The sequence below is a fragment of the Cupriavidus sp. FW305-26 genome (genome assembly GCF_058787975.1).
The window spans coordinates 1-55,924 of sequence record NZ_JBYTAH010000038.1; the positions used below are offsets into that span (position 1 = coordinate 1).

Below are 55,924 nucleotides of genomic sequence, written 5' to 3' on the forward strand. Positions count from 1 at the left end.
AAGTCCACCACGGCCGTGAACCTGGCGCTGGCGCTGGCGGCGGAAGGCGCGCGCGTCGGCATGCTCGACGCAGACATCTATGGGCCGAGCCTGCCGATGATGCTGGGCATCGACGGCCGCCCGGAATCCGCCGACGGCCAGACCATGGAGCCGCTGGAAGGGCACGGCCTGCAGGCCAACTCGATCGGCTTCCTGATCGAGCAGGACAACCCGATGGTATGGCGCGGCCCGATGGTCACCTCGGCGCTGGAGCAGCTGCTGCGCCAGACCAACTGGCACGACCTGGACTACCTGATCGTCGACATGCCGCCGGGCACCGGCGACGTCCAGCTGACGCTGTCGCAGAAGGTGCCGGTCACCGGCGCGGTGATCGTCACCACGCCTCAGGATATCGCGCTGCTGGATGCCAAGAAGGGCCTGAAGATGTTCGAGAAGGTGGGCATTCCCATCCTGGGCATCGTCGAGAACATGGCGGTCTACTGCTGCCCGAACTGCGGCCATGTCGAGCATATCTTCGGCCACGGCGGCGGCGAGAAGATGTGCGCCGACTACGGCGTTGACCTGCTGGGCAGCCTGCCGCTGAACCTGCAGATCCGCGAGCAGGCCGACTCCGGCCGCCCGACCGTGGTGGCCGAGCCCGACAGCCCGGTGGCCGGGATGTACCGCGCCATCGCGCGCAAGGTGGCGATCAAGGTCGCCGACAAGGCGCGCGACATGACCAGCAAGTTCCCGAGCATCGTCGTGCAGAACACCTGACCGGGGTGAACGATTTACGCGCGGCCCTCGTCGCGCGCTGACATGGAGCAATGGCATGAGACGCCTTCGCAACGCCAAGATCGTGGCCACGCTCGGCCCCGCGAGTAGCACCCTGGAGCTCATCGACGCGCTGTTCGAGGCCGGCGCCGATGTTTTCCGGCTCAACTTCAGCCACGGCACCCACGACGACCACCGGCAACGGTTCGAAGCGATCCGCGCCGTGGAGCGCGAACGCGGCCGTCCGATCGGCGTGCTGCTCGACCTGCAGGGTCCGAAGCTGCGCATCGGCACCTTCGCCGACGGGCCAGTGCAACTGGCCGCGGGAGCCGGCTTCCGGCTGGACCTGGACAGCGCGGCGCCCGGCTCGGCCAGCCGGGTCTGCCTGCCGCACCCGGAGATCTTCGCCGCGCTGAGCGAAGGCGTCGAGCTGCTGCTGGACGACGGCAAGATCCGGTTGTGCGTCGAGCAGTGCGGCGCCGGCTTCGCCGAGACCACGGTCGTCAACGGCGGTACGCTCTCGGACCGAAAAGGGGTGAACGTGCCGGATGCGGTGCTGCCGCTGTCGGCCATGACCGAAAAAGACCGGCGCGACCTCGACTTCGGTCTGGCCCTGGGTGCGGACTGGATCGCGCTGTCCTTCGTGCAGCGGCCCGAAGACATCCGGGAGATCAAGGCAATTGTCAACGGCCGCGCCGGCATCGTGGCCAAGCTGGAGAAGCCCGCCGCCATCCAGAGCCTGGATCTGATCGTCGCCGAGGCCGATGCCATCATGGTGGCGCGCGGCGACCTGGGCGTGGAGATGCCGGCCGAGCAGGTGCCCTCGCTGCAGAAGCAGATCGTCCGCGCATGCCGCAAGGCCGGCAAGCCGGTCATCGTTGCCACGCAAATGCTCGAATCGATGATTGCCGCCCCGGTGCCCACCCGCGCGGAAGCGTCAGACGTGGCGACGGCGATCTACGACGGTGCCGACGCGGTCATGCTGTCGGCCGAGTCGGCATCCGGCCGGTATCCGGTGGAGGCGGTGCGAATGATGAACAGCATTATCTCCCGCACGGAATCCGACCCGCTGTACCGCGACGCCATCGAGGCATCCCACACGCCGCCGCGCGCGGACGCGGCTGATGCCATCGGTTATGCGGTGCGGCATATCGTGGGCTTGCTCAGGGTGCCGGCGACGGTCGCCTATACCAGCTCGGGCTATTCGGCGCTGCGTATGGCGCGCGAGCGGCCGCAGGTGCCCATTCTCGGCATGACACCGCGCATGGCGACGGCGAGGCGGCTGACGCTCACCTGGGGCGTGCATGCGGTGCTCTGCCACGAGGTGCTGGATGTGCCGGAGATGACCGATCTGGCCAGCCGCACTGTGCTGGCGGAGGGCTTCGGGGAAGCCGGACAGTCCATCGTCATCTCCGCGGGGCTGCCGTTCCTGGTGGCGGGAACCACCAACCTGCTGCGGATTGCGCAGATCCAATGAGGGGGTAGGGACACCGCCGAACAGGTACGACCCGGGCATTGCCGCAGCGTTGCACGGTCCCCGCTGACAGAGGCCACTGCCACCTCCGTCAGCGGGCCGGGCCGCTCCCCTCCTGACCTCGACTCCCCCCTCGAAAGAGGTAGGCAATGCTGAGGCTTGGCTCACTTGCCCCGACTCTCGTTGACTACGGCTTTGGAAGCCCCCGGCGGGGCCATTGTTATTTAGCCGAAGACCGGGCAAATGATGGCCATGATGGTATCGAAACCGTGCAAAAGTCATACCCTGCCAATCAGCAGGGTGCCTTTGACGGCGCGCAGGCATGAGTGGCGCGGTTAAAGGCCTTCCGGCTGGCCAGCCATGCACGGTTTTATCGATGCCAACACTGTACATGCGCTGGCGCGTGGTCTAGTCTTCACGTTGATCCGCGTTCGGCTGAAATCCGGGCGAAGGGGCCAATCAAGGCGCCAGTACAAGCGCCAGTATCGGGGGTCTGGACTGCCATGAGTATCGAGATCGGAAAAGACATCACTGCGTTTGCCGACCAACTGCTGGACGCCGTATTCCTGGTCGACACAGGCGGCCGCATCCAGTATGTCAGCGCCGCGTGCGAGGGCATTTTTGGCTATACGCCGAAGGATATGGCGGGCGAGTTCATCATCGATCTGGTCATGCCCGCCGACCGGGACCGGACCATTATCGAGGCCAAGCAGGTGATGTCGGGAAAGAAGCGGATCGGTTTTGAAAACCGCTATCGCCACAAGGACGGCAGTGCCGTCCATATCATGTGGTCCGCCGGATGGCTCCAGTCGGAACGGTTGCGCGTCGGGGTTGCCCGCGATGTCACTGCGCTGAAGAAGGAGAGCATTCTTGACCTTGGGCTGGCGCTTTCTTCCGTTCCGTTGGCGCCCCACGAGCAGAAGGTCTTGCGGCTGCTGTTGACCGACGCATCGGAAAAGCAGATTGCCCAGCGCCTCGGCCTGGCCGTTTCAACGACCCATTCCTATGTGACCGGCATTTTCCGGAAATTCGGCGTCAGGGGCCGGGCGGGGTTGATGAGCCTGTGGCTGGAAAATCTGACCAGGGACTAAATACGCAATATAGATTGTATTTCTCGAATACAAACCATGGTCTGTATTGGTCAGAAACTTCGTCCCCGCGCCTCATAAATCGCTTATCTCTACCGGCGCCGCCATCAGCGCCTGACCAGCGAACACTGCGATTTCGACACCGGCATGAACGCCTGCTCGCCCGGCACCGTGGCCAGCACCTTGTAGTAGTCCCATGGGTACCTGGACTCGGCCGGCGTCTTGACCTCGAACAGATACATGTCGTGGACCATGCGGCCGTCTTCGCGGATGCGGCCGTTCTTTGCAAAGAAGTCGTTGATCGGCATCGACTTCATCTTCTTCATCACCGCCGCGGTCTCGTCTGTGCCGGCTGCCTGCACGGCCTTCAGGTAGTGCGTCACCGATGAATACGCACCCGCCTGGCTCATGTTGGGCATTTTCCTGAGCTTGTCGAAATAGCGGCGCGACCAGGCTCGCGTGGCATCGTTCATATCCCAGTAGAAAGCTTCGGTCAGCACCAGCCCGGAGGCCGTCTTCAGGCCGATGGCGTGGATGTCGTTGATATAGAGCAGCAGGCCCGCCATGCGCTGCGTGTTGTTGCGGGTCAGGCCGAATTCGGAGGCGGCCTTGATCGCGTTGACGGTATCGCCGCCGGCATTGGCCAGGCCCACCACCTGTGCCTTGCTGGCCTGCGCCTGCAGCAGGTAAGAGGCAAAGTCGCTGGTGGCCAGCGGGTGGCGCGCGGCGCCCAGCACCTTGCCGCCGGTCTCGTTGACGACCGCGGTGGCCGAGTCCTGCAGCGTGTGGCCGAAGGCGTAGTCCGCCGTCAGGAAGAACCAGGACTTGCCGCCGCGCTGCACCATCGCGCGCGCGGTGGTGTTGGCCAGCGCGTAGGTGTCGTAGGCGTAGTGCACTGACACCGGCGTGCACAGGTCGTTGGTGATGCGCTCGGTGCCCGGGCCGGAGAACACCACGATGCGGTTCTTCTGTCGTGCAACCTCAAGCACCGCCAGCGCCGGCGCAGACGCGGCCACGTCGAGGATGGCGTCGACATTGGCAGTGTCGAACCATTCGCGCGCCTTGTTGGCGGCGATGTCGGCCTTGTTCTGGTGATCGACCACCACCAGCTCGATCTTCTTGCCCAGCACCTTGCCGCCGAAATCGTCGATGGCCATCTGCGCGGCGGTGGCGCTGCCGCGGCCGGTGACGTCGGCATACAGGCCGCTCATGTCGAGCAGCATGCCGAGCTTGACGACATCGTCAGAGACGGCGGCCCTGGGCTGGGCCTGGGCGGTGCCGCAGGCAAGCGCCGCGGCGAAGGCGAGGGCGCTGGCGGCAATGCGGCGGAGCGCGTGGCGATGGTTCATGGTGTCTCCCTGGTTTATTGTTGTTGGCTTATACCGTGGCGATCGGCGTCACCGGCGACCCCACCGCGCCGGGCAGGCGCAACGGCGGGGCGGTGAGCTGGAAGCGGGTGCGGCCGTTGGCGCGCAACCAGTCCGCCAGCTCGCGCAGGTACCACAGCTCGCCCAGCGGTAGGCCCAGCTTGAACAGGCAATGGTGGTGCAGCGGCAGCAGCGGGTGGCACTTGTCGCCGTCGGGCGCGGGGCGGGCGGGGTAGCGTTCCACCGCGTAGTTGTCGGCGATCAGCGCGGCGATGCCGGCATCGGTGATCCAGTTCAGCAGGCGCTCGTCGCGGCCGTCCAGCGCGCAGCAGCTGTGGTGCAGCACGGCTTCATCGGGTTTGCGCTGCATCGACAGCACCACCTCGGCAAAGCCGGTGCGCAGCAGCAGCATGTCGCCGCGTTCGACTTCCACATTGCCGGCATCCAGCGCGTGCATCAGGTCATCGTAGCCGACATTGCGGAAGTCCATGCCGAAGGTATGCGCCAGGTCCACCAGCACGCCGCGGCCCTGCATCCCCTTGACCGCGAAGTTCTCGATGCCCAGCGCCTGCGCGGCACTGTGGTCGTGGCCGCAAGGGTGCGCGGCGAAGTTGTCGTCCTCGGCATAGTCCACCGGGCCGACGATATGCTCGTTGGCGCGGTAGCCGTTGTAGTACACGCGCTCCGGGCGGCCGTCGCCGTCGGCATCGAACAGCGCCCCCACGTGCGCCAGCGCATCCCATTGCGTGCTGTATTGCAGGCACAGCAGCACCTGGTCGTCGCTGATGACGTCGGTGGCGGCGGGATCGACCTTGGCCAGCGGGAAGTTCAAATAGGGGATGTCGTCGCGCAGGGTAGGCCGCAGCACCGGCGGATGCCGGCGCGGGTTGAGCTTGTTGCCGCCGGGGTAGTCCAGCGGCAGCGACAGGCAGAAGCTGATGCCGGCCTGCACCTCGCGCGCGCCCTTGACGACTTGTTCCGGGCCGATCAGGTTGATGCGGCCGAGCTGGTCGTCGGGGCCGAAGTCACCCCAGTTGGAACCTTGCGGACGTTGCTTCCAGCGCATGAGTCATGCCTCCTGTCGTGTGCGTGGCCGAGGGAGCGGCCGGTGTATGGGGTATCGGTGCGGCGTGGTTGCGCGATGCGCGTGGCCACGCGGGAAGGTCTCCTGTCCGGTTCTCGTGGCATGAAACCGGTTGCATCCCTTATAGGCCATATTGCGGGGAATGGTCATTTTGCGGTGCAGCAGGATTACGGCGGGGCGGCATCCTTATAGAGGCGGGCAATGCCGGTTCATTATATGTTATCGTACAACTGGTCTGGGGGAGCTGCTTATTTCCGGCCAGAAATAGTAGAGAATAGCGAATTCCCGAGGCCGTGGACCACCGTAAACGATTAGCTTGTTGTCAGACAACGTAACACTAAAAGTGCGCGACGCGCACCCGGCTGGAGATGACATGACAGTGACCCCGACAGCAGGTGGACAGGCGGCTCGCCCGCTGTACATCACGATGCACGCGAACGACAACGTCGCGATCGTGGCCAACGACGGCGGCCTGCCGGCGGGAACGGAATTCCCCTGCGGCCTGGTGCTGGCCGAGGGCGTACCCCAGGGCCACAAGGTGGCGCTGACTGACCTGCGCGAGGGCGACGCGGTGATCCGCTACAACGTGGTGATCGGCTATGCTCTGAAAGACCTGCCGCGCGGCAGCTGGGTCAATGAGCGCGTGATCCGCATGCCGGCCGCGCCGGAACTGCACGACCTGCCGGTCGGCACGCGCGTGGCGCCGCTGCTACCGCTGGAAGGCTATACCTTCGAGGGCTACCGCAATGCGGACGGCTCGGTTGGCACACGCAATCTCCTGGGCATCACCACTACGGTGCAGTGCGTGGAGGGCGTGGTGGAGTTTGCCGTGCGGCGCATCAAGGAAGAACTGCTGCCGAAGTATCCCAATGTCGACGACGTGGTGGGCCTTGAGCACACCTACGGCTGCGGCGTGGCAATCGACGCGCCCGATGCCGGCATCCCGATCCGCACCATCCGCAATATCGCGCTGAACCCCAATTTCGGCGGCGAGGTGATGATCGTCAGCCTGGGTTGCGAGAAGCTGCAGCCGGCGCGCCTGATCGGCGCCGGCACCATCCCGATCCAGCAGGAGGGCGAGCCCGACGTGGTCTGCCTGCAGGACGAGCAGCACGTGGGCTTTGCCTCGATGATCGATTCGATCATGGCCACGGCAGAGAAGCATCTGGCCCGCCTGAACGCGCGCCGGCGCGAGACCTGTCCGGCGTCAGACCTGGTGGTCGGCGTGCAGTGCGGCGGCAGCGATGCCTTCTCCGGCGTCACCGCCAACCCCGCGGTGGGCTTTGCCACCGACCTGCTGGTGCGCGCCGGGGCCACGGTGATGTTCTCCGAAGTGACCGAGGTGCGCGACGGCATCGACCAGCTCACCGCGCGCGCCGCCACGCCCGAGGTGGCCGAGGCGCTGGTGCGGCAGATGGCCTGGTACGACCGCTACCTGGAGCAGGGCAAGGTCGACCGCAGCGCCAACACCACGCCGGGCAACAAGAAGGGCGGCCTGTCGAACATCGTGGAAAAGGCGATGGGCTCGATCGTCAAGTCGGGCACCGGCCCGATCCACGGCGTCACCGGCCCCGGCGAGAAGGTCACGCAGAAGGGGCTGATCTACGCCGCCACGCCCGCGGGCGATTTTGTCTGCGGCACGCTGCAGCTGGCCGCCGGCATGAACCTGCACGTATTCACCACCGGGCGCGGCACGCCGTACGGGCTGGCCGAGGTGCCGGTGATCAAGGTGTCCACCCGCAATGACCTGGCACGGCGCTGGCATGACCTGATGGATGTCAACGCCGGCCGCATCGCGACCGGCGAGGCCACCATCGAGCAAGTGGGCTGGGAGCTGTTCCACACGCTCCTGGCCGTGGCCAGTGGCAAGAAGTCATGGGCCGAGCACTGGAAGATCCGCAATGCGCTGGTGCTGTTCAACCCGGCACCGGTGACCTGAGCCTCGGCTCTGACGGCGCTAGGTGCGCCCACGCAACGGCCTGAGCAGATGCGACAGGCCGTTGTGGTCCAGCTCATGCATCAGCGCCAGCAGCGCGCCGATCTGCCCCGGCGGGAAGCCCTCGCGCGCGAACCAGTTCAGGTAGTTGCCTGGCAGGTCGGCGATCACCGTGCCTTTGTGCTTGCCAAAGGGCATGGTGACTGTGACCAGCCGCTTGAGGGCGTCGGCGTCGAAATCGGTCATGGGTGGGCGGAAAGTCGGAAGGCTCCACGCTATCACAGTCAGCAAGCCGCACTACCTGGCGGTCATCTCCCACTTTCTCGCGAGTCCAAGCCGCTCGAATCGTTCGAACAGGAAGTCGATGAAGACGCGAATCCTGGCCGGCTGGTGGCGGCGGCACTGATACGCGACGTTGATCGTCAGCTTGGGCAGTTGCCAATCCGGCAGGACCGGCACCAGCCGGCCGGCAACGATGTCTTCGTAGATGATGTAGAGCGGCTGTACCAGGATGCCATGGCCCGCCAGGGCCGCTGCGCGGATCACCTGGCCTTCATTGGAGTCGAGCACGCTGGTCACAGGTACGGTTGCCGTTTCGTCGCCTCGCCGGAAGTGAAGCAGGTAGGGATCATTGGCAAGGTTGTAAATGAGCATCTGATGCTGCCGCAAGGTATCTGGCGCATCTGGCATGCCGCGCTCGGCAAGGTAGCCAGGCGACGCCGCCAGTACGCGGCGCGTCTCGGCCAGTTTTCGCACCGTAATCCCTGAATCCCCCTCATGTTCGCGTGTCCGGATGGCCACATCGATCCCGGCCTCGATAAAGTCAGGGTAGCGATTGGCAGCAATGATCTGGACCGCCAGGTTCGGATAGCACGCCCGAAATGCCGGCAATGCCGGCGCGAGATGGATCATCGCGAAGGATGCCGATGCGGTCACGCGAAGAACGCCGGTTGGATTGAGCGTGGCCTCGTTGATGGCGGCCTCGGCTTCGGCCATTTCAGCCAGCATCGCGGCACAGCGCCGGTGATACTCACGGCCGGCATCCGTGAGCCAGAGCCGGCGCGTGGTGCGCTCGACCAGGCGCGCTCCCAGGCGCTCTTCCAGCGCATTGAGGCAGCGGGTGGCTGCCGCACTCGACATGCCGAGTTGCTCCGCCGCCTTTGTGAGGCTGCCGAGTTCCGCAACCTGCACAAAAAACTCAATCTGCGTCCACTTGTCCATCAATTCTTCCGGCTAGAGGAGAACACTACTTCGCTTCCACCTCTTTTTACCTGTGGAGGAAGGAATTAATGTTAGCAGCAAGCGAGAAGCAGAAAACATGCGGAGACACCCGGAATGCGAAACCTCAATGAAGACACGATCACGCAGGCGGTGCTTGCGTCGATGGCGAACTGCCGCGATGCGCGCCTGCGCACCGTGATGACCAGTCTCGTCCAGCATTTGCATGCCTTCGCGCGTGATGTGAAGCTGAGCGAGGAAGAATGGTTCGCGGCCATTCGTTTTCTGACTGCGGTGGGCCATATCACCGATGACAAGCGCCAGGAATTCATCCTGCTGTCCGATGTGCTTGGCCTGTCGATGCTGGTGACGGCACAAAACAACGTGAAGCCGGCAGGCTGCACCGAGTCCACTGTATTTGGCCCGTTTTACGTGGAAGACAGTCCCGCGTACGACAGCGGCGCGGATATCTCGAATGGCGCGCAAGGCGAGCCCTGCTTTGTGCGCGGGCAGGTGCGGGACTGGGAGGGGACGGCCATTCCGGATGCCTCCATCGAAGTCTGGCAGGCGGACCAGCACGGCCACTATGACGTGCAGATTCCGGGCCCTGACGGCGAGCATACCCACCGTGCGCGCGGGCGTTTGCGAACCGGCGAAGACGGCAGGTTTTCGTTTCGCTCGATCCTGGCCGAACCCTATCCGATTCCGCATGACGGCCCGGTCGGCGCGCTGCTGGAGGCGCTTGGCCGCCATCCCTGGCGGCCTGCCCACCTGCACTTCATGATCAGTGCACCGGGTTGCGAGACGCTGATTACCCATGTCTTTCGCGACGGTGACCGCTACCTCGACTCCGACGCCGTGTTCGGCGTGCGCTCGACGCTGGTGGCTGACTGGGTGCAGCACCCGCCGGGCATTGCGCCTGATGGCAGCTTGCTCGAGGACCCTTACTACACCCTCGATTTTGATTTTGTCCTGAGCCGCGCGCACGAACGGAAATGATCAGGCACATCGTCATGTGGAAGGTGAAGGGTGAGACGGCGCATGAACGGGCTGATGCCCAGCAACGCATCAAGGCGGCCTTCGAGGCCTTGCCCGGCCGCATTCCAGGTCTGCGCCACGTGGAGGTCGGCATCGATGTGAGCCGCGTTGACTATGCCTGCGACACGGTGCTGCTTGCCGAGTTCGAATCGCTCGCGGCGCTCAAGGCCTACGCCGATCACCCGGAGCACCTTCGCGTCCGCGAGCAGCTGGCAGGGCTGCGCATCGCCCGCCACCAGGTCGACTACACCATTGATTGAGGGATGCAATATGGAAACAGCACTGGAATTCGTCTACCAGGCAGCGCCTGCCAGAGTCGTTTTTGGCGCGGGTAGCCTGCAGCACCTGGAGCGCGAGATCGGCTTGCTCGGCGCGCAGCGCGCGCTGGTCTTGTGCACGCCCGAGCAGCGCGATGGGGCGCAGGCAATCATGGCATCCCTTGGCCAGCGCGCGGCAGGCCTGTTCGACCGTGCAGTCATGCATGTGCCGATCGACACGGCCCGGGAAGCACGCGAGCTTGCCCTGGCCTGCAATGCCGACTGTGCCATCGCGTTTGGCGGCGGTTCGACGATCGGGCTCGGGAAGGCGATTGCCCTGGAAAGCAGCATTCCCATCCTGGCGATCCCCACCACCTATGCCGGCAGCGAGATGACCCCGATCTACGGCGTTACCGAGGGCGGGGTCAAGCGTACCGGCAGCGATATGCGGGTGCTGCCACGGGCGGTGATCTACGACCCGGAACTGACCCTGACCCTGCCGGTCGACCTGTCCGTGACCAGCGGCATCAACGCCATCGCGCATGCCGCCGAGGGACTCTACGCCAGCAATGCCAATCCGATCACCAGCCTGATCGCTGAAGAAGGTATCCGTGCCCTGGGCCAGGGCTTGCCTGGCATCCATCGCGACGCCGCCGATATTGTGGCCCGCGGCCAGGCGCTCTACGGTGCGTGGCTGTGCGGAATGGTCCTGAGCAACGTCGGCATGGCACTGCACCACAAGCTTTGCCACACACTCGGTGGCAGCTTCAACCTGCCGCACGCCCAGACCCACACGGTGGTGCTGCCACACGCACTGGCGTTCAACGCGGACTTTGCGCCGCAGGCAATGCAGCGGATCGCCCGCGCCCTGGGCACTGACAATGCCGCGCGCGGCGTCCATGACCTGGCGAGCAAGCTCGGGGCGCCGACGTCGCTGCGTGAACTCGGCATGGCGCACGCGGACCTGGACCGCGCCGCGGAGATCGCCAGCGCCAATCCCTACTGGAATCCGCGCCCGATTTCCCGGGAGGACTTGCGTGCGCTGCTGCAGGACGCCTTCGACGGAACGCGCCCGTAATGCGCAACTCGCCGAGTTGCCACGGGACAGCGGCCCCCAAAACCAATATAGATGGAGACAAAGCATGAGCATCAATCCGAAGCAAACACCCGAGCCGGCCGCAGAAATCTTCGACGTAGCCGTGATCGGATATGGCCCGACCGGACTCGTCGCGGCCTCGCTGCTGGGCGAGGCTGGCTACAAGGTGGTTGTCATTGAACGCTGGCCCACGCCTTATGGCCTGCCGCGCCTGACCCATATCGATGGCGAGACGGCACGGATCGTCCAGGCGTGCGGAGACGTTGACCAGGCCCTGCGCGATGCCTGTGGGCTGGGTCCGTATCAGTATCGCAACGCCGACGATGAGCTCCTCATTGAACTGGACTGGACCGGGCACGCGTGCGGCTTCCCGGCCCATATCTCGATTTACCAGCCCGATATCGAAGACGCCATTCATCAGCGCGCGGCAAGCTTTCCCGGGGTCGAGATCCTTCGCGGCTGGGAGGCAGAGACGCTCAGGCAGGACGAGGATGGCGTCAGGATCTCCGCGCACCTCTGGCGCGGCGCGCAGGACTCGCAATGGACGACACCGTCGCGCGAGTTCATCGCAAAGTACGTCATTGGCGCCGACGGGGCGAACAGCTTTGTCCGCCGCAGTCTGTGCATCGAACGCGACGACTTCGGGCAGAACGAGCGCTGGTTGAACCTTGACTCGGAGAACAAGCGGGACCTTGGCGAGAAGTTCTCGCTCACGACCATCTATTGCGACCCGGCGCGGGCCCATATGTACATGCCGATCGGCACCCGGCGGACTCGCTTCGAACTGCGGGTGCTGCCTGGCGAGGATACTGCCTACTGGGAGGACGAGGCCGTCGGCTGGCGCTGGCTGAAGGAGCAGCATGGCCTGGGCCCGGAAGACATGCGCCTGTTGCGCCATGTCGTCTACACGTTCGAAACCCGCATGGCGCACCGGTGGCGCGACGGGCGGATCTTCCTGGCCGGCGATGCCGCGCATACGATGATGCCCTATATGGGGCAAGGCGCGTGTTCGGGCATGCGAGACGGCATCAACCTGGCCTGGAAGCTGGACCTGGTGCTCAGTGGCCGAAGCGCGCCGGGTCTGCTGGATACGTATGAAGAAGAGCGCAGGCCCCACGTCAGCAAGATCATGGAGATGGCGAGATTCCTTGGCAAGGTTGCCAACGAAGACGATCCGCAAAAGGTTGCCGAGCGCGACGCCGCATTCCGGGCCCGGTCGATCCCCCCGATGCCGCCGTTTCCGAGGCTCGAAGCCGGCATCGTGCATGCCGAGGTGGATGGCAGCCTGTTGCCCGCGATCGGCACGCCCGCTCCGCAGGGACGCGTGCGCAAGGGGGAAGTCGAAGGGCGCCTCGATGACGTGGTCGGTCATGGCTTCCTGCTGATCGCTCTTGACGATCCGTTGCGCTACCTCGATGAAGGCCAGCTCGGTTTCCTTGAGCAACTCGGCTGCCATATCGTCGTGCTGTCCGACGCGGCGTCGATACCCGGGGCAGTGGTGGAACTCAATGGCGCGCAGGCAGCGTTCATGCGCGCGCATGGCATGCAGGCTTACATCAGCCGGCCGGACTTTGCTGTCTTCGGCGGCGTTTCCGACCTGGCGCATCTGCCCGGCCTGGTCGATTCCCTGCGCCAGAAGCTGCACTGGCGCGGTGCGGCGCAATCCAGCATGCTGGCCGGGACCAGCGCAGCGGCTGTTTCGTGAGGGGGGGAGCCATGATGACGACAACGGTTTCTTCGGCAGCGCTTGCGTTCCAGCGGGCGATGCCGGTCACACGCTTGCTGGATTGCGGCATGGACTATGCCGACGCCGTCCGGCTGTTCGACGCCACCAGCCGGGGAGAGGACTGGGATCGCGTGGCCGAGTCGCTCGCCGATGCTCAGCTGGAGCGCGCCGAGCATGCTGCCAGGGCCGGCCACCTGGTGACAGCCGCCCAGGCCCAGTCCATGGCGATTGCCGACCTGGTCTTTGCGCAGATGGCCTTCAATCACGACGCGCCACGCAAACTCGGCTTGTACAGTCGCCTGGTGGCTGCGACGCACCAGCTTTGCCACTGGTCCGCACAAGGCCTCGAGCGCGTTGAGCTTTCATTCGCAAATGGTCGCCTGACAGGGTGGCTGATGCGCCCGCCAGCCGGCCACGCGCGCGGCACCGTGCTGCTCTTTGGCGGGCAGAGCGGCTGGGGGGTGGCATACCTGCCGCTGGCGCGGGCCCTGGCGGAACGCGGTCTCGCCACGCTGATGGCGGAAGGCCCGGGGCAGGGCGAAACCCGGCTGGTCCACGGCATTCATGTCGACGTGGATATTCCCGCGGCCTACCGGTGCTTTGTGTCACGGATAGCCGAGGATGCATCGCTTGGCGTCCCCGGCATCTGGGGGAACAGCGTGGGCGGGCTCTGGGCGGCAGCCACGGCAGCGACGGACGACAGGATCCGGGCGTGCTGCATCAACGGTGCCCTCGCAGCTCCCACACTGCTGCCGTTCCGGACGTTCGAGGAGCAGGCAGCCGCCATGCTGGGCAGCACGAACCAGGCAGCCATCCAGGCCAATTTCGAACGCATGCGCTTTCACTCGCACCGCGACAGGATCGCTTGCCCGCTGCTCGTGCTGCATGGCGGCGAGGATCCGTTGGTGAAGCTGGAAGACCAGCAGCCGTTCCTGGACGCGGCGCTCACGGACGACGTGACGCTACGAATCTGGCCGGATGGCGAGCATACGATCTACAACCACGCGGCCGAGCGGACTGCACTGGTGGCGGACTGGTTCGCGGACCGGCTCTGCTGAATGGACGCCGCGCGCCGTCAAGCGCGCCGGATCTTCGCTTCTTCCACAGCCGCGCGCACGCACTCGGCCAGCAACTCTGACGCGCGGGTGCGCGTCGCGCGGGCCGTGCGCGCGATCACCAGCGGCTGGCGCACGGTATCTTCCCGTATCGGCTTTTCCACGACGGCGGTGATCTGGGACGACGCCGGCGCCTGCGTGATCAGCAGCGCCGCGCCCAGTCCGTTCGCCACCATGCCGCGCGCCAGTTCCAGCGAAGTCGCGCGGTAGCGCACCTCGGGCTGCAGCCCGAATTGCCAGAACGGCGCCATCAGGAATTCACGGCTGTGCGGCAGGTCGATCAGGATCAGCGGTTCCTGCGCCAGTTCGTGCAGCGACAGGCTGCCTTTGCGCCTGGCCAGCCGCGAGCCCGCGGGCAGCAGGCCGTAGGGCCGCAGCTCTGCCAGCAGTTCGCGCTCGATGTCTTCGGGCATGCCTACGTCGTAAGTCAGCGCCAGCTCGATCTGCCCGCCGTGCAGCCAGTCTTCCAGTTGTGCGAGATCCCCTTCGACAAAGCGTACCGACAGTTTGGGATAGCGCTCGCGTGCCAGGCGCAGCACCACCGGCAGATAGACCGGCGCCAGCGTGCGGAAGACGCCGATCTGCACCTCGCCCGCGGCGGCATCGCCGCTCTTGTCCACTTCAAATGCCGTTGCTGCTCCGAGGATGTGGCGCGCTTCCGCCAGCTTGCGTACGCCGAAGCGGGTCAGGGTCATCCTTGCGCCGACATCACGGGCGAACAAGGCTTCCTCGAACAGCGTCTCCAGTTCGCGGATGGCAACGGAGATGGAGGGCTGCGAGACGTTCAGCAGCCGCGCAGCCGCCGTGGTGCTGCCGGTTTCGGCCGCCGCGGCGAAGTAGCGCAACAGCCGCAAGGAGACGCGCATCAGAAAATCCTATAGGTGCTAGTCGAATTCAATATTTTACTTGATAGCCTGCGCTGCGCAGAATCGGTGTCACTGAAACGCAAGCCCGCGGGTTTGCAAGCCTGGAGGCCAAGACGTGACTCATTCCGACCTGCCGCTTGCCGGCATCCGCGTGATCGATTTCTCGCGCGTGCTGGCGGGCCCTTACTGCACGGCGCTGCTCGGCGACCTTGGCGCAGAGGTGATCAAGATCGAACCGCCTGGCGGCGATGACTACCGCGCGGTCGGTCCCTTCGTCGATGGCAAGAGCGGTCTGTTCTCTGCCATGAACCGCAACAAGCAGAGCATCGTGATCGACCTGAAGACGGCAGCGGGCCTGGAGCTGGCGCGCTCGCTCTGCGCCCGGGCCGACGTGGTGGTCGAGAACTTCCGCCCGGGTGTCGCGGACAAGCTGGGCATCGGCTATGAGGCGCTGCGTGCGCTGAATCCGCCGGTGGTCTACGCCAGCGTGTCGGGCTTCGGCCAGACCGGGCCGGAATCGCACCGTCCGGCCTACGACATCATCCTGCAGGCAATGTGCGGGCTGATGGATGCCACCGGCGCCCCGGACGGCACCCCGACCATGCTGGGCGAGGCCGTCTCCGATGCGGTCAGCGGCCTGTTCGCCTCATGGGGCGTGCTGGCCGCGCTGCTGGCGCGCGAGAAGACCGGGCGGGGCACGCATGTCGATGTCTCGATGTTCGACGCCACCCTGAGCCTGAGCGCCACCCTGGTCGCGCGCTATGCCGCGACCGGCCTGGCGCCGCTGCGCGTCGGCAACCGCCATCCCTCGTCCGCGCCGTTCGGCGTGTACCGCGCCGCGGACGGCTTCTATGTGGTGGCGGTGCTGAACAACAAGCTGTTCCAGGCGCTGGCCAATGCCATCGGCCGGCCGGAGATGGCGCAGGACCCGCGCTTTGCCGACGACGAGACGCGCTGCCGCTTCGAGGGCGATCTGCGCGCCGGTCTCGAAGCCTGGTCGGCCAGCCGTTCCGTGGCCGAGGTGAACCGCCTGCTGAGCGAGGCGGGCATCCCTGTCGCGCCTATCCGCAACGTCAAGGAAGCCCTGGAGAGCGACCATGCCGCCCACCGCGGCCTGCTTGCCGAAGTGCCCGGGCCGGAGGGCGGCACCGTGCGGTTGCCGTCGCAGCCGGTGAAGTTCTCCGGCTACGGCGCCAATCGCGTGACGCCCGCGCCGGCGCTGGGGCAGCACACCGAAGCCATCCTGGCCGAGCTGGCCAACGCTGCCACGGCGCATCCGCAAGTGTTCAGCAAGGAGAAACAACATGCATAAACGACTGGGCGTAGAGCCGGGCGATCTTGAGATTGCCGATGCCATCGGACGCTTCGCGCAAAGCGAACTGGCGCCGAAGGCGGCCGAGGTGGACCGGGCCGAAGCCTCCACCACGTGCTATGTGCCGCAACTTGCCGAGCTCGGCCTGATGGGGATGAACCTGCCGGAGCGCTGGGGCGGGACCGAGACTTCGCCGGTGGCACTGATCCTGTCGTTGGCGGAGGTTGCCAAGGCCTGCGCCTCGACCTCGTCGATGATCGGCGCGCACTACCTGGCTACCGATTCCATCCTGATCGGCGGCGACGACAGCCTGCGCGAGCGCTACCTGCCGGATGCGGCCGCCGGCGGCAAGCTGGGCGCCTTTGCGCTGACCGAGCCGCGCGCCGGCTCCAACCCGGCGGACATGGCCACGCGCGCCACCCCGGAGGGCGACGGCTACCGCCTGCGCGGGGTCAAGCACTTCATCTCCAATGCGGACGCTGCGGACTTTATCGTCGTCTACGCCAAGACCGATCCCGCCGCCGGCACGCGCGGCATCAGCGCCTTCGTGGTGGACCGGCACAGCGAGGGCGTGCAGATCGCGCCCGCCGAGAAACTGATGGGAATTCGCGGGGCGCCGGCCCATGAGGTGGCGCTGGACTGCTTCGTTCCCGCCGCCAACCGGCTGGGGCCGGAAGGCACGGGCTTCCGTACCGCGATGAAGGTGCTGGACAACAGCCGCCTGGACGTGGCTGCCACCAGCCTGGGCATTGCCGAGGCAGCGCTGGCGTGCGCGGCGGACTGGGCCAGGCAGCGCCAGGTCGGCGGCGAGCCGCTGGCGCGCAAGCAAGGCCTGCAATGGATGTTTGCCGACATGCGCACGCGGCTGGAGGCGGCCTGGCTGCTGACCCTGCAGGCGGCGGTGCGGCGCCGGGACGGAGAGCCCTTCACCGAGCAGGCATCGATGGCCAAGCTCTATGCCTCGGAGATGGTCGGCTTTGTCACCGACGCCGCGCTGCAGATCCACGGCGGCTACGGCTTCACGCGCGAAATGCCGCTGGAGCGCCTGGTGCGCGATGCGCGGATCCTGCGCATCTATGAAGGCTCGTCGGAAATCCAGCGGACGGTGATCGCGCGCGCGGTGCTGGCGTAAGCGCCGCTGCAGATCCGACGGTGGGGATCAGGGCGTGGCAGGCGTGTCGGGGCTGTCAGGCGTGGCGTCGGGCGCGGCAGGGGTGTCAGGCGTGGCAGCGGGCGTGGCGGGCTTGGCTTTCCGCGGCCGGGTGCCCGCACCGCGGCGGGCCTTCAGCTGCTGGGCCCGCTTGGCATCCGCCAGGCTGACGACGCCGGCCTCATTGCCCTCCAGGTCCAGCCGCTTGGCGCCTTCCACCATGCACGACCAATAGCGTGCGCCGCTGCACCAGGTGCGGATCGCTTCACGCAGCTCCGCCTCGGTCAGGGCCAGCTTGCCCGCATGCTGGGCCAGATCCTCGAACGTGCCGACCTTCAGCGGCACCTTGGGCGCCGGGTTCTTCGGAAACGCCTTGGGGAAGTGCTTCTGCAGCCGGGCAATGGAATGCACCACAGGATCGACGGGCGGCTTCGCGGGTGCCGCAGCCTGCTCGGCAGCCGGCGCAGGGCGCCGGCGCTTGCCTTCCGCCCGTGATTCGGCTTTTGCCTTGGATTCGGCCTTTGCCTTGTTTGCCAGTTGATCCCTTAGTGCTGCGAGTTGTTCAAAGCCCATGATATTTGCCGTTCTGTGAACCAGAATTGTAGCAAGGCTGGGCCAACGACAGGTTTGGCGGCATTTTGCATGCGGCGGGCATGGGTCGAATACGTCTCTCGCTGCCGCAAGGCGGGGCCGGACAGAAGGGCTCTCCGCGGGGGCGCCCTCACGTGATTGCCCTGAGCAGGCGGACCATCCGTTCGAAAATCGAGGAGCAGCGGTGGATTCCCATGCCATGAACGGTGAAACGCCAGACGCGTCGCATCCGCAGCAATCCCGTGCAGAGCTCACGCTTGCTGCGTTGGGCGTGGTCTACGGCGATATCGGCACGAGCCCCCTTTATGCGGTCAAGGAGACCTTCAATCCGGCCCACGGGATCCCGCTCGTAACCGAGAACATACTTGGCGGTATCTCCGCGATCCTCTGGGCGCTGATGGTGGTGGTTTCGCTCAAGTATGTGATCCTCATCATGCGGGCAAACAACAGGGGCGAAGGTGGCATCATGGCACTGCTCGCGCTCGCCCTGTCGTCCGTGAAAAAGGTCGGTCGCTCGCCGACGCCGATCCTGCTGGTGGGCCTGTTCGGCGCGGCGCTCTTCTATGGCGATGCCGTGCTGACACCTGCCATGTCGGTGCTCTCGGCGCTCGAAGGCATCGAGGTGGGCACTACCGCGCTGCAGCCTTATGTCTTGCCGGCATCCGTGGGTGTGTTGATCGCGCTGTTCCTGTTCCAGCGGCATGGCACCGCCGCCATCGGCGCGCTGTTCGGGCCTGTCACGATCGTGTGGTTTCTCGCCCTGGCCGCCGCGGGCATCCACGGCATCGCCCGGTATCCCGCAATCCTGGGCGCGCTCAGCCCGCTGCACGCGCTCGGCTTCGTCACGCAGCACGGGTTCGCCTCGTTCGCGGTGCTTGGGGCGGTGCTGCTCGCGTTCACCGGTGCCGAAGCGCTCTACGCCGATATGGGGCATTTCGGCAGTGCCCCGATTCGCCTGGCCTGGTTCGGGCTGGTATTCCCGGCGCTTGCGCTCAACTACCTGGGGCAGGGCGCGCTGATCATTGTGAATGCAAAAGCAATCGAGAACCCCTTCTACCTGCTGTATCCGTCGTGGGCCCTTTATCCGATGGTTGCACTCGCGACAGCGGCAACAGTGATCGCGTCGCAGGCGACGATTTCGGGTGCCTACTCGCTGACGAAACAGGGAATCCAGCTGGGCTATCTGCCACGCATGAACGTGGTGCACACATCGGAGCGAGCGATCGGTCAGATCTACATACCGACTCTCAACGGGATGTTGCTTGTTGCGGTTCTGGTTGCCGTGCTCGGATTCGGATCTTCGTCCAATCTCGCTTCGGCGTACGGGGTCGCGGTCACCGGCACGATGTTGGTGACGACGCTTCTCACCTTCTTTGTGATCCACTACGGTTGGCGCTACAACCTGCTGCTAAGCCTTGTCGCAACCGGCTTCTTTATTGCGGTGGATATGGCTTTCGTTTCCTCCAGCCTGTTGAAAGTTGCCGAAGGGGGCTGGTTCCCGCTCGTTGTCGGGGCTGGGATATTCGTCGTGATGCTGACATGGGTTCGCGGCCGGCAAGCGCTGTTGGAGCGGCTCCAAAGTACCGACGTGCCCCTCAAGTCGTTCCTGGATTCGCTGTTTCTCGCACCACCACCGCGCGTGCCCGGCACGGCGGTGTTCCTCACCCCGACACCGGATGTGGTGCCACACGCGTTGATGCATAACCTCAACCATAACAGGGTGCTACACGAGCGCGTCGTGTTTCTTACCGTGAGAATGAAGGATGTGCCATCGGTGCCGGCGACCGAGTGCGCAGCCGTTGAGCCGCTCGGACACGCCTGCTACAGGATAACGCTGCGCTTCGGCTTCATGAACCGGCCCGATGTCGCGCAGGCGCTCGGCGCTCTGCCTCCGGCGGCTGGCCTGGAGTTTGACATCATGGACACCTCGTTTTTCCTGAGTCGCGAGGCCATCGTCGCTGCAGCCGGCGGTCCCAGTGGCATGGCGTCATGGCGTGAACGTCTGTTTGCCACGATGAGCAGGAACGCCGGCAATGCTGCTGATTACTTCAACATACCGGCAAATCGCGTGATCGAGATTGGCACGCAGATCAAGATCTAGACCGCCGGCGGTACCTGTTCTGCAAAGGACTCTGTGCCCCAGGCGTCCCGTACCTCGGCAGCCAGTTCATCGGCGCGCCCTTGATAGCGTGGCGAAAAATGGAACGGCGTCACCGCGCGTGCGCCTATGCTGCGCGCAATCCGCCCGGCCTGGGCGGCGGTCAGGTGGTTCTTGCGCAGGCCGTGTGCCCGGTCGACATCCAGGAACACGCTCTCGATGAAGAGCTGGTCGACGCCTTGCATCAGTTGCGACAATGCTTGCACGTTCGCGCTCGTATAGCGCAGGTCGGTCACGTAGCCGATGCGCAGGCCGGGCTCGGTATCCAGGATCAGCCGGCTCAGCTCGCCGACCGTTCGCGCCGATGCATGGTCGCCGCTCCTGTCCCGCCATTGCACAAGGATCGGGGAATCTGCGGCCGCGCCGGTCAGGACCGCATGCTTGAGTTCGCGCAGCCAGGCGCCGGTGGTCAGGCCCGATGCAGCCAGGCGCTCCTTGTTGACGCCGAGCCGGGCCTTTTCCTCCACCAGGTAGGCCAGGCATGGAATCCCGTGATCGACAAAGCAGGCGCGCACCCGGAACGTCGCTTCGTCATGCACGATATCGCCGGCCCTCTCGACACACGCTTCGGCCTCCCTGGCAAAGCCGTGCCGGCTGGAAAAGCAGGCGTGCCGCATCTGCCCGTCCAGTCCAAGTTCGGCCACTTCGATGACCAGCTCGGTGGCGTAGCGATGCACCACGTTCCAGGTATAGGCAAGCAGCTTGTGCTCGACCTGTGCCAGGAATCCTGGCCCGCCGGCCAGCACGAGGCGCGGCTTGCGCCCGAGCAGCACACGCAGCAGCTTGTCGAAGCCAGAGAAATGATCCATGTGCGCATGCGTGACAAATACATGCGACAGGCGCATCAGCTCGCGCGGCATCAGCCGGGCGATGTCGCCCAGGTCGAACAGCAGCGCGCGCCGTTCGTCCAGGAAGTCTACGAACAGCCCCGGATCGCCAAAGGCATCGTTGACGAGGCGGGCTTCCAGCAGGGGGCGCATGTTCACTCGCGGTGCGACCGACGCTAAGGCTCAGGCAAGGGCGCACTGGTCCGGCTGCCGGTCACCGCCCGGTCAGCTGGCGCAGCAGCTTCTGCACGATCCGCTCATGCTGTTCCAGCGCCGCGTCAAGCGTCTGCGCGCCAAAGCTTTCATTGTCCTGCTCGGCCAGCCCGGTCACGCGCGTGATGAACAAGGGGGTGTCCGTCGGCGCGGCCTCCGACACGCCCCGGAAGCGGGTCGTCACCGTGCCGCCGGACTGCTCCAGCAGGGTGCGGCGGAATACCAGGTCGTTGTCCGCCATCCAGCGCGACCATTCGTCGTGGTCGGCTACCTGCACTGGCCGGTTCTTCTCATCAAGGATATAGAAGCGGCGCCATTGCTGTGGATCGTGACGAGGCTTCATCGACTACCACCTCCGTGTGGTTGTGGCCCGCTTGTCACCCGGGCCCGACGGCCAATGTGCTTTGCAAGCGACTACCGCGCAACGCAAGTGCACGATCTCAACGCCGCCCTGCAGCTAGTCTATTTGACGGATGCGTTCATGCCAGCGCGCCGTTGCGTGCCACGACCCGGCCGGCCGACACCACCAGTTGCCGCACCGGCCTTGCCACGACCGCCTCGGCCACTGTTTGCGCGGCGACCAGCACCAGGTCCGCCCGGTCGCCCGGCGCCAGGCCATAGCGCTGGAAGCCGCATGCGCCGGCGGCCGCGTGCGTCACGCAATCGAGCGCAAGCGCGAGTTCGTCATCGCGGCGGAAGTTGTTGCGCAGGCCGATCAGCATGGCCCGCTCCAGCATGTCGGGCGAGCCGTATGGGGTCCAGGTATCGCGGATGCCGTCGTTGCCGCCGGCAATCCTGACGCCTGCCGCGCGGCACGCGGCGACCGGCGGCACCGGGCGCGACGGCGGTGCGGTGGTGACGATGACAACCCCAAGGTCGGCGATGCGCCGCAGCAGCGCGTCGCGCTCGCGATCGGCAATGTCGCCCAGGCAGAACGCATGGCTGACCGTGACCATGCCGCGCATGCCCAGCGTGGCCGTGCGTTGCAGGATCAGGTCGAGGGAATAGGCGCCCATGGTGCCGGGCTCGTGCAGATGGATGTCGAGCGGGCGGCCATGGCGCTGCGCGAGGCCGAACAGGACATCCAGTGCGCGCACCGGGTCGCCTTCGATGGCGCACGGGTCCAGCCCGCCGAGGATGTCGGCGCCATCGCGCAGCGCCGCATCCAGCAGCGCTTCCGTGCCGGGGCGCCCCAGCACGCCCGACTGCGGGAACGCGACGATCTGCATGTCCATCTGCGCGGACAGCTGGTCGCGCGTGGCAAGTACTCCTTGCAGATGGCGCAGGCCCGCGTCGGTGTCGATATCGACGTGGGTGCGCAGCCGCGTGGTGCCCGCCGCAAGGAAGGCGCGCGCCAGCGCCAGCGATTGCGTGCGGGCATCGTGGCCGGTGGCGGCGCGCCAGCGGCGCTCGTTGTCGATGCGGTCGGTCAGGTTGGGGCCGACCTCATTGCGATACCAGGGCATGCCCCACAGGGTCTTGTCCAGGTGGGTGTGCGCCTCGACCAGGCCGGGAAGCGCCAGCGTGCCGGCGCCGTCCTCGACCTGGCATCCGGCCGGCGCCTCAAGCCCGGTGCCGATGCGCGCGAACTGGCCGTCTGCGATCAGGATATCGACCTGGTTCCCGGCTGCGAGCCGGACATTGCGGACCAACAGTTGATTCATTGCATCTTCCGTTATTTCAGGATGAAGCCGCCTTCAGGACGGCGGGGCTTGTCTCTCGGCACGGTTCAACGCTGCGGGGCGCGCATGCCGCCGCGCGGCAGGCAGCCGAGCAGCCTGTCGAAGGCCGGCGCGATGTCCTCCTCCGGCACGCAGGCATACCCCAGCAGCAGGCCTCGCTGCACGGCATCGCCGATGAAATAGCGCGACAGCGGCCGCACCATGATGCCGCGCGCGCGGGCGGCGGCGGTGATGGCCACGTCGTCGGCATCGTCGGGCAGGCGCAGCACCAGGTGAAGGCCGGCATTGCTGCCGTGCTCATGCAGCGCGCCGGGGCCGAGATAGCGCTCGATCAACGCGGCCAGGATGGCGCGCCGTCGGGCATACAGCGGCCGCATGCGGCGGATGTGGGCGGCATAGTCGCCGGCCTGCATGAATTCGGCGACGGTTGCCTGCGTCATCAGGTGGCCGGCCCGGTATAGCTCGGCGTGCGCGGTCTGGAAGGCGCCGGCCAGGCTGCGCGGCAACACCAGGTAGCCCATGCGCAAGCCCGGATAGAGGGTCTTGCTGAAGGTGCCGATATAGATCACCGGCGCATCCGGTTCCATGCCCTGCAACGACGGGATCGGCTGCCCGGAAAAACGGAACTCGCTGTCGTAGTCGTCCTCCACGATCCAGCTGCCGCGCTGGCGGGCGTACTCCAGCAGCGCGCGCCGGCGCTTCAGGCTCATCACGGCGCCAAGCGGGTACTGGTGCGAGGGCGTGACGAAGATAAAGCGCGGCGCGGGCATCTCCCCGCCGGCCTCCGTGTCGGGCAGCGTCAGGCCCTCGTCGTCCACCAGCTTCGGCACCATGCCGATATCGCTGACCTGCAGCACGCCGCGGATTCCCCAATAGCTGGGTTCCTCCACCCACGCCTGGTCGCCGGGCGAGCCCAGCATCCTCACCACCAGGTCGATGGCCTGGTGTATGCCCTCGGTGATCAGCACCTGGTCCGGATCGCAGCGCACCGAGCGCGCTACCCGCAGATGCGCCGCCAGGGCTTCGCGCAGCGCCGGCAGCCCGCCGCCATGGCTGTAGCTCAGCCACTCCGGGTGCGGGTTGCGCCACACGCGGGCCGAGATCTGTGCATAGCGGCGATGCGGGAAGCGCGTGACGTCGGGAACGCCCGGCATGAATGCGCCCCATTGCGTGGGCGAGGCCGAGGCATTGGCCAGCAGCCGCTGTCCGCGCGGTGACAGCCCGGGCATGGCCTGCGGCCCGACCTCGGTCGCCGGCACCGCGGCGGCGTTCAGGTAGCGCTCCGGCGCGGTGGCGGCAACGAAGGTGCCGCTGCCGGTGCGTGCATACAGGTAGCCCTCGGCCAGCAGCTGGTCGTAGGCAAACATCACCGTATTGCGAGACAGCCCCAGTTCGGCGGCCAGGTCGCGTTGCGGCGGCAAGCGGGTGGCCGGCGCAAGGCTGCCGTCCTGTATCGCGCCGCGGATGCATTCGTAGAGGCCGCGGTTGAGCGGTTTGCCCAGTGCCGCCGTGCCTTCGGGGCCCAGGCGCTGGAGCAGCTGGTCGCCGCAGATCGATTTCAAATTGGCACCATCGGAATTGCGAAAGCGGTACTGGATTATAGGGCCAAGGCCGGTTGAAATGGCTGGCATCGCTGGGCCCCTGCCAGCGGTGCCCGTTTCGCGAGTCGGCCGGTGCCGACAGTCCTTACCGCACAATGACCATGAAAAACCTCGAACTGAACCAACGCCGTACCCTCGCGACGCCGCGCGGAGTGGGCGTGATGTGCGATTTCTACGCCGACCGCGCCGAGAACGCCACGCTGTGGGACGTGGAAGGCCGTGCCTACACGGACTTCGCCGCCGGCATCGCCGTGCTCAACACGGGCCATCGCCACCCGCGCGTGATGCAGGCCATCGCCGCGCAGCTGGAGCGTTTCACGCATACCGCCTACCAGATCGTGCCCTACCAGGGCTATGTCACGCTGGCCGAGCGCATCAACGCGCTGGTGCCGATCCAGGGCCTGAACAAGACGGCCCTGTTCACCACCGGCGCAGAGGCCGTGGAGAATGCCATCAAGATCGCCCGTGCGCATACCGGCCGCCCCGGCGTGATCGCCTTCTCGGGCGCCTTCCATGGACGCACGCTGCTGGGCATGGCGCTGACCGGCAAGGTGGCGCCGTACAAGATCGGGTTTGGCCCGTTCCCCTCCGACATCTACCACGCTCCGTTCCCCAGCGCGCTGCATGGCGTCAGCACTGAGCGGGCGCTGCAGGCGCTTGAAGGCCTGTTCAAGACCGATATCGATCCGGCCCGCGTGGCCGCGATCATCGTTGAGCCGGTGCAGGGCGAAGGCGGCTTCCAGGCGGCGCCGGCCGATTTCATGCGGGGGCTGCGGGCCGTATGCGATCAGCACGGCATCGTGCTGATCGCCGATGAAGTGCAGACCGGCTTTGGCCGTACCGGCAAGATGTTCGCGATGTCGCACCATGACGTGGAGCCGGACCTGATCACCATGGCCAAGAGCCTGGCCGGCGGCATGCCGCTGTCGGCGGTCAGCGGCCGGGCCGCGATCATGGATGCACCGCTGCCCGGCGGCCTCGGCGGCACCTATGCCGGTAATCCGCTGGCGGTGGCGGCGGCGCACGCGGTCATCGACGTCATCGAGGAAGAAAAGCTGTGCGAGCGCTCTGCCAGCCTGGGCCAGCAGTTGCGCGAGCACCTGCTGGCGCAGCGCAAGCACTGCCCCGCAATGGCCGAGGTGCGCGGGCTGGGTTCGATGGTTGCCGCCGAATTCTGCGATCCCGCCACAGGCCAGCCCAGCGCCGAGCATGCCAAGCGCGTGCAGACGCGTGCGCTGGAAGCCGGACTGGTGCTGCTGACCTGCGGCACCTACGGCAATGTCATCCGCTTCCTTTATCCGCTCACCATCCCGCAGGCGCAGTTCGACGCGGCGCTGGCGGTGCTGACCCAGGCGCTGGCCGAATAAGGGGAACACATGGAACTCCAACATACCGCGCTGTTGCGCAGCCATTGCCTGATCGACGGGGAATGGACCGGGGCGCAAAGCGGCGCAGAGCTCGCCGTCTGCAACCCGGCAACCGGTGAACGGATCGGCTCGGTGCCCCTGGCCGGCGCGGCCGAAGCCGAACAGGCGGTGCGCGCCGCCGAGCGCGCGCTGCCGGCGTGGCGCGCACAGACGGGCAAGGCGCGTGCCGCCGTGCTGCGCCGCTGGGCCGACCTGATGCTGGCGCACCAGGAAGACCTGGCCCGGCTGATGACCGCAGAGCAAGGCAAGCCCCTGCCCGAGGCGCGTGGCGAGGTGGCCTATGCCGCGAGCTTTCTCGAGTGGTTTGGCGAGGAAGCCAAGCGGGTCGATGGCGAGGTGCTGGCCAGCCCGCGCAGCAGCCAGAAGATGCTGGTGCTGCGCGAACCGGTGGGCGTGTGCGCGGCCATTACGCCGTGGAACTTCCCCGCGGCGATGATCACGCGCAAGGTCGGCCCGGCGCTCGCCGCCGGCTGCACCATCATCGTCAAGCCGGCCGAACAGACGCCGCTCACGGCGCTGGCGCTGGCCGTGCTGGGCGAACAGGCCGGCGTGCCGCGTGGCGTGCTGCAGGTGGTGACCGGCGACGCCGTGCAGATCGGCGGCGTGCTGTGCGCCAGCCCGGTGGTGCGCAAGCTCAGCTTTACCGGCTCGACCGCGATCGGCAAGCTGCTGATGGCGCAGTGCGCAGGCACCGTGAAGAAGCTCTCGCTGGAACTGGGTGGCAATGCGCCGCTGATCATCTTCGATGACGCGGACCTGGATCGCGCGGTCGAGGGCATCCTTGCCTCCAAGTTCCGCAACAGCGGCCAGACCTGTGTCTGCGCCAACCGCATCTATGTGCACGACCGCGTCTACGACGAGGTCGCGCGCCGGCTGGTCAGCGCGGTCGAGCAGTTGCGGCCGGGCCATGGCGTCGACAGCGGGGTCACGCAAGGCCCGCTCATCGACGCCGACGCGGTGGCCAAGGTCGAAGCGCATATCGCCGACGCGCTCGCGCAAGGCGCCACGGTGCTGACGGGCGGCCAGCGCCATGCGCTGGGCGGCACCTTCTTCGCGCCCACGGTGCTGGCCAATGCGACTGCGTCGATGCGGGTCGCGCGCGAGGAGACCTTCGGCCCGCTGGCACCGCTGTTCCGCTTCACCAGCGAAGCAGAAGTGGTGGCGATGGCCAACGATACCGAATCCGGGTTGGCCGCTTACTTCTTCTCGCGCGACATGGCGAAGATCTGGCGCGTGGCGCAGGGGCTCGAGTACGGCATGGTCGGCATCAATACCGGGCTGATCTCCAATGAGGTGGCGCCGTTCGGCGGCGTCAAGCAATCGGGGCTGGGCCGGGAAGGCTCACGCCATGGCATCGACGAGTATCTGGAGACGAAGTACCTCTGCATGGAAGTCGAATAACAACAATGGGGTGAGGAACACCCCACCACCAGGGCGGGGCACGGCGCACCCACGCAGTGCGCTGGCCCCACGGAGACAAGACAGTCCGGCGAATGCCGGTGCCAGGTGGGCGACTCCGGTGCAAGACCTGCGCAAACTTCCAGGAAACGGAAGGGGGCGGACAGGACGCGCGCCGCGATCGGCCCAACGCCAATGGCACGCATATTGCGGACTGGGAAGTGCCATCCGTTGCTGTCAGCGGATGCCATTTCTTCTATCGATGAGGGTACAAAGATGCGTTCCACTGCTATCCGCAGCCTGCTTGCAGTCGCCATGCTGGCGGCCTCTTCACTGGCACTTGCGCAAGGCGCCCGCGACTGGCCCAGCCAGCCGGTGCGTATTGTCGTGCCGTTCCAGGCCGGCTCGGCCACAGACCTGATCTCGCGGCAGATCGGCCTTGGCCTCGGCAAGGAATACGGCCAGACCTTCGTGGTTGAAAACCGCCCGGGCGCCGCCGCGATGATCGGCAGCGAGGCGGCCGCGCGCGCGCCGGCCGATGGCTATACGCTGCTGATGTCCGGGCCGGCGTCGATGGTGACCAACCGGTTCCTGTACAAGAAGCTCAGCTATGACCCGGATGCGTTCGAGAAGGTGGCAGTGGTCGCGGTCACGCCGAATATCCTGTTGTCCAACCCCTCGCTGCCGTTCAAGACGCTGCCCGAGATGGTCGCGTATGCCAAGGCCAATCCGGGCAAGCTGACCTATGCCTCGTTCGGTGCCGGCACCACCTCGCATATTGCCGGCGAGATGCTGAAGGCCGCGGCCGGCATCGATATCGTCCATGTGCCGTACAAGGGCGCCGGCGAAGCGATCCCGGCGCTGCTGTCGGGCCAGGTGTCGATGTATTTCGACACCATCATGACCGGCCTGCCGTATGTGAAGGCCGGCAAGCTGCGCGCGCTCGGCATGTCCACCGCAAAGCGCTCGCCCAACGCGCCGGAGATTCCGACGATTGCCGAGCAGGGTTATGCCGGCTTCGATATCGCGCCGTGGTACGGCATTGTCGCGCCCAAGGGCACGCCGGCCGACGTGGTCAGCAAGCTCAATGTCTCGATCAACAAGCTGCTCAAGGCGCCGGAGTTCCGTGAACGCCTGGCTGCCACCGGCGCCGAGCCGCGCGGCGGCAGCGTCGGCGATTTCAGCGCGATGGTCAGCGCGGAGATCCCGCGCACCGAAAAGCTGGTCAAGCAGTCCGGCGTGACCCTGCAATAAGCCGCGTGCAGCAACCCTGGGGCGCCGCCCGCGCGCCCCTTTACCTGTTCTGAATGGAGTTCCCGATGTTGCCTTTCGACTGGACCTTTCCCTACCCGTCGCAAAAGATGCCGCTGCTGGCCGCCAACGCGGTCAGCACCAGCCAGCCCCTCGCCGCGCAGGCGGGGCTGCGCATGCTGTACGAAGGCGGCAATGCCATCGACAGCGCCATTGCCAGTGCGATTGCGCTGACCGTGGTGGAGCCGGTGATGAACGGCATTGGCGGGGACATGTTCGCGCTGGTCTGGCACGAGGGGCAGCTGTACGGGCTCAACTCCAGCGGCCGGGCGCCGGCGCGTTGGACCCTGGATCATTTCGCCGGGCACGACAGCATGCCCCAGGTGGGCTGGGATACGGTCACCGTGCCGGGCCAGGTCGCGGGCTGGAAGGCGCTGTCGGCCCGCTTCGGCAAGCTGCCGTTCGCGCGGCTGTTCGCGCCGGCCATCGAGTACGCTGAACAGGGCTTCCTGGTGTCGCCGCAGATCGCACGGCAATGGGCCGCGCAGGTGCCGGTGCTGGCCGGCCAGCCTGGCTTTGCCAAGGCGTTCCTGCGCGACGGCAGGGCACCGCAGGCGGGCGAGCGCTGGCGCTTCCCGGAGCAGGCCGCCACGCTGCAGCGCATTGCCGAGAGCGATGGCGAGAGCTTCTACACGGGTGAACTCGCCGCGCGCATCGTCGCGTTCGCCGAGGAAACCGGAGGCGCCATCCGTGCCGACGACCTGGCCGCACATCGCGCCGCCTGGGTCCAGCCGATGGCGCAGCAGTTCCGCGGCTACACGCTCCATGAAATTCCCCCGAACGGCCAGGGCATCGCCGCGCTGATCGGCCTTGGCATCCTGGACCGCTTCGACGTGGAAGGCATGGGCTGCGACAGCGCCGGCTTCTATCACGTCAGCATCGAGGCGATGAAGCTGGCCTTCGCCGACCTGCACCGCCACGTGTCGGACCCGTCCACCATGCAGCACGCGCCCGCCGCCTTCCTGGATCCGGCCTATCTTGCCGAGCGCGCGGCGCTGATCGACATGAAACGCGCCGGCACACCTACCGCTGGCATCCCGAAGAGCGGCGGCACCGTCTACCTGTCCAGCGCGGATGCCGCGGGTTCGATGGTGTCGTATATCCAGTCAAACTACCGCGGCTTTGGCTCCGGCGTGGTGGTGCCCGGCACCGGCATCGCGCTGCATAACCGCGGCGCGGGCTTCAACCTCAAGCCCGGCCACGCCAACTGCGTGGCGCCGGGCAAGCAGCCGATGCACACCATCATCCCGGGCTTCGTTACGCGTAACGGCGCACCGGTGATGTCGTTCGGCGTGATGGGTGGCTCGATGCAGGCGCAGGGCCATGTCCAGATGATGGCGCGGCTTGCCGCCTTCGGCCAGAATCCGCAGGCCATGAGCGATGCCCCGCGCTTCCGCGTTGAGCACGGGCCGGTGGTCAATGTCGAGGCGCATCTGCCGCCGGATGTGGTCGCCACGCTGCGCGGCATGGGCCATCGCGTCGAGGTGGCGCCGCGCGACAGCCTGGAGTTCGGGTCGGCGCAACTCATCTACAAGGCGCCGGACGGCTATATCGCGGCCTCGGACTCGCGGCGCGACGGACAGGCAGTGGGGTTTTAGGGGCGAGCCGCCCGCGGTCACAGCGGCGCCGGTTGAGGCTGGCTGGCAGGCGTGGCCGCGGCGGGCTTCTTGTTGTCAGTGCCGCTATATGAGAAGTACTTCGCCTTCGCGCCCCTGGCCCAGTACGCCACCGTGAAGTGCTTGCTGTCGCGCCCATAGAGCAACTCCAGGCTGCCATTGGCGGCGGACCACTCGGCATAGCCATTCTCCGCCGCGCCTTCGGTCTTGCGCAGGGACGCATAGCGCTCGTCGAGCTTCTTGCGCACCTCATCCAGCGCCGGGCGCTCGAACGTCATCGTGATCAGCGCCACGGTGTCCTGCGCATCGCAGTTCAGGATCACGCGCGTCAGGCCCTGCAGGTGGAAGCGCTCCAGGTGCCTGAGCTCGACGGCGTCGCCACCGGCCCACTCGGACTTGCCGGTCCTGGCGTGATTCTGCGGCGGCGCCAGGCGAGAGCACCTGGCCTTGCCCAGCTCCAGTCCCAGCGGCGCAGCGGTGTTGCCGGCTGCGTCAGGCTGGGCAGGGGGCGCGGCATGGATCGAAACGGATGTCAGCAGGGTGGCGCAGAGCAGGGCGGCCTGCTGCAGGTTAAGGCGGGAAAGTGCTTTCACGGTCTTGAGGGAAGTTGTCAGCCGGGATTCTACGGCTTTCTTGTTTCCTGCCATGCATCTTCACGTCTGCCCGTGGTCCTTGCGTACCCGGTCTGCTTGTCATATAGTCCTATTAATAGAACTATAGAAACAAGGCAGGAGCAAGGATGGAGACACCGACTGGAGCACTCGCTGGCGTCAAGGTCGTGGACATCACGGCGGTGTTCATGGGCCCCTCGGCCACTCAGATGCTCGGCGACCTCGGCGCGGATGTGATCAAGGTGGAGCCGCCCGCGGGCGATAGCACCCGTGGCATCGGGCCCTGCGGCAATGAGAAGATGGGGCCGCTTTTCCTCGGGCTGAACCGCAACAAGCGCAGCATCGTGCTGGACCTGAAGTCGCCGCAGGGGCGCGAGGCGCTGCTGCGCCTGGTGGCGGATGCGGACGTGCTGGCGTACAACGTCCGGCCCCAGGCGATGCAACGGCTCGGGCTGGACTACGAGACGCTGGCGCAGATCAATCCGCGCCTGGTCTATGTCGGCATGTTCGGCTTCTCGCAGCGCGGACGCTATGCCCCGCAAGCGGCGTTCGACGACCTGATCCAGGCCGCCACCGGGCTGCCCCAGGCGGTTGCCATGGGCACCGGCGACATTCCGCGCTATCTTCCGCTGACCATTGCCGACCGTTCCGTCGGACTCTATGCCTTCGGCGTGATCTGCGCCGCGCTCTACGCGCGGGCGACCTCCGGCCGCGGCCAGCGCGTCGATGTGCCGATGTTCGAAACCATGGTGCCTTACGTGATGGGCGACCATCTCTATGGCGAGACCTTCGTGCCAGCCAAGGGCGGATTCGGTTATCCACGCCTGCTGTCTCCCGAGCGCCGGCCTTACCGGACCCGCGACGGCCATGTCTGCTGCCTGATCTATCACGACCATCACTGGCGTGCCTTCCTGAAGGTGATCGGCAAGCCCGGCCTGTACGACACCGACCCGCGCTTCGCCGACATCACTACCCGGACGGCGCACATCACCGAGCTCTACGGCATGGTCAGCGACGAACTGGCCAGGCGGACCACGGAGGAATGGCAAGTGCTGCTGAAGGAGGCGGATATCCCGGTGTTCCCGATGCACACCTTTGAATCGCTGCTCGATGATCCGCACCTGAATGACATCGGCTTCTTCAGCGAATCCGACCACCCGGCGGTGGGCCGCATCCGCGAAATGTCGGTGCCCAGCGAATGGCACGGGACGCCGCCATCGCAGCGCCGCCATGCCCCGGCCCTGGGCGAGCATAGCCGCGAAGTGCTGCGCGAGGCCGGCTACAACGAGGCCGACATCGACAGCCTGATGGCATCCGGCGCATCGCGCGAACCGCGCCAGGCATCGGTGCATACGGCTGGCACGGCAAGCGAGGCCTGAACATGAATGAAGAACTCCTGTGCGAAGTCCGCGGCGCGGTCCTCTGGCTGACCATCAATCGGCCCGAGCGCCGCAACGCGATCAATCCGGCGGTACTGGACGGGTTGCACGCGGGGATCGACCGTGCCAACCACGACGACGCCATCCGCGCCGTGGTCATCACCGGTGCCGGAGACCAGGCCTTTTGCGCGGGCGCCGACCTGCAGAGCGGCAAGTCCTTTGCGTTCGACTATTCGGAGCCGAGCCAGCGGCTTGCCGACCTGCTGCGCTGCGCGCGGCGCTCCAACGTGCCGCTGATCGCGCGCGTCAATGGCGCCTGCATGGCTGGCGGCATGGGGCTGATGGCCATGTGCGACATGGCGGTGGCCAGCGAGCGGGCTGTGTTCGGCCTGCCCGAGGTCAAGGTGGGGGTGTTCCCGGCGCAGGTGCTGAGCGTGCTGCAGCATCTGGTGCCGCGGCGCGTGCTCAATGAGCTGTGCCTCTGCGGCGAGCCGCTGACCGCGCAGGAAGCGCTGGCGGCAGGGCTGGTCAACCACGTCAGTACGGACCCGGACGGCAAGCTTGACTGGCTGCTGGGCCGGCTGCTCGACAAGGCGCCCGCTGCGATCCGGCGCGGGCTCTATACCCTCAAGCATATCGATGCGATGTCCTTCGAGCAGTCGATGGCGTTCACGGAAAGCCAGATCGGCCTGTTCGCCATGACCGAGGACGCGCGCGAGGGCCAGCTCGCCTTCCGCGAAAAGCGCAAGCCGAACTGGACCGGCAAGTAAGAGAAAGGCAAGGAGACAGGACCATGCATGACAAGACAGTGCGCATCGGCGGCGCTTGCGGATTCTGGGGCGACAGCAGCGTGGGCGCGCCGCAACTGGTGCGCCATGGCGGGATCGACTACCTGGTGTTCGACTACCTTGCGGAGCTGACCATGTCCGTGCTGGCCGCGGCTCGCCTGCGCAAGCCGGAGCTTGGCTACGCCACCGACTTCGTCACGGTGACGATGAAGACCTTGTTGCGGGAGATCGTTGAGTGCAACATCCGCGTGGTCAGCAATGCCGGCGGCATCAATCCGCAGGGCTGCGCGCAGGCGCTGGCGGCGATCGCCGCCGAGCAGGGCATTGCGGTGCGCATCGCCGTGGTCGAGGGCGATGATGTCATGCCGCTGGTGGCATCGCTGCGCGAGGCAGGCATCACCGACATGCAGAAGGGCTTGCCGCTGCCGGACAAGCTGGTCAGCGCCAATGCCTATCTCGGCGCGCTGCCGGTCTGCAAGGCGCTGGACCAGGGCGCGCAGATCGTCATTACCGGCCGCTGCGTGGACAGCGCGGTGACCCTGGGCGTGCTGATGCACGAATTCGGCTGGCAGGCGCACGATTATGACCGGCTGGCGCAGGGCAGCCTGGCCGGCCACATCATCGAGTGCGGCTGCCAGGCGACAGGCGGGCTGCATACCGACTGGGAGCAGGTGCCGGACTGGCCGAACATCGGCTATCCGGTGGTGGAGTGCCGGGCGGACGGCAGCTTCCTGGTGGGCAAGCCACCCGCTACCGGCGGACTGGTCACAACTGCCACGGTGGGCGAGCAGGTGCTGTACGAGATCGGCGACCCTTCGGCCTATCTGTTGCCGGACGTGACCTGCGATTTCACGCAGGTGGCGCTGCGCCAGGCCGGGCCGGACCTGGTCGAGGTGCGCGGCGCCCGTGGGCGTGCGCCGGGCAACTGCTACAAGGTCAGTGCCACCTATATGGAAGGCTTCCGCTGCAATGCTCAGCTGACCATCGTCGGCATTGACGCGGCGGCCAAGGCCGAGCGCACGGCCGAGGCCATCCTGGCCCGCACGCGCAGGCTCTTCGCGGAAAACGGCTGGGGCGACTACACCCGCACCCGGGTCGAAGTGCTGGGAGCCGAATCCTGCTTCGGGCCGCACGCTGCGGCGCGCCATACCCGCGAGGCCATCATGCGGCTTGCGGTCACGCATCCCGAGAAGGCGGCGCTTGAACTATTCGCCCGCGAAATCGCGGCGGCCGGCACGAGCTGGTCGCCCGGCACCACGGGATCGGGCGGCGGACGCGCCAGCCCGTCGCCATCGATCCGGCAATACGCCTTCCTGCTGGACAAGGGTGCGCTGTCGCCGACGGTGGTCATGGATGGCGTGTGGACTGCCGTCTCCATCCCGGCCGGGCACGCAGCGACGGACGCCGCCGCCCCCGCCGCGGCGCAGGCTGCCGCCATCCCTGCCGGTGGCGACCGCATTGAAGTCCCCCTGGTCCGGCTTGCCTACGGGCGCAGCGGCGACAAGGGCGATATCTCCAATATCGGCCTGATTGCGCGCCGGCCGGAATACCTCCCGCTGCTGCGCGCCGAGGTCACGGCGGCGCGCGTGGCCGACTGGCTGGGCCACCTGGTGCTGGGGCCGGTCTCGCGCTATGACCTGCCGGGCTTCGACGCGATGAACTTTGTCTGCGAGTCGGCGCTCGATGGCGGCGGCATGGCATCGCTGCGCAATGACCCGCTAGGCAAGGGGATGGCGCAGATCCTGCTGACGATGCCGGTGCGCGTGCCGCGGAGCCTGCTGTCATGACACGCGCCAGCGCCAAGGTCGCAGCCAATGGCGGCATCGCGCTGGCCGACGATAACGCCGGCGGCGTGACCCGCTACCGGCAACTGGCAAGCGTGCTGCGCCACAAGATCGTCGCCGGCGAGTATCCGGTCGGGTTCCAGCTGCCCACGGTCGAGCACCTGGCGCAGGCGTACGGCCTTGCCAAGGTCACCGTGCGGCAGGCCTTTGCCTTGCTGACCGAGGAAGGGCTGATCAGCAGCCAGCGCGGGCGCGGCACGCACGTCATCATGGTGCCGTCCGGCCCGGGCGAAGGCATGCGCTCGGCCATCAACGATGTCTCGGTTGGCGCCAGCGGCCTCGAGATCCGCATCCTGGAAAAGCGCAAGAACATGGCCCTGCCGCCCGGCCTTGCCACCTGCGGCGCGCCGATGGACCGCTACGTGATGCTGCGCAAGCTGCACGTGCATGACGGGATGCCGTTCTGCCTGATCGAGCTGTATGTGGCCGACGCGGTGTTCGCCAGGTTCCCGCGCGGCGCTGAGAAGCATCACAAGATTGCCCACTTGCTGCGGGAGCAGCTGGGCGACCGGCTTGGCACGATGCGCCAGACCATGACCGTTGAGCCGGCCGACGCCATGCTGGCGCGCGACCTGGACTATGCCTTCGCGGCACCGGTCGCGCGCATTGTCCGTACCACGCTGGATATCGACGGCAACGTGCTCACGGCGGGCCGCTTCTGGTACCGCGGCGACCGCTTCATCCTCGACGTGGAGATGCCCGCGCAGCTTACCGAGCGCTACCCCGAACTGGCCGTGCCGAAAGCTGCTGCCCGGCAAGACGACTAACCAGGAGACAACGCATGACATCGCAATTCGTACGACGCGCCGCCGATGTGCCCGCCTATTCCCCGGCCAACCATACCGGAACCGCCAACCAGCGCGTGATCGGCAGGGAGACGGTCGGCGCGCGGCGCATCGAAGTGCTGTTGGGCACGATTTCTCGCGGCCATGGCGCCTTGCCCCATGCGCATCCGAACCTGGAGCAGGCGTCCTACCTGCTGGCGGGCGAGGGCATCGGCGAGGTCGCCGGCAGGGCGCGCACCCTGCGTGCGGGCGACTGGGGTTTCAATCCGATGGGCGTATTCCACCGCTTCGAGGTCGTCAGCGACGAGCCGGTGCAGGTCATGGTGGTGTACGCCCCACCGTACAGCGAAAACCCGAACGCGGCCGTGGTGGCCAGCGCAGCGGATGATCCCCGCTGCAGCGCGCAGGCGGACAGCTTGCGCGAGGTGCCGATGCATGAGGCGGCCCAAAGCCTGCCTCACTACCATCGCGTCCGTGCCAGGCCCGTGATTACGCGCGACACGGTCGGCGCTCGGCATCTGGATATTCGCGCACTGGAGCTCGAAGCCACGGGCGGTGCCGAAGCGCACTCGGTGGCGGCGACTGAGCAGGTGCTGTTCCTGCAGTCGGGTTCGGTCAGCGGCGAGATCAACGACCAGCAGTTCACCGCGACGTCGGGGGACTGGGTCTTTGTGCCGGAGGGCGGCACTTTCAGCTTTGCGGCGCAAGGTGGCCCGTGCGAGGCCATCCTGGTGCGGGCGCACGACGCGGTGCCCTGAATCCGGCCCGCGCAGGGCCCAGACAATGAACAGATGCCAAAGGCACGAGGAGACAGACCATGATTCATCCATGCATGCGTAAAGTGGCCATCGGGCTGCTGTTGCCGCTGGCCGCGGCCACAGCCGCGACGGCGCAGGCCGCGGACGCCAGCCAATATCCGGACAAGCCAGTCCGCGTCATCGTGCCGTTTCCCGCGGGCAGCGGCACCGACAGCAGTGCGCGCTTTGTCGCCGAGCGGATCACCGCGCAGACGGGCAAGCCCGTGGTGGTGGACAACCGTCCGGGCGCCAACGGCTTCATTGCCGCCAAGGCCGTGGCCGGCGCAACCGGCGACGGCTACACCATGCTGGTGACGACCAACACCACGCATGCTGCCAATGCGTCCTTGTTCAAGAAGCTTCCTTATGACCCGATCAAGGATTTCGCCCCGGCATCGCTGATCGCCAAGAGCGGGCTGGTATTGGTGGTGCCGCCCGACAGTCCGGTACGCACGCTGGCAGACCTGACGGCGCTGGCCAAGGCAAGAAATGGGACGCTGACGTTTGCCAGCGGCAGTTCGTCGACCCGCATCGCTAGCGAGCTCTACAAGATGCTGGCCGGCGTGCAGGCGCTGCATGTGCCCTACAAAGGGGTGCCGCTGGCCCTGACCGACCTGATGGGGCACCAGATCGATTTCATGATCTCCGATATTTCTCCGGCCATGACGCTGATCCAGGGCGGCAAGCTGCGCGCGGTCGCGGTGACCACTGCGCAGCGCAATCCGGTACTCAAGGATGTCCCCACGATGGCTGAGAGCGGCCTGCCCGGCTATGAGATGGTGGCATGGTCGGCGGCCTTCTTCCCGGCCGGGACGCCGAAGCCCGTGGTGGACCGCATGAGCGAACTGATGCGGAACGGCCTGACCGGGCCGGCTGCCACCGACTACTTTGCCCGCACCGGAGGTCAGCCTGCGCCATCGACGTCCGAGGAACTGGCCGCCTTTGTCCGCAGCGAGACCCTGAAATGGGCCAAGGTGATCAAGGCAGCGGGAATCGAGCCCGAGTGACATAGAGGGGGGGCGTTGATGCGCAGAACGCCTCCTGCAGGCCTGCCCCTACACCTCAGGTGCTTGCGCCGGCATGAAGCGCCGGGTAGCGGCCCAGAACACCAGTGCCAGCAAGCTGACCACGGCGCCCAGCGCGCACACGCCCCGCCAGCCGGCAGCATCATAGACCGCCGTGGTGGCAATCGCGCCCAGCCCGCTGCCCGCCGCGTAGAACAGCATGTACGCGCCGACCAGCCGGCTGTGCGCCGCGGCATCGGTGCGGAAGATCATGCTCTGGTTGGTGACGTGGATGGCCTGGCCGCCCAGGTCGAGCAGCACGATGCCGATGGCCAGCGGCCACAGCGAGGTCTCCAGCCATGACAGCGGCAGCCAGGCCGCCACCAGCAGCACCAGTGCCGCGAGCGTGGTGCGCTGCCCGAAGCCCTGGTCCGCCCAGCGCCCCGCACGCGCAGCCGCCAGGGCGCCCACCGCGCCAACCAGCCCGAAGGCGCCGATGGCCGTATGCGAGAGCCCATAGGGCGGAGCGCTCAGCGGCAATACCAGCGCGCTCCACAAGATGTTGAACGCCGCGAACATCAGCAGCGCGATCGTGCCCCGGATCTGCAAGACCCGGTCGCGGCGCAGCAGCAGGAACATCGATGCGACCAGGCTGGCGTATCGCATGCGCTGGCCGGCGCTGGCCACCACTGGCAGCGTGCGCCATAGCAGCCATGCAAGCACCAGCATCGCCGCTGCAGCGCAGACATAGACGTTGCGCCACCCGGCCACGTCGCTGACGCCGCCGGCCACGACACGCGCCAGCAGCAGTCCGATAAAGACACCGCTCTGCGCGGTGCCGACCACGTGCCCGCGCTCATGCGGTCCTGCCGCCGCGGCCGCATAGGCGATCAATCCCTGGGTCATGGCGGTGCCGAGCAAGCCGGTCAGGAGCATCCCCGCCAGCAGCACCGTAACGGACGGCGCCAGCGCCACGGCAGCCAGCGCGCCGGCCAGGGCAAGCACCTGTGCCAGCATCAGGCGGCGGCGTTGCACCAGGTCGCCCAGCGGCACCAGCAACAGCAGCGCCAGGGCACAGCCAAGCTGGGTGGCGGTGACCACTCCGCCGATGGCCCCGGCGCTGATGGAGAAATCCGCCATCAGCGCATCCAGCAGCGGCTGGGCGTAATAGACATTGGCGACGCTCAGGCCGCTGGCGCAGGCGAACAGCAGCACCGCGCCGCGCGGCAGGTTCGCACACGGTGTCGCAGGGCAAGTCGGAGGCGGTGCCGTCACCGGCGTAGCGGGGGAGGTTTTCATACCAGTCCATGTGGTTGCAAAACAAAACCAGTTGAAGCGTAAGCGTACTGGTTTTAAAATGCAACTACATTGACGGGCTGCACAGCCCCAAGGCAACCAAGACATGGCCACCCGCAAAGACCCGAGCGATGAAACCTGCCCCGTTGCTCGTACCCTGGAACTGGTCGGCGAGCGCTGGTCGCTGATGATCGTGCGCGATGCCTTCGACGGCATGCGGCGCTTCAGCGACTTCCAGCGCAGCCTGGCGGTCGCGCGCAACATCCTGTCCGACCGCCTGCGCCGGCTGGTGGAAGCCGGCATCCTGACGACGCAGCCGGCTTCCGATGGCAGCGCGTATCACGAGTATGTGCTGACGAAGAAGGGAGAGAGCCTGTTCCCCATCGTATTGGCCTTGCGCCAATGGGGCGAACAACATCTGTTTGCGCGCGGCGAGCGGCGCTCGCTGATGGTGGAGAAGCGGACCGGGAAGCCGGTGCCGCTGATGATACCCCGGACCAGCGACGGTGATGTGCTGTTGCCCGGGGAAACGGAAGTGCGCAAGCCGCGCTAGGAGGGGCGGCGGCGAGGTCGTCAACAGTCGCCGCGCTTTGCAGCGCGGGCGACCTGCTGCTGCCTTCAGCTGCCCCGATAAGTCCCGAAGCTCCACGGCGAACACAGCAACGGCACATGGTAGTGCTGCGCGGCGTCCGCGATGGTAAAGCGCACGGGAACAATATCGGCGAACACGTCGGGGGTGCGGAAGTAGTCCGCTACCCAGAAGCGCAATTCGAACTCGCCGGTGCGCGCCTGCGCCGGCGGCAGCATCGGCGCGTCGGTGCGGCCGTCGTGGTTGGTGCGGGTGCGCGCGATCAGCCGCGGGGGCTGGGTGGCAACGTCGAACAGTTCCACCTGCATGCCGGCCACGGGGCGGCCCAGGGATACGTCGAGCACATGTGTGCTGATGCCTGCCATGATGCGTTGGTCTCCGGGTTGGGCCGCGGCGTCAGCTGCCGCGGTAGTAGTTGTAGCTCCACGGCCCGAACAGCACGGGCAGGTGGATGCGCTGGCTGGCGTCGGTGACGCGCAGGCGCAGCGGGATCTTCGACAGGAACGACGGTTGCGGCAGGCTGGCCTTGCGCGCGGCAAAGTACTCGTCCGCGTGCAGGATCAGCTCATAGGTGCCGGTGCGGTAGCTGTCGCCGATCAGCAGCGGCGGTTCGCTGCGGCCGTTGGTGGCCAGCGTGACGGTCTGCAGCGGCGTGCGCTGGCCATTGTCGATGCGGAACATCTCCACGCGCATGCCGGCCGCGGGCGTGCCGTTATAGGTGTCCAGCGCGTGCAGCGTTAGGCGCGGGCTCAGGCCGCCTTGCTGCACCGGTGCAGCGGTCTGGTTGGGGGCCGCCGCATCGGGCGTTGCGCCCCAGCTGGCGCCAGCCAGCAGCGCGCCGCCGCCCAGCGTCATCGATTGCAGCGCGAAGCGCCGGCGGGTGGGATCGAAGCTATGGTTGTCCATGTCAGGCCCCTTGCTTGCCGTGCTTGCCCAGCTTGCGGATTCCGACCAGCACCAGCACCGCGGCCAGCACCTCGATCACCGCCACCAGGTACAGGCCGGAGGTGAGCTTGCCGGTGGTGTTCTTGATCAGCCCCATCACATAGGGCGCGCCAAAGCCGGCCAGGTTGGCCACCGAGTTGATCAGGGCCACGCCCACCGCGGCGGCGCTGCCCGCCAGGTAGCGGTTGGGCAGCTGCCAGAACACGGGGATGGCGCTCATGGTGCCGACCAGCGCGGCAGTCATGGCGAGCAGTGCGATCACCGGCGACAGCACCTGCGCGCCCAGCAGCACGGCCAGCACCGCCATGGCACCGCCACCGACCAGCGCCGAGCCGCTGAAGTGCCAGCGCACTTCATTGCGGCGGTCGGAATGCGCGCCGTTGAGGATCATGCCGGCGGCGCCGCACAGGTAGGCCACGGCCGCGATCCAGCCCACCGCCATTGGCGTGGTGAAGCCCACGTCCTTGATGACGGTCGGGATCCAGAAGGTCAGCGTCGAGTTGGCGCACAGCAGGCAGAAGTAGATCGCGATCAGCAGCCACACCTTGGGGTTGGTGAAGAGCGTGCGCCAGTCGTGGCCGCGCTCGCCCAGGGCGGCGTTGTCGCGCTTGAGGGCGTCCTGCAGCACGCGCTTCTCGTCGTCGGAGAGCCAGCGCGCCTGCTCCGGCTTGTCGGTCATGTAGAACCAGGCAAAGATGCCGGCCAGCACCGACGGGATGCCTTCCAGGATGAACAGCCACTGCCAGCCGTGCATGCCGCTCACGCCAGCCATGCCGGTCATGATCCAGCCGGCCAGCGGGCCGCCCAGCACGCCGGCGATGGCCGACGCGGACATGAAGGTGCCGAAGGCGCGCGCGCGGCGCTGCGACGGATACCAGTAGGTCAGGTACAGGATCACGCCCGGGTAGAAGCCGGCTTCGAACGCGCCCAGCAGGAAGCGCAGGATGTAGAACTGCGTGGGCGTGGTGACAAAGCTCTGCAGCATGCAGATCACGCCCCAGCAGATGGTGATGCGCATGATCGTCTTCTTGGCGCCGATCTTCTGCAGCAGCATGTTCGACGGCACCTCGAAGAAGAAGTAGCCAAGGAAGAAGATGCCCGCGCCCAGCCCGTACACGGCCTCGCTGAACTGCAGCGCGTCCAGCATCTGCAGCTTGGCGAAGCCGATGTTGACCCGGTCCAGCCAGGCCAGTACCCACAGCACCCCAAGGAAGGGCAGCAGGCGCCAGGTTACCTTGCGGTAGACGCTGTCCTCGGCGTCGTCGGCGGTGCCGGCGAATACCGGGATGCCTTGTTTCGTGATCGACATGATGTCTCCTGTCTTGTCGTGTTCTGCCAGGTCTTGCTTGGCGGCGGTGCATGCCGTCCGCCGGGTTGGGAGCAAGTATATGAATGGCCCGCCAATGCGAAACGAGGGGGCTGGTATAGGCCCCATAGCAGCACCGATATGGGCTGCAATCCCTTATGTGGCGCGGGTTTTCGGGTGCTCCGGCCGGGGCCGGGCGGACCTATGGATTACCCTAGGCGGGCCGTTTTCCGGGGTGCGCGCACGCGCATCGGGCAGGCTCGTGCGGGTTGTACCGGTTGCCGTGCGGTGCGCGACACGCTACAAAGTCGCCATTGCCTGGCATGGCGTTGCCGCCCGGAGCGGCGGCGGCCGCACCCGCCAGGCCTCCACTTTTGCTGCCACGGACCCAACATGATTCGCGCCGACGACCCGTTCGATACCTACCTGCTGCGCGTGCTGTGCATCCTGATCGCCGAGCAGAGCGTGTCGCGCACCGCGATCCGCCTGAACCAGTCGCAGCCGGCCATCAGCGCCGCGCTCAAGCGCCTGCGCGCGATCTTCAACGACCCGCTGCTCACGCGCGAGAAGAACGTGATGGTGCCGACCGAGCGCGCGCTGCAGCTGGCGCGCAATGCCCAGGCCGCGCTCAGCGCGCTGGACAACCTGCTGGTCTCGGACGAGCGCTTCGATCCCGCCACCACCGAGCAGAGCTTCGTGGTGGCCATGCCTGATTACCTGGCGCCGCCGTTCTTCGCGCACGTGGTGCGCGCGGTGCGGCGTGCGGCGCCGCACGCGCGGCTGTCGGCGCTGCCGCTGGGGGCCACCTTCGATTACGAGCAGGCGCTGTCGGCGGGTACGGTCGACATCGTGATCGGCAACTGGCCCAACCCGCCTGAGCACCTGCATCTGTCGGTGCTGCTGGAAGACGAGGTGGTGTGCGTGGTGGCGCAGGACAGCGTGCATGCGCAGCCCGGCAAGTTTACGGCCCAGGCCTACCTGGGCGCCTCGCATATCGTGCCCACGCCATATTCGCGCGACCAGCGCGGCCTGGTCGATGCCGGCCTGAGCACCATGCGCGTGCACCGGGACAACCGCGTCAGCTGTCCCTACTTCAACCTGGCGCCCAGCCTGATCCCGGGCACCGACCTGATCCTGACCACCGCGCGCCATTTCGCCAACTACCATGCGCAGCATGTGCCGCTTGCGGTGCTGGAGCCGCCGATCGAGTTCCCGTTCATGCGCTTCTACCAGCTGTGGCACCCGTCGCGCCACCGCTCGGCCGCGCACGTCTGGCTGCGCGGCATGCTGACCGCCGCCTCGCAGGAGCTGCGCGACCTGCGCGATATGCGCCGCTAGCGGTATCGGTTTCTGTTATGGGATCTATAGGGCGCGGGCTCTCGCCGCTGCGGCGGGCCGTTCCTATACTCGGCCCCGTATCCAATGATTCCCCATGCGCGGGATCCCTACGGGAGAAGCATCCATGTCTCAACCACTCGACCTGGCGTCGGTCAACGCCCTGGACGAAGCGGCCTTTGCCGATGCCTTCGGCAGCGTGTTCGAACACTTTCCGCAGGCTGCCGAGGGCGCCTGGGCGCAGCGGCCGTTCGCATCGGCAACGGCGCTGCATGGCGCCATGATGGACGTGGTGCGCAAGCTTGACGAACCGCGCCAGCGCGATTTCCTGAACCTGCACCCGCAGCTGTCGGCACGCAATATCCGCGCGGGCACGATGACCGCCGATTCCAACGCCGAGCAGAAGAGCGCCGGCCTGGACGCGATGTCGGCGCAGCAAGAGGCCGCGCTGGACCAGCTTAACGCGGACTACCAGGCGCGCCATGGCTTCCCGTTCATCATCTGCGTGCGCCACTACACCCGCGAAGGCATCTTCGCCGCGTTCGAACGCCGGCTTGGCCGCAGCACGCAGCAGGAGCTTGATGAAGCGCTGGCACAGATCGCCGCGATCACGCGAGGGCGGCTGGCGGCGCGGCTGGCCGGTTGAGTCCAGCGCCTATCCAAAGGCCTCAAGCGCCAGCGCCAGCATCCCCACCAGGATGAGGCTGGCGGCCCAGACCGCCTCCAGGTTGAACCAGCTCCGCGATACGAACTTCAGTCCCAGGTAGCGGTAGACCAGCCACGCCATGGCGCCGCCCACGGCGAACATGGCCAGGGTGTGGATGACGGAAACCAGCAGCGCCATGCCCAGGTTGGCGCTGGCGAGCGTGGCGGCGGCCTGGTGCCCCAGGTCCGTCTCGGCACGGCAGAGGCCAAGATAGATCGGCACCAGCATCAGGCCGGCGCCATGCGCGATCGCCACCGCGAACGACCATAGCGCCAGCCGCGATGGCGCGATGCGCACCAGTGCGCGCGGGTGGCCTCGCCTGAGCAGCAGCACGATGCCGCAGCCGATCAGCAGCACGCTGGCGCCGATGCGGATCTGCGCTTGCCAGGCGACCAGGGCCGCCAGCATGCCGAAAGGCAGCGTCACCGCCAATACCGCAAGCGCATGCCCGAAAGCCAGGTACCCGAGCGCGGCAAGGAGGGCGCGGCTGCTATGCGCCAGCAAGCCGTTCGATACCGCCAGCGGCCAGCCCATGGCCGGGTTGATGCCGTGATAGAGGCCGCTGGCCAGCACTGCCGACCAGAGACCGATCTGTTCCCAGGCGTGACCGGTCAAGCCTTGACCGAGGGATAGCAAAACGAGTCGGTCGAGCAGTCGCCGCCTTCCAGCCGGATCTGGTGCGCGCGGTAGCCTTCCGGAAACTCGACCCAGTAGTCATCGGCCAGCGTCAGCCCGCCGTCCGGGCCGGCATGCGCCATGACTTGCGTGCCGGGGATGCCGTCTGGGTAGAACTGGTTGTCCCAGGTGGAGTAGAGCGAGTTGGTCCAGTAGACGCGCTTGCCGTCGCGGCTGATCTCGACCATCTGCGGGCCGCCGGCGAATGGCTTGCCGTTGGGATGCGGCGTGCGCCGGACGATGCCGCCGATATGGACCGACCCAGAAAGCCTGGGCTTGCGCGGATCGGTCACGTCGTACTGCCGCATTTCGCCGGTGCCCCAGCAGGACACGTAGAGGAACTTGTCGTCGAGGGACAGATCGATATCGGTCACCAGCGGCGGCACGGCACCGAAGCCCTGCAGCAGCGGCGGCAGCAGGCTTGCATCGGCGGCTTCGGGGGGGATGGTTGCGGTCTTCTCGGCGTGGAACTTGCCGCCTTCGCGCCACCAGGTCCAGATCGAGCCCTCCAGGTTGGTGGTATCGACCACCACGCCAACAAAGCCGTATTCCCGGATCGGATCATGCGCAGGCCTGACTTCCAGCGCCATCTGGTGGTTGGCGCCCAGGTCGATGGTCTGCACGTTGCGGCGCGCCCGCAGGTCCCAGAAATGCAGCTTGTGCCCGTAGCGGTTGCCCAGCAGGTCCTCGGGCACCAGACCGTTCTCGAACTGCGGCGGCAGGGCCCATTCGCTCGACACCATGTAGTCGCGCGGCAGGTTCCACCAGAAGTCGTAGTGCTTCTCCTGTTCGCCGCGGTCGATTTCCCAGCGGCCGAGCACGTCGAAGGTCTCGCAGTCCATGATGAAGATGCCGGGCGCGCCGTCCGTGCCATCCGGGCCACCGCCCCCGAGCGTGCTGACGTAGATGCCCTCCGGCCCGCAGTGCACGGTATGGGGCCTGGAGTAGCCGGTCTTGCGGAAGATCTCGTCCGGCTCAACGATCTTGTGGATCCGTGCCTGGGTCGGGTGCGGCTTGGTGTCGATGATATACAGGCGCGAAGAGCGCATGCCCGGAATGATCAGGTAGCGCCGTTCGAGAAACGCGTGGCCGGTCAGCGGCGACAACGACGACGAGCACGCATTCCAGCCGAAATGGTGCAACTCGTCGCCCTTGTTGGTCATCGGCACGGTATGCACCACCTGGCTGTAGGTGGGCGAGCCGGGTTTGGCGTCGATCACCGCGAGCGCGTCTGGCTGCGAGGCGTCGGGGCTTAGCAGCACCGTATAAGCAAATGATTCCGCTGGTGCGCTGATCGCGAGTTCCGGCGAGGCGTGAAATGTCGGATCTGGCCGCATGTTCATGGGGAACCCTCCTGGTTTTGCAGGACGTGGCAACGTCGCCGGTACATCACTTGCCCTTGGCGCGTGGCCAAGGTGCAGGGTAAGCCTACTTAGCCTAGGTCGTTCTCAATACCGAGTCAAAGGCGGCGCAGGCGCGGCAAGTGAATGACCCCCAGGGGGCTTATTCATGCTGGCAAAAGATTCGCTTCGTGAAATAGAGATTTACGAGAAGCCATAAATCAAGCAGAAACGGGGTTCCGGGCCAGCGCGCGCAACGCGCGCCACACCGGTATCAGCGAAACGATCAGCGAAATGGAAACCCAAGCAATGGATGCGGTGAAACCTCAAGGTGAGGGCGATGATGAGTTCTGCCTGGACAATCCGGCACTGGAGAGCATCGGTGTCAGGATCACCCGGTGGCGCGACGACTATGTGGAACTTGAGCTCCCGCTCGCGCCCAATATGCTCAACCGCAGCCGGGTGGTGCATGGCGGCACCATCTGCACCTTGCTCGACGCCGCCACTGGCTATTCGGGCCTTTACTCGGCGCCGGGCGAGGCCGCGCGCCATGCGGTCACGCTGTCGCTGACCTCGAACTTCCTGAGCAACGGCACGGGCAAGCTGCTGACCGCAAAGGGCATGGTCGACCGGCGCGGGCGCTCGATCTTCTTCTCGCGCGCAGAGGTGTGGCTGGATGGGGAGCTGCTGGTGGCAACCGGCGTCGCCACGATGAAGTACCTGAAGTAGGCAGCCCGTCTCAGGCGCCGTCCTGGCGCCAGCGTGTCGGCGACTTGCCGAACTGTGCCGCGAACCAGCGCGAGAATGCGCTGGGTTCCGAGAACCCCAGCAGCGTGGCGACCCGGGCCAGCGGCCGCTGCGGATCCTGCAGGTAGCGTTGCGCAAGCTCGCGGCGCACCTCATTGACCAGTGCGGAGAAGGTGTCTCCATCCTGCTCCAGCTGGCGCTGCAGCGTGCGCGGACTGATGCCAAGGCTTTGCGCGACCTGTTCCACCGCGCCGCGCCCGCGCGGCAACAGCTGGTGCAGGGTGCGCCGGACCTCGGCAGCGATCGAAGGCTTGCCGGCCCCCGCCTGCAGGTCGAGGAAGCCCCTGGCATACCCGGCCAGGCTGGCATCGGCCAGCGGGTTGATGCGATCCAGGTCGCCGCTGGCGAGCACCAGCCCGTCGAACTCCGAACCGAACTCAATGTGTTGCCCGAACAGGCGCCTGTGGATTTGCAGGTCGGCAGGCGCCGCATGGGCGAAGTGCACGCTGTGCGGCTTCCAGGACGCGCCCAGGATGGCGCGGATCAGGCTGTACAAGGCGGCAACGGTCAGTTCCATGGCCTGCCTGCCGGGCTGGTGCCGGCCGGTCTGCAACGTCACATGCAGCACCGTGATCTCGGGGTACTCCGTGACCAGGATGGAGATGGAGTCGCTGAGCCAGTGGCGGTAGCGCTCGATCTCCGACAGAGCGTGGCGCAGCGTGGGCTGGTGCTGCAGCAGCAGGCTGACCGGGCCGAAGTCTGACAGGCGCCACGATTCCCCCACCATCAGGCCAAGCGAATGGCAGGCGGTGACCCGGGCCGAGGCCTCCAGCACTTCGGCCAGGCGCGCTTCCGGGATGCGCAGGTCCGGGGTGTACAGGCAGGCCTGGTCCAGGCCTGCCTGGGCCACCATGCGCACCGGATCCAGGCCCGCGCCCCGGGCAATCTCCAGGTATTTGGTCAGGGAAGCGCTGCGAACAAGGACGGTCATAAGGCTGCCGCGAGAGTGGGTGGGGGCGTCGGTCGTGTCCGTCATCAAATGTCAAATCCTGGCGCGATCGGTCAAGGGTGCCGCGCCATGGCTGTCTGACAATCGTTACCGTCGCGCCAATGATAGCGGCGCGGGCAGGACACGACAATCAGGAGACAGCCTTGGCAAAAGCCATTCGCATGTACGAGACCGGAGGGCCCGAAGTCCTCCGCTATGAGGACGCCGAGGTAGGCGACCCGGGCCCGGGCGAGGTACGGATCCGCCACGCCGCCGTCGGGCTGAACTATGCCGACACCTACTTCCGCAACGGCACCTACCCGGTGCCGCTGCCCGGCGGCATGGGCGTGGAGGCAGCCGGCGTGGTGCAGGCGGTGGGGCCGGGCGTGACCCATGTCGCGGAGGGCGATCGCGTCACATACACCGGCTTCATCAACACCCTGGGTGCGTACAGCACCGAGCGCCTGGTGCCCGCCGCACCGCTGATCCGCCTGCCGGAAGCGATCAGCTTCGAGACCGCGGCGGCGATGACCATGCGCGGCCTGACCTCCGCCTACCTGATGCGCCGCATCTACCCGTTCCAGGGTGGCGAAGCCATCCTGCTGCACGCGGCTGCCGGCGGCGTGGGACTGATCGTCTCGCAATGGGCCAGGCTGCTCGGCCTGACCGTGATCGGCACCGTCTCGACCGAGGCCAAGGCAGAGGTGGCGCGCGCCCATGGCTGCGACCACATCATCAACTACAGCCATGAGGACGTGGCAAAGCGGGTGCGGGAGCTGACCGATGGCGCGGGCGTGTCCGTGGTCTTCGACAGCGTGGGCAAGAGCACCTTCATGGCCTCGCTGGACTCGCTGAAGCGGCGCGGGTTGATGGTCTGCGTCGGCACGGCCTCCGGCACCATCCCGCCGTTTGATCCGCAGCTGCTGGCGAGGAAGGGTTCGGTCTACCTGACTCGTCCGGCGCTGGCCGACTACATTGCGGACCCCGCCGAAAAGGCCGAACTGGCTGCCGAGGTGTTCGGCCACGTTGCCGCTGGCCGTATCCGCATCGAAATCAACCAGCGCTATGCGCTGCAGGATGCCGTGCAGGCCCACCGCGACCTGGAATCACGCAAGACCACCGGGTCTTCGATCTTTGTGCTGTAAAGGAGCGTCCCCATGCGAGCCCAACCGCTTACCTGCAATATCGGCGCCGAAGTCAGCGGCGTCAGCCTGGCCGATGCCGCGCGCGACGACGCGCTGTTTGCCGAGATCAAGTCCCTGCTGCTCACGCACAAGGTGCTGTTCCTGCGCGACCAGGAAATCTCCCGCGCGGACCACGTGGCGTTCGCGCGCCGCTTCGGCGAACTGGAAGACCATCCCGTCGCCGGCAGCGATCCCGATCATCCAGGGCTGGTCCAGATCTATCGCAGCGACAAGCGCGAGAACTACGAGAACAGCTACCACACCGATGGCAGCTGGCGCGAAGCCCCGCCCATGGGCTGCGTGCTGCGCTGCATCGAATGCCCGCCGGTCGGCGGCGACACCATCTGGGTCAACATGGCGGCGGCCTACGAGCACCTGCCCGAGGAAATCAAGCAGCGCATCGCCGGCCTGCGCGCCAAGCACAGCATCGAGCATTCGTTCGGCGCGGCGATGAGCCCGGAAAAGCGCGCCAGCCTTGCCGCGCAGTACCCCATGGTCGAGCACCCGGTGGTGCGCACGCATCCGGAAACCGGCGAGAAGGCGCTCTACGTCTGCGGCTTCTCCACGCATTTCGCCAACTTCCATACGCCCGAGAACGTGCGCTACGGACAGGACAAGACCCCGGGCGCCAGCCATCTGCTGAACTACCTGATCAGCCAGGCGGCGATTCCCGAATACCAGGTGCGTTTCCGCTGGCAGCCCAACAGTGTGGCCATCTGGGACAACCGCTGCACCCAGCACTACGCGGTGCAGGACTACTGGCCGGCGCCGCGCAAGATGGAGCGCGCCGCCATCATCGGCGACAAGCCGTTCTGAGGCGCACCAGCCGCCGCCAGGCCACGTGCCTTTATCAATGGAGACATGCCGTGCACTACCTCGATGGATCCCTGTTCCCTGAAAACCAGCAGCCGCTGATCATCACCGCGGCACCGTATGCGCCGGGCTGGCTGCCCTCCGATTTCCCGGAAGACATCCCCGTGACGATGGAAGACCAGATCCAGAAGGCCGTGGATTGCTACAACGCCGGCGCGACTGTGCTGCACCTGCATGTGCGCGAACTCGACGGCAAGGGCTCGAAGCGTCTGTCCAAGTTCAACGAGCTGATCGCCGGGGTGCGCAAGGCGGTGCCGGAGATGGTCATCCAGGTGGGCGGTTCGATCAGCTTCGCGCCGGAAAACGAAGGGGATGCCGCCAAGTGGCTTTCCGACGACACGCGCCACATGCTTGCCGAACTCGACCCCGTTCCGGACCAGGTGACCGTCACGGTGAACACGTCGCAGATGAACGTGACGGAGCACGCGGAGCTCGCGGATTTCAAGGGCACCTCGCGCGAGAACCCCGCGATCTTCAACGCGTACAAGGAGATGACGGTTCCCGCCCAGCCTGGCTGGGTCGAAGAGCACATCCGCCGCCTGTCCGCTGCCGGCATCCAGAGCGCATTCCAGTGCTACAACATCAATAGCTTCGAATCCGTTGAGCGGCTGATCCGGCGCGGCGTGTACAAGGGCCCGCTGGTCATGAACTGGGTGGCGATCAGCGGCGGCATGGATGCGCCGAGCGTCTTCAACCTCGCCAACATCGTCCGCGCCGTGCCGGATGGCGCGGTGCTGACCGTCGAAAGCTCCGTGCGCAACGTGCTGCCTGTGAACATGATGGGGATTGCCCTGGGCCTGCATGTGCGGTGCGGAACCGAGGACTGCCTCTGGAACCAGTCGCGCACGGCCAAGATGAGCACGGTGAAGCAGATCGAGCAGCTGGTGCGCATCGCGGGCGAATTCGGCCGCAAGGTGGCAACGGCCCAGGAAGCGCGCGACATCCAGAAGATCGGCGTGTTCTACGACACGGTCGAAGAGACGCTGGAGGCCAACGGCTTCGCGCCGAACCGCAATGGCGGCAATCAGGGCTTCCTGCGCAAGGCCGCCTGACCCGGGTCGGTCGGCACTGGCGATGCGCCAGCAGAAGGGCAGGGGTGGCAGATCACCGGCTCACGATGAAGCCGGCTGCTGCCCTGAACAACCCTCGAACATTCGGAGACAACCATGAATCAAGCACAACCGTCGGCGCGCCGCAGGGCGTCGCTGTCATGCATGCTCGGCCTGGCGCTGTCGGTGGCGCTGCCGGCTGCGCTCCCATCGACCGCCCAGGCTCAGGCGTGGCCGACCAAGGTGGTCAGGATCGTGGTCGGCGGCCCCGCCGGCGGCACCGCCGATATCCTCGGGCGCCTGCTGGCCGAGGGGCTGACGCAGTCGCTGGGCAAGCCGGTGATCGTCGAGCAGAAGCCGGGCGGCGCCGGCGCGATCGCGGTCAACACACTGCTTTCCGCACCGCATGACGGACATACGCTGCTGCTGATCCAGGGCGGCATCGTTTCCGAAACGCCGCTGGCGCTGAAGGTCTCGTTCGATCCTTTCAAGGACCTGAAACCTGTTGCCCAGGTGGCCCGTACGGGGCTGGTGCTGGTGGGCAACCCCAAGCTGCCGGCGAAGAACTTCAGCGAACTGCTTGCCTACATCAAGAGCAAGCCCGGGCAGATCGACTATGCCTCTTATGCCGCCGGCATGCGCGGCCAGACCATCGGCGTCCAGTTCAACCGCCTGGCCGGCGTGGATATGAAGCATGTCGGCTACAAGGGATCGCCGCCCGCGCTGCAAGACGTGATGGGCGGCCATGTGCCGCTGATGTTCGACGGCCTGGCCACGTCGCTGCCGCTGATCAAGTCCGGCAAGCTCAAGGCCTATGCCGTGGCGTATCCCAAGCGCATCCCCGCGCTGCCGGATGTGCCGACCTTCGCCGAAGTCGGCTTCCCGGCGATGACGGAGCCCGGCTGGATGGGGGTGTGGCTGCCGCCGGACGTGCCGGCGGCGGTGCAGGAAAAGATCCGCAACGCCACGCTGGCCATCGTGCAGCAGCCCGGCTACCGCGAGCGCGTGGAGGCCATGGGCATGGACGCCGGGCAGCCGCTCAGCAGCGAGGCCCTGTCCAGGGATGCGCGCGCCGCCCATGAGCGGCAGGCGGAGTTGCTGCGGTCGATACATTTCGTGCCGGAGTAGGGGGCGGCCCGCCTTGCGCGGGCCTCGGCGAATCGTTCAGCAAAGTTGTATGCTTTCTGCATGGCGCGCCGGGCGCCTTCAGCGCGTCCCGGCCACGGCGCAAAAAGTATGGCGGTGACGATATGAAGCCTGCTCACGCATTGATTGTGACTTGCGTCATGCTGGCCGCCTGCGTATCGACGGGCGTCGAGGTGAAACAGGAGCAGATGGCGAACTTCCTGCTCGGTTTCTCCACCCTCGACGACGTTACCGCCCAGCTGGGGAAGCCCTCGTCGCAGACCACCCTGGTCAACGGGTCGACCATCCTGATCTATTCGTTTGCGGCCTCCAGGCCGCACCCTGAGAGCTTTATCCCGTTCATTGGCCCGCTGTTCGCCGGCGGCGCGATCCGGTCGTCGACGGTTTTCTTCGAGTTCGACGAGAACGGCGTCCTCAGGAGCCAGCGCCTGACGACGTCCGGCAGCGTTTCGGGATGGAGCGTGCTGCCGCCCGATGCGTTGCCATAGGCGGGGGCGGTATACTTCCGGTCCTTTACGGCCCTGGCCAGACACCTGAGAGTCCCCATGAGCGCTTTGCCTCCCTGCCCAAAATGTCATTCCGAGTTCACCTATGAAGACGGAGGCCTCTACATCTGCCCGGAATGCGCGCATGAATGGTCGGCGCAGGCAGCGGCGCCGGCCGAACCGGAGGCCAGGGTTTATCGCGATGCGGCAGGCAATGTCCTGCAGGACGGGGACACCGTCACCGTCATCAAGGACCTGAAGCTGAAGGGGTCGGCCGGCGTGGTCAAGATGGGTACCAAGGTGAAGAACATCCGCCTGGTCGACGGTGACCACGATATCGACTGCAAGATCGACGGCTTTGGTGCCATGAGCCTGAAATCGGAGTTCGTCAGGAAGGTGTAAGCGGGCGCCGGCGAGCCGGTGCCTGCCTTCAGTTGAACACGTCCTGCCGATAGCGTCCCGCGCTGACCAGGTCCGCCAGCCAGTCCGAAGCCGCCTCTGGCGTCATCCCCCCTTGCTCTGCGCCGATCTGAATCAGCACCTGCCTGACCGCGGGCGCCATGTGGCGGCCGTCGCCGCACACGTAGATGATCGCGCCCTGGTTCAGCCGGGCCCAGACATCGGCACGGCGCTGCCACAGCAGGTCCTGCACGTAGCGCGGCTCGCCACCCACGACTGAACAGGCCAGGTGGACCTGCACCACGCCCTGTGCCTGCCAGCGCTCCACGTCGTTGCGGTAGAGCCAGTCGTGCGCGGGGTGGCGGCAGCCGTAGTACAGCTGCACCGGGGCCACCGGCTGCCCGGCTGCCTGTTGCGCGGCCCGCTCCTCAAGAAAGCCGCGGAACGGCGCAATGCCCGTGCCGGGGCCGATCAGGATCATGGGCGTGGCCGGGTCCGCCGCGGGCGCGAAGGTGGGATTGGGGGTGCGGATGGCACCCGCCACCATGGCGCCTGGCGCCAGGCCCTGCAGCCAGGTGGAAGCCACGCCGCGGAAGAGTCCGCGGCCCGACAGCGCCGGTGACCAGACCGTGCCGACGGTGATGGTCGCCACGTCGGGCGAGACCAGCGGCGATGAGGCGATCGAATAGAACCTCGGCCGCATTGGCACGGTGCAAGCCAGCAGGCCGGCCAGATCTATCTCGATGGCGCGAAAGCGGTCCAGCACGTCGGCCAGCCCGAGCCGGCGCGGCGCCACCTGGGCGGCGTACCCGCTCCCGGCGTCGTCCGAGGCCAGCTGCCGCAGGGCCTGGCGCGTGGCCGGGCAGCGCGAAGACTGCGACAGCAGGCGCAGGGTATGGCGCGACACCACGTCCTGCAGCTCCACAAAATGGGTCAGCAACTGGCGCACGGACAGGGCCTCGCCCAGCGGCAGGCCGCGCGCGGCCCCGCCGGAGGCGGACAACGTGACGATGGCGTCCGGGTCGATGCCGATCCGCTCGCACAGGGCCGCGACCATCCCGGGCTGGTTCTGCGGATAGACGGCGAGGTGATCGCCTGTGGCGTAGCGCACGCCGTCGGGCAGCCTGAGGCGGATATCGCGCGTGGAAGTCCGCGGCGCCTCGCGCGAGAAATCCCACAGGCCGGACGGATCGTTCACCAGCTCGGCGTTGGCCAGGACCGTGAAGGCCTCGGTGTTTGCCGGCAGCGTGGACGCGCGGATCTCGGCGACGTCTTTCACCTGCACCCGGACCGGCGGCGTCCCGTGGGCCGGCCCGCCCACGCCGTCACCGGCCTGCAAGGCTTGCCACAGCAAGGCCAGCCACCGTTCCACGGCCTGGTCGAAGTCGCCGTTGCCGTCGGCTTCGCCACGCGGCAGCAGCGGACTGGCGCCGGCATTGGTGAAGAATTCATAGACGCGGCGCGGGAAGGCCTGGTACGTCGGCCATTGCGAGTTGCCGCAGCCCAGCACGGCCACGCTCAGCGCTTCTGCCCGGTAGCCGCTGGCGGCGCCGCTGTCGAGCAGCGCTTCGAGCCGCCTTGCCGAGTCCGGCGCGCGGCCGTTATAGGTGGCGGCGATGATGACGGCCAGGCCGGTGGTCGGGAGCGCGTCGGCCACGTCGTCCAGGTCGCGCAACGTCGCATCAAAGCCCGCCGCCAGCGCGCCGGCATGCACCTGCTCAGCCAGTTCGCGCGCGGTGCCCAGGCTGGACCCGCACAGCACGGCAAGCGGCCTGCCGCCGCCCTGCACATCGGGGCCCGCCCGCGGCGCTTGCGCGGTGCCGGCGAGCGGCACCGCGGCGATGCGCTCATGCGGCCGGCGCCGGCGCGCACGCACCGTGAATCCGTCGGGCTTGATCGTCAGTGTTTCCTTGATGCGGAACTGGTAGTCGTGCGCGTCGGTGAACTGGAAATTGCGCAGCATCAGCGCCAGTGCCAGCTTGGCCTCGGTCAGCGCAAACTGGCGGCCGATGCAGGCACGTTCCCCGTTGCCGAAAGGCATGTAGGCGTGGCGCGGCAGCTTTGCCTCCTGCTCAGGCAGGAAGCGATCGATGTCAAAGCGTTCCGGGTCGGCCCACACCTTGGGGTCGCGGTGCAGCGCGGTCAGCACCACCGACAGGCGCCTGTCCTTGCGGATCAGGTAGCGGCCGCCCAGCAGCGTGTCTTCAAACGGCGCCACGGCGAAGGCAGGCGCGGTGGGCCACAGGCGCAACGTTTCCTTCAGCACGCGGTCCAGTACCGGCAGCCGGGCCAGGTCGGCGTAGACCGGCGCCGCGTCGCCGGGCAGCACGGCGTCCACCTCCGCGTAGGCCTGTGCCATCACGCCCGGGTTGCGCAGCAGTTCATACAGCGCGAAGGTGAGCAGGCCGCTGGTGGTCTCGTGGCCCGCAATCAGGAACGTGATCACCTGGTTGCGGATGTTCTCGTCGTCCAGCCGCTGGTCGGTGTCCGGATCCCGCGCTTCCAGCATCAGGCCGAGCAGGTCGTTGGCGGTGCCGCCCCTGCGTTCGCCCGCGTCGCCCGCGCGCCGCCGCCGGATCACGTCGTCCACAAGGTCGCGCATGAAGCGGGTGTCCTGGTCGAACTTCTGGTGCGCCGCATGCATGAAGCGGTCTTGCAGGGCAAAGCGCGTCAGCTTGGACATCGCCTCTTCCAGCGCGCCCACCATGGCCTCGATGAAGGGGTGCAGTTCCGCGCTGGCGAACGAATCAAAGTCATAGCCGAAGCCGGACAGCGCGATGGTATCGAGCGTCAGCCGCGTCATGTCGTCAGCGACCGCGATATCGGCATCCGGGCCTTGCTGGTCCCATTTGTCCACCAGCCGGTTGGCCACGCGCAGCATGACGTCGAAGTAGCCCTTCATCGCGCGCTGGCTGAACGCCGGCATCAGGATGCGGTGCGCCTTGCCCCAGTTGGCCTCGTCGGAGCGTGCGGTGAACAGCCCGTCGCCGGCCATGCCGCGCAGGTAAGACAGCGGCGGGCCGATGTACTTGCGGAACTGCGCGGCATCGCACAACTCGGAGGCCAGTGCCACCGACGTCACGAACGGCACGCGCCGGCCGGCGAAATTCAGTTCGAAGATGCCATCATGGTGGCGGCTGCGCGCCAGCAGGTGCTGGCCCAGCGCACCGGGTGTGATCTGCAGCAGGTTGCCCACCAGCGGCCAACCCGGGTCGCGCGGGATGGGCTCGGGGATGGGGGCATGCATGGAGCGGGCAGGGGCTTGATGCGGCGCGTCGGAGGCCTGGTCGGGGCTGGATAGCTCAATGGGCGGCGGCATGGCGGGGCGGTGTCTCCTGAACGGGCGCTG

At 66.8% G+C, this 55,924-nt stretch carries 51 protein-coding genes; 32 read left to right on the forward strand and 19 right to left on the reverse strand.

Annotated elements, in window-relative coordinates:
• The 3 genes from apbC to AC3WQZ_RS20165 form a co-directional block, all read left to right on the forward strand.
• Positions 1-756, forward strand: a 756-nt coding sequence (gene apbC / locus AC3WQZ_RS20155) for an iron-sulfur cluster carrier protein ApbC (RefSeq protein WP_492301135.1), incomplete at its 5' end; no start/stop codon positions are given.
• A 55-nt stretch (positions 757-811) separates the two neighbouring features.
• Positions 812-2,230: a pyruvate kinase gene (gene pyk, locus AC3WQZ_RS20160; protein WP_492297157.1), complete on the forward strand. Its 1,419-nt coding sequence runs from the start codon at positions 812-814 to the stop codon at positions 2,228-2,230.
• A 500-nt stretch (positions 2,231-2,730) separates the two neighbouring features.
• Positions 2,731-3,318 (forward strand): helix-turn-helix transcriptional regulator, encoded by a 588-nt coding sequence (locus AC3WQZ_RS20165; protein ID WP_011616917.1) that lies wholly within the window; start codon positions 2,731-2,733, stop codon positions 3,316-3,318.
• A gap of 104 nt (positions 3,319-3,422) precedes the next feature.
• On the opposite strand, the gene AC3WQZ_RS20170 is transcribed toward AC3WQZ_RS20165, so the two are convergent.
• The gene (locus AC3WQZ_RS20170) at positions 3,423-4,664 is read right to left on the reverse strand and encodes an ABC transporter substrate-binding protein (RefSeq protein ID WP_010809683.1); all 1,242 of its coding nucleotides are present in this window, start codon (positions 4,662-4,664) and stop codon (positions 3,423-3,425) included.
• Between the two features lie 28 nt (positions 4,665-4,692).
• On the reverse strand, positions 4,693-5,748 hold the full coding sequence (locus AC3WQZ_RS20175; protein WP_058698548.1) for a cyclase family protein: 1,056 nt from the start codon (positions 5,746-5,748) through the stop codon (positions 4,693-4,695).
• Positions 5,749-6,139: 391 nt separating this feature from the next.
• On the opposite strand from AC3WQZ_RS20175, the gene garD reads away from it, so the two are divergent.
• Positions 6,140-7,705, forward strand: coding sequence for a galactarate dehydratase (gene garD, locus AC3WQZ_RS20180; protein WP_058698547.1), 1,566 nt, complete (start codon positions 6,140-6,142; stop codon positions 7,703-7,705).
• A gap of 18 nt (positions 7,706-7,723) precedes the next feature.
• On the opposite strand, the gene AC3WQZ_RS20185 is transcribed toward garD, so the two are convergent.
• Both AC3WQZ_RS20185 and AC3WQZ_RS20190 read right to left on the reverse strand, forming a co-directional pair.
• Positions 7,724-7,948 carry a DUF3820 family protein gene (locus tag AC3WQZ_RS20185; RefSeq protein ID WP_010809686.1) on the reverse strand — a complete coding sequence of 75 codons (225 nt, stop codon included), beginning with the start codon at positions 7,946-7,948 and terminating at the stop codon, positions 7,724-7,726.
• 51 nt (positions 7,949-7,999) lie between these two features.
• Positions 8,000-8,923, reverse strand: coding sequence for a LysR family transcriptional regulator (locus AC3WQZ_RS20190; RefSeq protein ID WP_058698546.1), 924 nt, complete (start codon positions 8,921-8,923; stop codon positions 8,000-8,002).
• Positions 8,924-9,037: 114 nt separating this feature from the next.
• On the opposite strand from AC3WQZ_RS20190, the gene AC3WQZ_RS20195 reads away from it, so the two are divergent.
• From AC3WQZ_RS20195 to AC3WQZ_RS20215, 5 genes are read left to right on the forward strand one after another with little or no spacing between them, the layout of a single operon-like run.
• A complete protein-coding gene (locus AC3WQZ_RS20195; RefSeq protein ID WP_010809688.1) occupies positions 9,038-9,919 on the forward strand; it encodes an intradiol ring-cleavage dioxygenase in 882 nt (293 codons plus the stop codon).
• Complete coding sequence (locus AC3WQZ_RS20200; RefSeq protein ID WP_010809689.1) at positions 9,916-10,218, forward strand: Dabb family protein; 303 nt, start codon at positions 9,916-9,918, stop codon at positions 10,216-10,218. Before AC3WQZ_RS20195 ends, AC3WQZ_RS20200 begins: the two co-directional genes overlap by 4 nt.
• 10 nt (positions 10,219-10,228) lie before the next feature.
• Positions 10,229-11,293 carry a maleylacetate reductase gene (locus AC3WQZ_RS20205; protein ID WP_010809690.1) on the forward strand — a complete coding sequence of 355 codons (1,065 nt, stop codon included), beginning with the start codon at positions 10,229-10,231 and terminating at the stop codon, positions 11,291-11,293.
• Between the two features lie 16 nt (positions 11,294-11,309).
• Positions 11,310-13,016: a bifunctional 3-(3-hydroxy-phenyl)propionate/3-hydroxycinnamic acid hydroxylase MhpA gene (gene mhpA, locus AC3WQZ_RS20210; RefSeq protein WP_492301138.1), complete on the forward strand. Its 1,707-nt coding sequence runs from the start codon at positions 11,310-11,312 to the stop codon at positions 13,014-13,016.
• Between the two features lie 11 nt (positions 13,017-13,027).
• Positions 13,028-14,095, forward strand: coding sequence for an alpha/beta hydrolase family protein (locus tag AC3WQZ_RS20215; RefSeq protein WP_011616923.1), 1,068 nt, complete (start codon positions 13,028-13,030; stop codon positions 14,093-14,095).
• A gap of 17 nt (positions 14,096-14,112) precedes the next feature.
• Here the strand turns inward: AC3WQZ_RS20215 and AC3WQZ_RS20220 are convergent, their stop codons facing one another.
• Positions 14,113-15,018 (reverse strand): LysR family transcriptional regulator, encoded by a 906-nt coding sequence (locus AC3WQZ_RS20220; protein WP_058698544.1) that lies wholly within the window; start codon positions 15,016-15,018, stop codon positions 14,113-14,115.
• Between the two features lie 115 nt (positions 15,019-15,133).
• On the opposite strand from AC3WQZ_RS20220, the gene AC3WQZ_RS20225 reads away from it, so the two are divergent.
• Both AC3WQZ_RS20225 and AC3WQZ_RS20230 read left to right on the forward strand, forming a co-directional pair.
• Complete coding sequence (locus tag AC3WQZ_RS20225; protein WP_011616925.1) at positions 15,134-16,330, forward strand: CaiB/BaiF CoA transferase family protein; 1,197 nt, start codon at positions 15,134-15,136, stop codon at positions 16,328-16,330.
• Entirely contained in the window at positions 16,323-17,462 is a 1,140-nt protein-coding gene (locus AC3WQZ_RS20230; protein WP_439672601.1) for an acyl-CoA dehydrogenase family protein, read from the forward strand. The genes AC3WQZ_RS20225 and AC3WQZ_RS20230 overlap by 8 nt, the downstream gene beginning before the upstream one ends.
• A gap of 27 nt (positions 17,463-17,489) precedes the next feature.
• Here AC3WQZ_RS20230 and AC3WQZ_RS20235 read toward each other — a convergent pair whose 3' ends face one another.
• On the reverse strand, positions 17,490-18,053 hold the full coding sequence (locus AC3WQZ_RS20235; protein ID WP_492301140.1) for a ProQ/FinO family protein: 564 nt from the start codon (positions 18,051-18,053) through the stop codon (positions 17,490-17,492).
• Positions 18,054-18,270: 217 nt separating this feature from the next.
• Here AC3WQZ_RS20235 and AC3WQZ_RS20240 point away from each other — a divergent pair, with 217 nt between their 5' ends.
• A complete protein-coding gene (locus AC3WQZ_RS20240; RefSeq protein ID WP_492292980.1) occupies positions 18,271-20,172 on the forward strand; it encodes a potassium transporter Kup in 1,902 nt (633 codons plus the stop codon).
• Here AC3WQZ_RS20240 and AC3WQZ_RS20245 read toward each other — a convergent pair.
• The 4 genes from AC3WQZ_RS20245 to pdxR form a co-directional block, all read right to left on the reverse strand.
• Entirely contained in the window at positions 20,169-21,209 is a 1,041-nt protein-coding gene (locus AC3WQZ_RS20245) for a ribonuclease Z (protein WP_492301141.1), read from the reverse strand. The two genes, AC3WQZ_RS20240 and AC3WQZ_RS20245, sit on opposite strands and share 4 nt — an antisense overlap.
• A gap of 61 nt (positions 21,210-21,270) precedes the next feature.
• Entirely contained in the window at positions 21,271-21,612 is a 342-nt protein-coding gene (locus tag AC3WQZ_RS20250) for a hypothetical protein (RefSeq protein WP_010809699.1), read from the reverse strand.
• Positions 21,613-21,748: 136 nt separating this feature from the next.
• Positions 21,749-22,933 carry an amidohydrolase family protein gene (locus AC3WQZ_RS20255; protein WP_439672602.1) on the reverse strand — a complete coding sequence of 395 codons (1,185 nt, stop codon included), beginning with the start codon at positions 22,931-22,933 and terminating at the stop codon, positions 21,749-21,751.
• Positions 22,934-22,998: 65 nt separating this feature from the next.
• Positions 22,999-24,513, reverse strand: a complete 1,515-nt coding sequence (gene pdxR / locus AC3WQZ_RS20260) for a MocR-like pyridoxine biosynthesis transcription factor PdxR (RefSeq protein ID WP_010809701.1) — start codon at positions 24,511-24,513, stop codon at positions 22,999-23,001.
• 140 nt (positions 24,514-24,653) lie between these two features.
• Between pdxR and AC3WQZ_RS20265 the strand changes: the two genes are divergently transcribed.
• The 4 genes from AC3WQZ_RS20265 to AC3WQZ_RS20280 all read left to right on the forward strand — a co-directional run bounded on the left by AC3WQZ_RS20265 (position 24,654) and on the right by AC3WQZ_RS20280 (position 30,286).
• Entirely contained in the window at positions 24,654-25,919 is a 1,266-nt protein-coding gene (locus tag AC3WQZ_RS20265) for a 4-aminobutyrate--2-oxoglutarate transaminase (protein ID WP_010809702.1), read from the forward strand.
• Positions 25,920-25,928: 9 nt separating this feature from the next.
• Positions 25,929-27,380 carry an NAD-dependent succinate-semialdehyde dehydrogenase gene (locus AC3WQZ_RS20270; RefSeq protein ID WP_010809703.1) on the forward strand — a complete coding sequence of 484 codons (1,452 nt, stop codon included), beginning with the start codon at positions 25,929-25,931 and terminating at the stop codon, positions 27,378-27,380.
• A 273-nt stretch (positions 27,381-27,653) separates the two neighbouring features.
• Positions 27,654-28,631, forward strand: coding sequence for a Bug family tripartite tricarboxylate transporter substrate binding protein (locus AC3WQZ_RS20275; protein ID WP_010809704.1), 978 nt, complete (start codon positions 27,654-27,656; stop codon positions 28,629-28,631).
• A gap of 65 nt (positions 28,632-28,696) precedes the next feature.
• On the forward strand, positions 28,697-30,286 hold the full coding sequence (locus tag AC3WQZ_RS20280; protein ID WP_439669901.1) for a gamma-glutamyltransferase family protein: 1,590 nt from the start codon (positions 28,697-28,699) through the stop codon (positions 30,284-30,286).
• A 17-nt stretch (positions 30,287-30,303) separates the two neighbouring features.
• Here AC3WQZ_RS20280 and AC3WQZ_RS20285 read toward each other — a convergent pair whose 3' ends face one another.
• Complete coding sequence (locus AC3WQZ_RS20285; protein WP_041688048.1) at positions 30,304-30,897, reverse strand: hypothetical protein; 594 nt, start codon at positions 30,895-30,897, stop codon at positions 30,304-30,306.
• A 146-nt stretch (positions 30,898-31,043) separates the two neighbouring features.
• Between AC3WQZ_RS20285 and AC3WQZ_RS20290 the strand changes: the two genes are divergently transcribed.
• From AC3WQZ_RS20290 to AC3WQZ_RS20315, 6 genes are read left to right on the forward strand one after another with little or no spacing between them, the layout of a single operon-like run.
• Positions 31,044-32,294 carry a CaiB/BaiF CoA transferase family protein gene (locus AC3WQZ_RS20290; protein WP_011616935.1) on the forward strand — a complete coding sequence of 417 codons (1,251 nt, stop codon included), beginning with the start codon at positions 31,044-31,046 and terminating at the stop codon, positions 32,292-32,294.
• Between the two features lie 2 nt (positions 32,295-32,296).
• A complete protein-coding gene (locus AC3WQZ_RS20295) occupies positions 32,297-33,064 on the forward strand; it encodes an enoyl-CoA hydratase/isomerase family protein (RefSeq protein WP_492301142.1) in 768 nt (255 codons plus the stop codon).
• A 23-nt stretch (positions 33,065-33,087) separates the two neighbouring features.
• The gene (locus tag AC3WQZ_RS20300; protein WP_010809709.1) at positions 33,088-34,869 is read left to right on the forward strand and encodes an acyclic terpene utilization AtuA family protein; all 1,782 of its coding nucleotides are present in this window, start codon (positions 33,088-33,090) and stop codon (positions 34,867-34,869) included.
• The gene (locus tag AC3WQZ_RS20305; RefSeq protein WP_011616938.1) at positions 34,866-35,693 is read left to right on the forward strand and encodes a GntR family transcriptional regulator; all 828 of its coding nucleotides are present in this window, start codon (positions 34,866-34,868) and stop codon (positions 35,691-35,693) included. The genes AC3WQZ_RS20300 and AC3WQZ_RS20305 overlap by 4 nt, the downstream gene beginning before the upstream one ends.
• A 14-nt stretch (positions 35,694-35,707) precedes the next feature.
• Positions 35,708-36,469, forward strand: coding sequence for a cupin domain-containing protein (locus tag AC3WQZ_RS20310; RefSeq protein WP_439669903.1), 762 nt, complete (start codon positions 35,708-35,710; stop codon positions 36,467-36,469).
• A gap of 59 nt (positions 36,470-36,528) precedes the next feature.
• Positions 36,529-37,515 (forward strand): Bug family tripartite tricarboxylate transporter substrate binding protein, encoded by a 987-nt coding sequence (locus AC3WQZ_RS20315; protein ID WP_052181609.1) that lies wholly within the window; start codon positions 36,529-36,531, stop codon positions 37,513-37,515.
• Between the two features lie 48 nt (positions 37,516-37,563).
• Here the strand turns inward: AC3WQZ_RS20315 and AC3WQZ_RS20320 are convergent, their stop codons facing one another.
• Entirely contained in the window at positions 37,564-38,811 is a 1,248-nt protein-coding gene (locus tag AC3WQZ_RS20320) for an MFS transporter (RefSeq protein ID WP_492301144.1), read from the reverse strand.
• A gap of 103 nt (positions 38,812-38,914) precedes the next feature.
• On the opposite strand from AC3WQZ_RS20320, the gene AC3WQZ_RS20325 reads away from it, so the two are divergent.
• Positions 38,915-39,361, forward strand: coding sequence for a winged helix-turn-helix transcriptional regulator (locus tag AC3WQZ_RS20325; protein ID WP_010809714.1), 447 nt, complete (start codon positions 38,915-38,917; stop codon positions 39,359-39,361).
• Between the two features lie 65 nt (positions 39,362-39,426).
• Here the strand turns inward: AC3WQZ_RS20325 and uraH (AC3WQZ_RS20330) are convergent, their stop codons facing one another.
• The 3 genes from uraH (AC3WQZ_RS20330) to AC3WQZ_RS20340 are packed head-to-tail and all read right to left on the reverse strand — an operon-like array spanning position 39,427 to position 41,651.
• Complete coding sequence (gene uraH, locus AC3WQZ_RS20330; protein ID WP_010809715.1) at positions 39,427-39,762, reverse strand: hydroxyisourate hydrolase; 336 nt, start codon at positions 39,760-39,762, stop codon at positions 39,427-39,429.
• A 31-nt stretch (positions 39,763-39,793) separates the two neighbouring features.
• Complete coding sequence (gene uraH / locus AC3WQZ_RS20335) at positions 39,794-40,303, reverse strand: hydroxyisourate hydrolase (RefSeq protein ID WP_492301145.1); 510 nt, start codon at positions 40,301-40,303, stop codon at positions 39,794-39,796.
• Position 40,304: 1 nt separating this feature from the next.
• Positions 40,305-41,651 carry an MFS transporter gene (locus AC3WQZ_RS20340; protein ID WP_439672610.1) on the reverse strand — a complete coding sequence of 449 codons (1,347 nt, stop codon included), beginning with the start codon at positions 41,649-41,651 and terminating at the stop codon, positions 40,305-40,307.
• A 390-nt stretch (positions 41,652-42,041) separates the two neighbouring features.
• Here AC3WQZ_RS20340 and AC3WQZ_RS20345 point away from each other — a divergent pair, with 390 nt between their 5' ends.
• Positions 42,042-42,986, forward strand: a complete 945-nt coding sequence (locus AC3WQZ_RS20345; RefSeq protein WP_011616945.1) for a LysR family transcriptional regulator — start codon at positions 42,042-42,044, stop codon at positions 42,984-42,986.
• A 124-nt stretch (positions 42,987-43,110) separates the two neighbouring features.
• The gene (uraD, locus tag AC3WQZ_RS20350) at positions 43,111-43,629 is read left to right on the forward strand and encodes a 2-oxo-4-hydroxy-4-carboxy-5-ureidoimidazoline decarboxylase (RefSeq protein WP_010809719.1); all 519 of its coding nucleotides are present in this window, start codon (positions 43,111-43,113) and stop codon (positions 43,627-43,629) included.
• A 9-nt stretch (positions 43,630-43,638) separates the two neighbouring features.
• Here the strand turns inward: uraD and AC3WQZ_RS20355 are convergent, their stop codons facing one another.
• Together AC3WQZ_RS20355 and AC3WQZ_RS20360 are read right to left on the reverse strand one after the other, a co-directional pair.
• Positions 43,639-44,304, reverse strand: a complete 666-nt coding sequence (locus AC3WQZ_RS20355; protein WP_010809720.1) for a hypothetical protein — start codon at positions 44,302-44,304, stop codon at positions 43,639-43,641.
• Complete coding sequence (locus AC3WQZ_RS20360) at positions 44,301-45,707, reverse strand: selenium-binding protein SBP56-related protein (protein ID WP_010809721.1); 1,407 nt, start codon at positions 45,705-45,707, stop codon at positions 44,301-44,303. The genes AC3WQZ_RS20355 and AC3WQZ_RS20360 overlap by 4 nt, the downstream gene beginning before the upstream one ends.
• 306 nt (positions 45,708-46,013) lie before the next feature.
• Between AC3WQZ_RS20360 and AC3WQZ_RS20365 the strand changes: the two genes are divergently transcribed.
• Positions 46,014-46,433 (forward strand): PaaI family thioesterase, encoded by a 420-nt coding sequence (locus tag AC3WQZ_RS20365; RefSeq protein ID WP_011616948.1) that lies wholly within the window; start codon positions 46,014-46,016, stop codon positions 46,431-46,433.
• A 10-nt stretch (positions 46,434-46,443) separates the two neighbouring features.
• Here AC3WQZ_RS20365 and AC3WQZ_RS20370 read toward each other — a convergent pair whose 3' ends face one another.
• On the reverse strand, positions 46,444-47,442 hold the full coding sequence (locus AC3WQZ_RS20370) for an AraC family transcriptional regulator (protein WP_492301146.1): 999 nt from the start codon (positions 47,440-47,442) through the stop codon (positions 46,444-46,446).
• 161 nt (positions 47,443-47,603) lie between these two features.
• On the opposite strand from AC3WQZ_RS20370, the gene AC3WQZ_RS20375 reads away from it, so the two are divergent.
• The 6 genes from AC3WQZ_RS20375 to AC3WQZ_RS20400 all read left to right on the forward strand — a co-directional run bounded on the left by AC3WQZ_RS20375 (position 47,604) and on the right by AC3WQZ_RS20400 (position 52,578).
• Entirely contained in the window at positions 47,604-48,584 is a 981-nt protein-coding gene (locus AC3WQZ_RS20375; RefSeq protein ID WP_010809724.1) for a quinone oxidoreductase family protein, read from the forward strand.
• 12 nt (positions 48,585-48,596) lie between these two features.
• Positions 48,597-49,439 carry a TauD/TfdA dioxygenase family protein gene (locus tag AC3WQZ_RS20380; protein ID WP_492301148.1) on the forward strand — a complete coding sequence of 281 codons (843 nt, stop codon included), beginning with the start codon at positions 48,597-48,599 and terminating at the stop codon, positions 49,437-49,439.
• Between the two features lie 50 nt (positions 49,440-49,489).
• A complete protein-coding gene (locus AC3WQZ_RS20385; protein ID WP_010809726.1) occupies positions 49,490-50,548 on the forward strand; it encodes a beta-keto acid cleavage family enzyme in 1,059 nt (352 codons plus the stop codon).
• A 114-nt stretch (positions 50,549-50,662) separates the two neighbouring features.
• Positions 50,663-51,673 (forward strand): Bug family tripartite tricarboxylate transporter substrate binding protein, encoded by a 1,011-nt coding sequence (locus AC3WQZ_RS20390; RefSeq protein ID WP_010809727.1) that lies wholly within the window; start codon positions 50,663-50,665, stop codon positions 51,671-51,673.
• Positions 51,674-51,795: 122 nt separating this feature from the next.
• The gene (locus tag AC3WQZ_RS20395; RefSeq protein WP_010809728.1) at positions 51,796-52,179 is read left to right on the forward strand and encodes a hypothetical protein; all 384 of its coding nucleotides are present in this window, start codon (positions 51,796-51,798) and stop codon (positions 52,177-52,179) included.
• A gap of 57 nt (positions 52,180-52,236) precedes the next feature.
• Positions 52,237-52,578 (forward strand): zinc ribbon domain-containing protein YjdM, encoded by a 342-nt coding sequence (locus AC3WQZ_RS20400; protein WP_010809729.1) that lies wholly within the window; start codon positions 52,237-52,239, stop codon positions 52,576-52,578.
• A gap of 28 nt (positions 52,579-52,606) precedes the next feature.
• Here the strand turns inward: AC3WQZ_RS20400 and AC3WQZ_RS20405 are convergent, their stop codons facing one another.
• Positions 52,607-55,894, reverse strand: coding sequence for a bifunctional cytochrome P450/NADPH--P450 reductase (locus AC3WQZ_RS20405; protein ID WP_492301149.1), 3,288 nt, complete (start codon positions 55,892-55,894; stop codon positions 52,607-52,609).
• Positions 55,895-55,924 lie beyond the last annotated feature (30 nt).

Excerpts from the sequence above, each read along its gene's own strand:
- pyk (WP_492297157.1), top strand. The coding sequence starts at position 812 with ATGAGACGCCTTCGCAACGCCAAGATCGTGGCCACGCTCGGCCCCGCG.
- AC3WQZ_RS20165 (WP_011616917.1), top strand. The coding sequence starts at position 2,731 with ATGAGTATCGAGATCGGAAAAGACATCACTGCGTTTGCCGACCAACTG.
- AC3WQZ_RS20170 (WP_010809683.1), bottom strand. The coding sequence starts at position 4,664 with ATGAACCATCGCCACGCGCTCCGCCGCATTGCCGCCAGCGCCCTCGCC.
- AC3WQZ_RS20175 (WP_058698548.1), bottom strand. The coding sequence starts at position 5,748 with ATGCGCTGGAAGCAACGTCCGCAAGGTTCCAACTGGGGTGACTTCGGC.
- garD (WP_058698547.1), top strand. The coding sequence starts at position 6,140 with ATGACAGTGACCCCGACAGCAGGTGGACAGGCGGCTCGCCCGCTGTAC.
- AC3WQZ_RS20185 (WP_010809686.1), bottom strand. The coding sequence starts at position 7,948 with ATGACCGATTTCGACGCCGACGCCCTCAAGCGGCTGGTCACAGTCACC.
- AC3WQZ_RS20190 (WP_058698546.1), bottom strand. The coding sequence starts at position 8,923 with ATGGACAAGTGGACGCAGATTGAGTTTTTTGTGCAGGTTGCGGAACTC.
- AC3WQZ_RS20195 (WP_010809688.1), top strand. The coding sequence starts at position 9,038 with ATGCGAAACCTCAATGAAGACACGATCACGCAGGCGGTGCTTGCGTCG.
- AC3WQZ_RS20200 (WP_010809689.1), top strand. The coding sequence starts at position 9,916 with ATGATCAGGCACATCGTCATGTGGAAGGTGAAGGGTGAGACGGCGCAT.
- AC3WQZ_RS20205 (WP_010809690.1), top strand. The coding sequence starts at position 10,229 with ATGGAAACAGCACTGGAATTCGTCTACCAGGCAGCGCCTGCCAGAGTC.
- AC3WQZ_RS20215 (WP_011616923.1), top strand. The coding sequence starts at position 13,028 with ATGATGACGACAACGGTTTCTTCGGCAGCGCTTGCGTTCCAGCGGGCG.
- AC3WQZ_RS20220 (WP_058698544.1), bottom strand. The coding sequence starts at position 15,018 with ATGCGCGTCTCCTTGCGGCTGTTGCGCTACTTCGCCGCGGCGGCCGAA.
- AC3WQZ_RS20230 (WP_439672601.1), top strand. The coding sequence starts at position 16,323 with ATGCATAAACGACTGGGCGTAGAGCCGGGCGATCTTGAGATTGCCGAT.
- AC3WQZ_RS20235 (WP_492301140.1), bottom strand. The coding sequence starts at position 18,053 with ATGGGCTTTGAACAACTCGCAGCACTAAGGGATCAACTGGCAAACAAG.
- AC3WQZ_RS20240 (WP_492292980.1), top strand. The coding sequence starts at position 18,271 with ATGAACGGTGAAACGCCAGACGCGTCGCATCCGCAGCAATCCCGTGCA.
- AC3WQZ_RS20245 (WP_492301141.1), bottom strand. The coding sequence starts at position 21,209 with ATGCGCCCCCTGCTGGAAGCCCGCCTCGTCAACGATGCCTTTGGCGAT.
- AC3WQZ_RS20250 (WP_010809699.1), bottom strand. The coding sequence starts at position 21,612 with ATGAAGCCTCGTCACGATCCACAGCAATGGCGCCGCTTCTATATCCTT.
- AC3WQZ_RS20255 (WP_439672602.1), bottom strand. The coding sequence starts at position 22,933 with ATGAATCAACTGTTGGTCCGCAATGTCCGGCTCGCAGCCGGGAACCAG.
- AC3WQZ_RS20265 (WP_010809702.1), top strand. The coding sequence starts at position 24,654 with ATGAAAAACCTCGAACTGAACCAACGCCGTACCCTCGCGACGCCGCGC.
- AC3WQZ_RS20270 (WP_010809703.1), top strand. The coding sequence starts at position 25,929 with ATGGAACTCCAACATACCGCGCTGTTGCGCAGCCATTGCCTGATCGAC.
- AC3WQZ_RS20275 (WP_010809704.1), top strand. The coding sequence starts at position 27,654 with ATGCGTTCCACTGCTATCCGCAGCCTGCTTGCAGTCGCCATGCTGGCG.
- AC3WQZ_RS20280 (WP_439669901.1), top strand. The coding sequence starts at position 28,697 with ATGTTGCCTTTCGACTGGACCTTTCCCTACCCGTCGCAAAAGATGCCG.
- AC3WQZ_RS20290 (WP_011616935.1), top strand. The coding sequence starts at position 31,044 with ATGGAGACACCGACTGGAGCACTCGCTGGCGTCAAGGTCGTGGACATC.
- AC3WQZ_RS20295 (WP_492301142.1), top strand. The coding sequence starts at position 32,297 with ATGAATGAAGAACTCCTGTGCGAAGTCCGCGGCGCGGTCCTCTGGCTG.
- AC3WQZ_RS20300 (WP_010809709.1), top strand. The coding sequence starts at position 33,088 with ATGCATGACAAGACAGTGCGCATCGGCGGCGCTTGCGGATTCTGGGGC.
- AC3WQZ_RS20305 (WP_011616938.1), top strand. The coding sequence starts at position 34,866 with ATGACACGCGCCAGCGCCAAGGTCGCAGCCAATGGCGGCATCGCGCTG.
- AC3WQZ_RS20310 (WP_439669903.1), top strand. The coding sequence starts at position 35,708 with ATGACATCGCAATTCGTACGACGCGCCGCCGATGTGCCCGCCTATTCC.
- AC3WQZ_RS20315 (WP_052181609.1), top strand. The coding sequence starts at position 36,529 with ATGATTCATCCATGCATGCGTAAAGTGGCCATCGGGCTGCTGTTGCCG.
- AC3WQZ_RS20320 (WP_492301144.1), bottom strand. The coding sequence starts at position 38,811 with ATGAAAACCTCCCCCGCTACGCCGGTGACGGCACCGCCTCCGACTTGC.
- AC3WQZ_RS20325 (WP_010809714.1), top strand. The coding sequence starts at position 38,915 with ATGGCCACCCGCAAAGACCCGAGCGATGAAACCTGCCCCGTTGCTCGT.
- uraH (WP_010809715.1), bottom strand. The coding sequence starts at position 39,762 with ATGGCAGGCATCAGCACACATGTGCTCGACGTATCCCTGGGCCGCCCC.
- uraH (WP_492301145.1), bottom strand. The coding sequence starts at position 40,303 with ATGGACAACCATAGCTTCGATCCCACCCGCCGGCGCTTCGCGCTGCAA.
- AC3WQZ_RS20340 (WP_439672610.1), bottom strand. The coding sequence starts at position 41,651 with ATGTCGATCACGAAACAAGGCATCCCGGTATTCGCCGGCACCGCCGAC.
- AC3WQZ_RS20345 (WP_011616945.1), top strand. The coding sequence starts at position 42,042 with ATGATTCGCGCCGACGACCCGTTCGATACCTACCTGCTGCGCGTGCTG.
- uraD (WP_010809719.1), top strand. The coding sequence starts at position 43,111 with ATGTCTCAACCACTCGACCTGGCGTCGGTCAACGCCCTGGACGAAGCG.
- AC3WQZ_RS20360 (WP_010809721.1), bottom strand. The coding sequence starts at position 45,707 with ATGAACATGCGGCCAGATCCGACATTTCACGCCTCGCCGGAACTCGCG.
- AC3WQZ_RS20365 (WP_011616948.1), top strand. The coding sequence starts at position 46,014 with ATGGATGCGGTGAAACCTCAAGGTGAGGGCGATGATGAGTTCTGCCTG.
- AC3WQZ_RS20370 (WP_492301146.1), bottom strand. The coding sequence starts at position 47,442 with ATGACCGTCCTTGTTCGCAGCGCTTCCCTGACCAAATACCTGGAGATT.
- AC3WQZ_RS20380 (WP_492301148.1), top strand. The coding sequence starts at position 48,597 with ATGCGAGCCCAACCGCTTACCTGCAATATCGGCGCCGAAGTCAGCGGC.
- AC3WQZ_RS20390 (WP_010809727.1), top strand. The coding sequence starts at position 50,663 with ATGAATCAAGCACAACCGTCGGCGCGCCGCAGGGCGTCGCTGTCATGC.
- AC3WQZ_RS20395 (WP_010809728.1), top strand. The coding sequence starts at position 51,796 with ATGAAGCCTGCTCACGCATTGATTGTGACTTGCGTCATGCTGGCCGCC.
- AC3WQZ_RS20400 (WP_010809729.1), top strand. The coding sequence starts at position 52,237 with ATGAGCGCTTTGCCTCCCTGCCCAAAATGTCATTCCGAGTTCACCTAT.
- AC3WQZ_RS20405 (WP_492301149.1), bottom strand. The coding sequence starts at position 55,894 with ATGCCGCCGCCCATTGAGCTATCCAGCCCCGACCAGGCCTCCGACGCG.